Source organism: Microbacterium karelineae, assembly GCF_009745985.1.
Lineage (GTDB): Bacteria > Actinomycetota > Actinomycetes > Actinomycetales > Microbacteriaceae > Microbacterium > Microbacterium karelineae.
Genome location: NZ_WFIX01000182.1, coordinates 57,373 through 114,890 on the forward strand (window position 1 = coordinate 57,373; position 57,518 = coordinate 114,890).

The following is a 57,518-nucleotide window of genomic DNA, read 5'->3' on the forward strand; positions in this document are numbered from 1 at the left end:
CCGAGAACGGAGAGAGGTTCGAACGGCCGACGAACCGTCAGTCGCGTCGCGGATCGCGCAGGCCGACGCCGTACCGGGCCGCGGCGGGGAGATCGGTCTCCTCGCAGAGGGCGGCCCAGATCTCGCGCGGCGGGATGCCCGCCTCGAGCGCATCGGTCGTCGTGCGATCGATCGTCGGCAGGAGGAGGTCGTGCAGGATCCAGTTCGCGCGCGCGCCGAACTGGTCGTCGATCGCGCGCAACAGCTCGCTGCGCCTCACTCGACGCGGCTCATCGCGGCGGCAGCGCTCACTGCAGGGACAGCTCGGGCTCGACCTCGGCGACCAGGTCGTCGGGAACGACATCCGGGAAGGCGTCGTCGATCCCCTCGATCACCGCGAGACGGTCGCCGACTCGGCGCATCACGACGGAGATCGGAACCTCCAGCGCCTCCGTGACGGCGGCGAGGATCTCGCTCGAGACCTCTTTCTGACCTCGCTCGACCTCGCTGAGGTACCCGAGCGCCACGCTCGCCCTGCTGGCGACCTGGCGCAGGGTCTGACCTCGCTGCAGTCGGAAATCGCGAAGCACGTCGCCGATCTCTTGACGTACCAGGATCATGGCGGCCCCTCCCTCGTCTCTCGCGTTCCTCGAAGCGTCGTGCGGGCTCGGGGCCCGCACATCCTGTTCACACCAGGCTACTGCCCGAACGCGGGCCCGCGGCGCGAATCAGGTAATGATGACATCGGTGAAACATCCCTCACAGCCTCGCTATTCCCCGCCGCCGCGATCCGCCGTGCGGATCGCCGCGACCGCGAGGTCGAGGACGGCCGCCACGGCCGCCCGCCGGATGGCGTCGCGATCGCCGTCGAAGGCGGCGGTCTCGACGCGATCTCCATCCGGCGTCGACACCGCGACGCACACCGTCCCGACCACGATGCCGCCCTGCTGGTCGGGCCCCGCGACGCCCGTGGTCGCCAACCCGACGTCGGCGTCCGCACCATCGACGGCCAGCGCGCGGCGCGCACCGCGCGCCATCTGGAGCGCGACATCGGGGTGCACCGGACCGTGCGCGGCGAGGAGGGCCGCGTCGACGCCGAGGAGGGAGCGCTTGACACGGGTGTCGTACGCGACGACTCCCCCGCGCATGCTCGCCGAGGCCCCCGGCACGTCGACGATCGCGGCGGCGACGAGCCCGCCCGTCAGCGACTCGGCGGTGCCGATGCTCCAGCCGCGCCGCCCCAGCTCGTCGAGCAGCTCGCCCGCGCGGGGCGCGGGCGCCGTCACCGGCCGCTCCGCGCGCCGCGCACCTGCGCCAGCACGTAGTCGATGCCGCTCGCGATCGTGAGGATCACGACGATCCACATGCACACCGCGGTGACCACGACCCACGGCGTGAAGCCGACCACGACGTGCACCGGCAGCAGCGCCCATGCGAGCGCGACGCCCTGGAACGCGGTCTTGGCCTTGCCCATCCAGGCGGCCGCCACGACGTGCTCCTTGCGCATGATGAGGCGGTGCACCGTGATGCCCCATTCGCGGACGAGGATGACGACGACCATCCACCACGACACCTCGCCGAGGATCGCGAGGCCCACGAAGGCGGCCCCCGTGAGCAGCTTGTCGGCGATCGGATCCCACAGCTTGCCGAAGTCGCTCACGATCTCGAAGCGGCGCGCGAGATAGCCGTCGACCCAGTCGGTCGAGATCGCGAGGATGAACAGGATCGCGGCCGCGAGCCGCACGCCGAGGTGGGGATCCCCGAACGAACCGCCGATGAGGAGCAGCACGAAGAACACGATCGCGAGCGGGATGCGCGCGACGGTGATTGCGTTCGGCAGCTGAGGATGGATCGCCATGTCCCCAGTCTCGCAGGCGGAGCGTCAGTCGCGCCCCGTCAGCCCCCAGGCGTCTTCGCTCTCGGACTCGTCGACGACAGGGAGGCCCTCGAACTGCGCCTCGATGGGATCCGTGTCGTAGCGATCGTCGGGAACGGGCGCGGAGGCCCCCGTGGACGGCGCCTCGACGTCGGCCTGGGCAGCGGTCGCCGCCGGCGGCTCCTGCCCCTTCAGCTTCGCGAGCACGGTCGGGAGCTGCTCGGGCGTCACGAGCACGTCGCGCGCCTTCGAGCCCTCGGAGGGGCCGACGATCTCTCGCGACTCGAGCAGGTCCATGAGGCGGCCCGCCTTCGCGAAGCCGACGCGCAGCTTGCGCTGCAGCATCGAGGTCGAGCCGAACTGGCTCGAGACGATGAGCTCGGTCGCCGCGAGCAGGACCTCGAGGTCGTCTCCGATGTCTTCGTCGATCTCCTTCTTCGGCGCGTCGATCGCCTCCGCGACGTCCGAGCGGTACTCGGGGCGCGCCTGACCGGTGACGTGCTTCACGACCGAGTCGATCTCGTCTTCTGTGACCCACGCGCCCTGAAGGCGGAAGGGCTTCGACGAGCCCATGGGCGAGAACAGGGCGTCGCCCTGTCCGATCAGCTTGTCGGCGCCGGGGCCGTCGAGGATGACGCGCGAGTCGGTCACGCTCGTGACGGCGAAGGCGAGTCGCGACGGCACGTTCGCCTTGATGAGGCCGGTGACGACGTCGACGGACGGGCGCTGGGTCGCGAGGACGAGGTGGATGCCCGAGGCGCGCGCGAGCTGCGTGATGCGGACGATCGAGTCCTCGACGTCGCGCGGCGCCACCATCATGAGGTCGGCGAGCTCGTCGACGACCACCAGCAGGTACGGGTACGGCTTGAGCACGCGCTCGGACCCGACCGGCAGCTGGATCTCGTCGTTCACGACCGCGCGATTGAAGTCGTCGATGTGGCGGAAGCCGAACGACGCGAGGTCGTCGTACCGCATGTCCATCTCCTTCACGACCCACTGCAGCGCCTCGGCCGCCTTCTTCGGGTTCGTGATGATCGGCGTGATGAGGTGCGGGACCCCCGCATAGCTCGTCAGCTCGACGCGCTTCGGGTCGACGAGCACCATGCGCACCTCGCTCGGCTTCGCGTGCATGAGCAGGCTCGTGATCATCGAGTTCACGAAGCTCGACTTGCCGGAGCCCGTCGATCCGGCGACGAGCAGGTGGGGCATCTTCGCGAGGTTCGCCACGACGAAGCCGCCGGAGACGTCCTTGCCGACGCCGATGGTCAGGGGGTGCGTCGACTTCTGGGCCGCGGGCGAGCGCAGGATGTCGCCGAGCGCGACCGTCTCACGGTCGACGTTCGGGATCTCGATGCCGATCGCGCTCTTGCCCGGGATCGGCGCGAGGATGCGCACGTCGTTCGACGCCACGGCGTACGAGATGTTGTTCGACAGCTGCGTGATCTTCTCGACCTTGACACCGGGCCCGAGCTCGACCTCGTACTGCGTCACGGTCGGCCCGCGGGAGAAGCCGGTGACCTTCGCGTTGACCTTGAACTCGGCGAACACGTTCTCGATCTGCGCGACCATGCGGTCGTTCGCGTCGGAGCTGACGACCGCCGGGGGGCCGGCGGCGAGCGTCGCAGGCGATGGAAGCGCGTAGGGCGCCTCGGGCGGCTGCGGGCCGCGCGCGCCGGGCCCGTCGGTTCCGAAGCCCGAGATGCCCCCGATCTCGCCGTCGTCGGCGTCGTCATCGCCCATGAGGCCGAAGCTCGACTCGCTGTCGGCGGCCGACTCGCGCAGGCTCTGCAGCGCCGGGTCGTTCAGCACCTGCGTCGCCTGGTCGGCGGGCGCAGCGGGTGGGGAGTGCACGGGCGCGGGCGCCGTGTCGGGCTCGATGTCGACGACGGCGCGGTCGTAGCCGCGATCCGTCTGCTCGCCGAGCAGATCGGTGAGCTGCTGCGGATCCGTGACGGCCTCGACGTCCTCCTCGCGACCGGAGGCGTTGCGCCGCCACCACGGCAGCTCGTCGGCGCCGTCGAACAGCTCGGCGTCGGCGGCCTTCCTGCGGCGGCCCCTGCGGCCGCGCGCCGGCTTCTCGTCGATGACCTCGGTCGGCGCGTCGGCGCTCGCGCGCGCCTCGCTCGGCGGCTCGGCGTCGAACATCCAGGCGTACAGGTCGCCGAGGCGGCGGCCGATGCGGTTCGGGGGCGTCTTCGTGATGATGAGCAGGCTCAGCGCCACGAGCACCGCGAGGGCGACGTAGCCGCCGATCGGAGTGATGAGCATGCCGAGCGGCTCGCCGATCATCCAGCCGAACAGGCCACCGGCCTCGCTGAGCGCGGGCATGCCCTCCGCCGGGGCAGGTCGGCCGAGCGCGAGGTGGCAGATGCCGGCGACCGACACCGTGAAGAGGGCGAAGCCGATGCCGACGCGCCCGTTGTCGTTGACCGACGCGGGATGGCGGAACAGCCAGCCGGCGAGGAAGAGCAGGAGCACGGGGAACACGAACGCCGTGCGGCCGATGAGCAGGCCGAACGTGTAGGCGCTGATCTGCGCAGCGATCTCGTCGCCGATGAAGAACCATTCGACGACGGCTCCCGCGATCGCGAGCAGCACGAGCAGCAGCGGGAAACCGTCGCGGCGATCGTCGCGCTCGAGGGTCTCGGATCCGAAGGCGCGGAAGAGGCCGCCCACGGCGTGAGCGACGCCGTTCCAGGCCCGCACCGGCACCGCCGGACGGTCGGGATCGTCGATGTGGTTCCGGGGCGCGGGCGCGGCCTTCTTCGCCGCCCCCTTCGAGGAGGCGCGCGAGGCGTTCTGCCCGGATTTCTTGGGCGCAGTGGACGAGCGTGCCATGGGATCCACGGTACGTCGAACCCCTGACATTCCGCGGGAGGACGCGCACGGCCCGGGCGTTTCCCTGGGGGAACCGCCCGGGCCGCGCCGGGGGTCCGCTACGCCTCGATGACGAGCGGGACGATCATCGGGCGGCGCCGCAGGCGCTGACCGACCCACCGGCCGATCGTGCGGCGGATCGTCTGCGAGAGCGCGTGATTGTCGCGCACGCCCTTCGCGGCCGCCTCTTCGAGGGCCGCGACGATCTTCGGCTTGATCTTGTCGAAGACCGTGTCGTCCTCGGCGAAGCCGCGGGCGTGGATCTCGGGCCCCGTGACGATCTTGCCCGTGTGGGCGTCGACGACGACGATGACCGAGACGAAGCCCTCCTCGCTGAGCACGCGACGATCCTTGAGGTCGGCGTCGGTGATGGCGCCCACTGTCGAGCCGTCGACGTACACGAACCCGATGTCGACCTGCCCCGACACCCACGCCTCGCCGTCCTTGAGGTCGATCGAGGTGCCGTTCTCCGCGAGGAAGGTGCGCGACTCCGGGATCCCCGAATCCTGCGCGATCTTCGCATTGGCAGCGAGGTGGCGGTACTCGCCGTGCACGGGGATGACGTTCTTCGGCTTCAGGATGTTGTAGCAGTACAGCAGCTCGCCCGCCGCAGCGTGGCCCGAGACGTGGACCTTCGCGTTGGCCTTGTGCACGACGTTCGCACCGAGCTTCGTGAGCCCGTCGATGACGCGGTAGACGGCGTTCTCGTTGCCGGGGATGAGGCTCGAGGCGAGGATGACGGTGTCGCCCTCACCCGGCTCGATCGCGTGGTCGAGGTTCGCCATCCGGCTGAGCACGGCCATCGGCTCGCCCTGCGAGCCGGTCGACATGTAGACGATCTCGCTGTCGGGGATGTCGCCCGACTTCTTGTAGTCGACGAGCGCGCCCTGCGGCACGTCGAGGTAGCCGAGCTGCTGCGCGATCGTCATGTTGCGCACCATCGAGCGGCCGAGGAGCGCGACGCGCCGGCCGTTGGCGTGCGCCGCGTCGATCACCTGCTGCACGCGGTGCACGTGGCTCGAGAAGCTCGCGACGATCACCCGGCCCGTCGTCTTCGACATGACCTGCTCGAGGACGGGCCCGATCTGGCGCTCCGTCGGGGTGAAGCCCGGCACATCGGCGTTCGTCGAGTCGACCATGAACAGGTCGATGCCCTCCTCGCCGAGGCGCGCGAACGCGCGCAGGTCCGTGAGGCGGCCATCGAGAGGCAGCTGATCCATCTTGAAGTCGCCCGTGTGGAGGACGAGGCCGGCCTCCGTGCGGATCGCGATCGCGAGCGCGTCGGGGATCGAGTGGTTCACCGCGACGAACTCGAGGCCGAACGGCCCCACATCGACCGTCTCGCCCTCGCGCACGAGGTGGGTCTGCGGCGTGATCCGGTGCTCTTTGAGCTTCGCCGTCACGAGCGCGAGCGTCAGCTTCGAGCCGTAGATCGGGATGTCCTCCCGCAGCTTCAGGAGGTACGGGACGGCGCCGATGTGGTCCTCATGGCCGTGCGTGAGGACGAGCCCGACGACGTCGCCGAGGCGGCCGCGGAGCGGCTCCATGTCGGGCAGGATGAGGTCGACTCCGGGCTGGTGCTCCTCCGGGAAGAGCACACCGCAGTCGATGATGAGGATCTTGCCGCCGAACTCGTACATGGCCATGTTGCGGCCGACCTCGCCGAGGCCGCCGAGGGGCGTGAAGCGCAGGGCGCCGGACTCGAGTTCAGGGGGATCGAAGACAGGGGTGGACATTGTGCCTTTCCGCGCGTTCGCGCAGGGTGAGCGTCACCGAGTGGTGCCAGGCACCTTGGGGAGCGCGCCGCCCGCGGCCGCGTTGCGGTCGGGGCGGAAGTTCGAGAAGTCCACGCCGTCCACGCCGTCCACGAGGGCGAGTTCGTCCTCGATGATGGCGGCCTCCCATTCCTCGGGCCCGACGAGCGGAAGACGCACGCGGGGGCTCGAGATGCGGCCGAGGCCGTGGAGGATGTACTTGGCGGAGACCGTGCCCGGGACGTGCGTCATCACGGCACGCACCAGGGGCTCGAGCTTCTTGTGCTGCTCGGTGGCGGTTGCGAGGTCGCCGCGGTTGACCGCGTCGACGATGGTTCGATAAGGACCGGCGGCGATGTTCGCCGTGACGCCGATGAGGCCCGAGGCGCCGATGGACATGGCGGGCAGCGCGTTCGCGTCATCGCCCGAGAAGTACAGCAGGTCGGTCTGGTTGAGCACACGGCTGACCTCGCTGAAGTCGCCCTTGGCGTCCTTCACGGCGAGGATGTTCGGGTGCTTCGCCAGCCGCAGGAACGTCTCGTACCGGATCGGCACACCCGTGCGGCCGGGGATGTCGTAGAGGATGACCGGCAGGTCGGTCGAATCGGCGATGAGCCGGAAGTGCGTGAGGATGCCCGCCTGCGTCGGCTTGTTGTAGTACGGCGTGACGATCATGATGCCGTCGGCGCCCAGCTTCTCGCTCTTCTGATACAGCTCGATCGCGTGCGCGGTCTCATTGGATCCGCCGCCCGTGATGATCTTCGCGCGCCCCGCGGACACGCTCTTGCCGACCTCGACGAGCTTGAGCTTCTCGGGGTCGGTGAGGGTCGACGTCTCTCCCGTCGTGCCCGTGACGACGATGCCGTCGGCGCCCGCCGAGATGACGTCCTCGATGTGCTTCTCCGTCGCGGTCCAGTCGACTTCGCCGTCGGCCGTCATCGGGGTGACGAGGGCGACGAGGACCTGACCGAACGGGTTGGCGGGGTGCGTCATGCACACCAGGCTAGCGCGTGAGCCTGGGGGAACGTCACGCCCGGCGCCACACGAGGAAGCGATACGGGGCCCCGGTGCGGCTCGTGTGCCACGCGGAGGGATCGTCGGGGTCGCAACGCACCACGCGCCACCCGTCGTCGATCTCGGGGGCCGTCGTGTCACCGTCGGCGGCGACGTCGATCTCCGTCACCCACAGCTCGTCGAGCGCGCCCATCGCCTGCCGGTAGATCTGGCCGCCGCCGATGACCCAGGCATCGCCGCTCTCCCGCGCGCGCGCGATCCCCTCCTCGAGGGATCCGACGACCGTCGCGCCCTCGGCCGCATAGCCGGGCTCGCGCGTGACCACGATGTTGTCGCGGCCCGGGAGCGGCCGGAATCGCGGCGGGAACGACTCCCACGTGCGGCGGCCCATGACGACGGGATCCCCCATCGTCGCGCGCTGGAAGTGCGCCATGTCCTCCGGCACGTTCCACGGCATGCCGCCGTCCGCGCCCAGCACGCGGCCGCGCGCCTGCGCCCAGATCGCCCGCAGCGTCATCGGATCAGACCGCGACGGCGCCGCGGATCGCCGGGTGGTGCTCATAGCCGACGAGGGAGAGATCGTCGTAGTCGTAGTCGAAGATGCTCGCCGCGCGGCGGATCTCGAGCGTCGGGTACGGCAGCGGCGCGCGCGAGAGCTGCTCGTCGACCTGCTCGCGGTGGTTGTCGTAGATGTGGCAGTCGCCGCCCGTCCAGACGAACTCGCCCGGCTCGAGCCCCGCCTGCTGCGCCATCATCATCGTCAGCATGGCGTAGCTCGCGATGTTGAACGGCACCCCGAGGAACAGGTCGGCGCTGCGCTGATACAGCTGGCAGCTGAGCCGACCATCGGCCACATAGAACTGGAACATCGCATGGCACGGCGGCAGCGCCATGTTCGACACCTCGGCCGGGTTCCACGCGGAGACGATCATGCGCCGGGAGTCCGGCGTCGACCGCAGCTGCTCGAGCACCCCCGCGATCTGGTCGATGTGGCCGCCGTCGGGCGTCGGCCACGACCGCCACTGCACGCCGTACACCGGGCCGAGGTCGCCGTTCTCGTCGGCCCACTCGTCCCAGATCGTCACGCCGCGCTCCTGCAGCCAGCGCACGTTCGAGTCGCCGCGCAGGAACCACAGCAGCTCGAGCGCGATCGACTTGAAATGCACCTTCTTGGTCGTGATGAGGGGGAATCCGTCGGCGAGATCGAAGCGGATCTGGCGACCGAAGGCGCTCGTCGTGCCGGTCCCCGTGCGGTCCGACTTGCGGGTGCCGTTCGCGAGCACATCGCGGAGGAGGTCCTCATACGGTGTGGGAATCGGGGTCGGGGTCGCGGTCGCCATGCCTCCAGGGTATGCCCGCGGCGGCGCGTCGCGGAGGAATCCGTTCCGCGCGCGCCGCGCGGTCGCTAGGCTGGCCGCGACCCGCGCTCATCGACCCGGAGGAATCACACATGTCGGTCACCAGCGAAGCCACCGCCGTCTGGTCGGGAACCCTGTTCGAGGGATCCGGATCCGTGACGCCCGCCTCGGGCATCGGCACCTTCCCCGTCGACTGGAAGGCACGCAGCGAAGGGGCGGAGTCGACGACCACCCCCGAGGAGCTCATCGCCTCGGCGCACTCCTCGTGCTTCAACATGGCTCTCTCGAACGCGCTCGCGCAGGCCGGTGCGACCGCAGAGAAGATCCGCACGACGGCCTCCGTCACGTTCGTCCCCGGGACGGGCGTCACGGGCAGTCACCTCAACGTCGCGGCCACGGTGCCGGGCATCACCGAGGAGCAGTTCGAGGAGATCGCCGAGTCGGCGAAGTCGGGCTGCCCGATCTCGCAGGCGCTCGCCGGCATCGACATCACCATCGAGGCGACGCTCAGCTGAATCGAGCCGCCAAAGGGGCGACTCGATTCAGTCGCCCCAATGGGCGGATCCGGCTCCGCCGTCCGCCGGATCGAGCCGCCAGAGGGGCGACTCGATTCAGTCGCCCCAATGGGCGGATCCGGCTCCGCCGTCCGCCGGATCGAGCCGCCAACCCCGTCCATATGACGCGAATCGACCGGTTGCCCCGCGGCGACCGGTCGATTCGCGTCATACGAAGGCCTCAGGCCGTGCGGCGCTCCAGGCGGATCGCCGTGCGCGCCGCGTGGCGGGCGCGCCGGCGGTCCCCCGCGGCGTCGTAGGCGACGCTGAGCCGGAACCATGCGCGCCAGTCGTCCGGCGCCGACTCGACCGCCGCGCGGTACGCGGGGAACGCGGCGTCGGCGTCGCTGCGGACGACGCGGCCCGAAGGAGTGAGCTCGACCTCATCGTCGGGCAGGAGCCCGTCGCGCTCGAGGCGCCGCGCGAGGCGATCGGCCCGCCAGCCGAACCACAGCTCGCGGCCGAGCGCCCACGCCCCGATGATCGGGAAGACGATCATCGCGGATCCCATCACGACCGCGATGGCGTCGCCCGTCCCGATGAGCGCGATGGCACGGCCGCCGAGCAGCCAGATGTACAGGGCGAAGACGGCCGCCATGACGGCGACCCCGATGCGTGTTCCCACGGTCAGCCGCTCGTGACGCGGGCGACCTGCCCCGTGACCCCGCCGTCATCGACCGGCTTCGTCGGCGCCTGCCGCGGGGTGCCGATCCCGATGTCGATGAAGTTCTCGAGCCCCACGACCACGCCCGTCGTGCGGGTCGCCCCCTCGAGCGCGAGGCGGATGCCCGGCGCGTAGGCCGCGGCGGGATCCGTCGTGTCGTGCACGATCGAGAGCGTCTCGCCGGGTCCGGAGAGGATCGTCTGCTGCTGCGCGACGACGCCGGGCCGCCGCAGCGAGTGCACGGGGATCGCCGCGACCTGCTGTCCGCGCGCGCGCTGATCCACGTGCGGCGCCTCGACCGGGGTGTCGCGCGCGGCGGAGATGAGCTCGGCCGTCCTGACGGCCGTGCCGCTCGGAGAGTCGACCTTCGTGTCGCGGTGCGCCTCGACGATCTCCGCGAAGGGGAAGAAGCGGCCGGCGGCCGCCGCGATGGCGGACCCCAGAACGGATCCGAGTGAGAAGTTCGGGACGAACACCGCGCCCGTTCCCGCCGCCTCGACGAGCGGGCGCACGCGCGCGATGCGCTCGGCCGACCACCCGCTGGTGCCTACGAGCACGTCGATGCCGCGCTCGATCGCCGCGCGGACGACCGCGTCGCTCGCCTGCGGGTGCGTCGCATCGACGACGAGGTCGGCGCCCTCGATCTCGCTGAGGTCGCTCGACGAGGTGAGGACCGCGTGCACCTCGAAGCCGGGCTGCTCCTCGACGACCGCGCGGATGATGCTGCCGAGCTTGCCGGTGCCGCCGGCGAGTGCCACGAGTGTCATGGATCCATCCTACGGATCGCGGGCGGTCAGACCGGCGGAACCTCGGGCAGGCCCGTGCGCAGCTCGAACGGCAGGTGCGCGACGTCGTTGTGGCTGACGAGGTTCCAGGGGCGCCCCTGCTTCTGGGCGAGGATCGTCAGGCCGCAGTTGGCCTGGTTGAGCGTCATCCACCGCCATTCCTCGGCCCCGAGGATCTCGCGGACGAACCACGAGATGACGAAGTTGTGGGTGATGAGCATCTCGTGCACATCCCCCGTCTTGCGCACGAGGAACTCGCCGATCGCATCGGCCATCTGAGCCTGGCCGGCCTCGATCTCCTCGTCGCTGATGCCGCCGAAGAACGGCTCGAACACGGCAGGGGTCTCCTCCGTCATGCCCGTCGGCACGCAGTCGAACAGCAGCGCATGCGGCTGCGGGTCGATCGCCGGCATCCGCTCCGCCAGGATCCGCGCTGTCTCCGTCGCGCGGACGAGGGGCGAATGCCACACCGTCTCGAAGGGGACGCCGGACAGCCGGTCGGCGAGCAGGGCCGCCTGGCGCACACCGCGCGGTGACAGCGGGCCGTCCTCCAGCCCATGCTCCGCATGCTGATGCTCACCGTGGCGTACGAGGTAGATGTAGTGCGTCACAGCCGTTCGCTTCGTCGGAGTCGTCTCAATGCAGGGCGGAGCGCGCGTGCGCCGTCGCCATACCACCCTATATGCCACTCGCCCGCCGCCGCGGGCGCGGCGCATCTCGCGGGGGCGCGTTCGGCTAGCATGATGCTTCCACCACCTCACCCGAAACGGAGCGTGACAGCTGACGATGGACTCGCACGCGAGCCCAGGCCCGGCCCGACGAGATCATCATGAAAGCCGCCGGCGGATCGTCGCGGCACTCGAGGTCGGCGAGGTGGTGCCGACATGATCGCCGCCGTTCTCCTTCTCCTCGTCGGCATCGTCGCCGTCCTCGCGATCATCGCGGCCAATGGATACTTCGTGGCGCAGGAGTTCGCCTACATGTCCGTCGACCGGTCGCGGCTGCGCGCCCTCGCGGAGTCGGGGGACGCGCCCGCGCGACGCGCGCTGCAGGTGACGCGGCGCACGTCGTTCATGCTCTCGGGGGCCCAGCTCGGCATCACCGTCACGGGACTGCTCGTCGGGTACGTCGCGGAGCCGCTCATCGGCGAGGCCATCGGCACCCTCCTCGGCGGCGCCGGCATCCCGGCGGGCCTCAGCATCACGATCGGCACCGTCGGCGCGCTCGCGCTCGCGACGATCGTGCAGATGATCTTCGGGGAGCTCTACCCCAAGAACCTCGCGATCGCGAGCCCCGAGCCGCTCGCGCGAGGCCTCGCGCGGTCGACGCTCGTCTACCTGACCGTCTTCGGGTGGCTCATCGCCGTCTTCGACACCGCCGCAAACGGCCTGCTGCGCCTGCTGCGCATCGAACCCGTGCACGACATCGCCCCGAGCGCCTCACCGGAGGAGCTGCGGCGCGCCGTCGCCGACTCCCGCGAGAGCGGCCACCTGCCCGAGGAGCTCTCCCTGCTCATCGACCGCGTCATCGACTTCCCCGACCAGGATGTCGCCCACGCCATGGTGCCGCGCTCGCGCGTCGACACAGTCCGCGCTGACGCTCCGGCGGACGAGGTCCGCCGCATGATGGCGACCGGGCACACACGCTACCCCGTGGTGGACGCCGACGACATGCCCGTCGGCGTCATCGACATGGCCGCCGTGCTGCGCCTCGACCCGGCACGCGGCGCGGATCCCGCCTCGAGCATCATGCGCGGGCCGCTCGTCGTCCCCGAGCTGATGCCGCTGCCCGACGCACTCGCGCGGCTCACGGCCGAGAGGCAGCAGCTCGCCTGTGTCATCGACGAATACGGCGGCTTCGCCGGCATCCTCACAACCGAGGATCTGGCCGAGGAGCTGGTCGGCGAGCTGACGGACGAGCACGACACGAAGCGGCAGGAGGAGTCCATCGCGCTCGGCGACGGTGCCTGGCTCATGGACGGCGACCTCCACCTCGACGAGGTGCGCCGCACCGTCGACCACCCGCTGCCGGACGGCGACTTCGAGACGCTCGCCGGTCTGGTGATCGCGGCCCGCGGGTCTTTTCCCGAACCCGGAGAGCGCGTCGTCATCGACCTGCCGAGCGACGCCGTCGACCTCGTCGCCGACGATGCCGTGCGCCGGTCCCTCGACGTCGAGGTCATCGAGGTCGAGAACCACGTGCCCAGCGCGCTGAGGGTCCGCCTCGTCGAGACCCCCGGCGAGGAGAAGGAGGAGGGCGCATGAACGCCGCGATCGTCCTGCCCGTCACGCTGCTCCTCATCGCCGCCAGCGCCTTCTTCGTGGTGATCGAGTTCGCGCTGCTCGGCGCCCGACGCCCTCGCCTCGAACAGGAGGCGGCGACGAGCGCCGCGGCGCGCGCCGCGCTCCGCGGCATGAACGAGCTCACGATGATGCTCGCCGTCGCCCAGCTCGGCATCACGGTCTGCACCTTCGCGCTCGGCGCCGTCACGAAGCCGGCTGTCGATGCCTGGCTCGCCATCCCCCTCGCGGCCGCCGGCCTCCCCGATTGGCTGGCGGATGCCCTCGCGTTCGCGATCGCGCTGCTCCTCGTCACCCTCCTGCATCTCGTCGTGGGCGAGATGGCCCCGAAGTCGTGGGCGATCGCCCACCCGGAGCGCGCCGCGAAGATCATCGCGCTGCCCGCGCGCGCCATGGAATGGGCGCTGCGGCCGCTCCTTGTCTGGATCAACCGCGTGGCGAACCGGCTCGTCGCGGCGAGCGGCGTCGAGCCAGCGGATCGGGCCGCCGTCGGAGGACAGGACGCCGAGACGATCCGACAGCTCGTGGATCAGTCGGCCGAGGCGGGCACCCTCGACGCGCGCTTCCACGCGCAGCTCGATGAGATCCTCGATCTGCAGGAGGCGACCGTCGCCGAGCTCGTCGCGACGGACCGCACGCCGACCTCGGTTCCCGTCGGCGCCTCCATCGCCCAGGTGCAGGACGCCGCCGCACGCTCCGGGCACATGCGGATCCTCATCGTGGCCGAGGACCGACGCGACACGCGTGTCGTGCACGTGCGCGACACGCTGCTCGACGCCCCCTCTGTTGAGGCCGCACCGCACGCTCGACCCGCGCTCGCGCTCGCTGAGAACACCACGGCAGGCGAAGCGCTGCGGGCGATGAGGGAGAGCGGCGAGCAGCTCGCGGTCCTCGTGGCGGACGGCCGCCTGAGCGGCGTGGTGACCGTGAGCGATATCCTCGCGCACGTGCTTCCGCGCACACGCTGACGCGCGGGCCGGCGCGGCCCCGGTCGGGCGGCCGCGCCTATCGCGAGGCCGCGCGATCGAGGCGCGTCGCCTGCGCGCGGGTGAGGCCCGCGGTCGCCGCCGGCGCGAGGTCGTCGATCTGGTGGGCGGCGAACGCATCGACGACGGGCGCGACGACACCGGGCTGGGCGAGGGCCCAGGCGAATGCGGTCGCGGCGGGCGTCAGCCCGGCCTCGTGCGAGACCGCGTCGAGCGCGCGGGCGAGGCGCCCGCGCCAGTGGAACAGGCGCGACGCGCGTCCGCCGGCCGTCGAGTGATCGCGGGCGAGCAGCCCGCGAGGAACGGCGTGCGCCGGCAGGACGGCGAGGTCCTGGGCGAGCGCGGCCTGTCGCAGATCCCGCTCGTAGCCCTCGCGATCCCCCAACCCGTACGGCACCTCGAGGACGTCGAGCCGCGGGTAGCCCGCGGACGCGAGCAGGCGCGCCTCCAGCACCTGGGCGGCGTCGACGCCGTGCGCCCCGACGGCGCGGACGCGCCCGCGCGAGACGAGGCCCTCGGCGTCGGCGAGCGCCTTCTCGAGCTGAGCGCCTCCCGGTGCGTGCGCCGCGGCATCGATGATCAGGACGTCGATCCGGTCCGTTCCGATGCGCGCGAGCATGTCGGCCACGCCCTCCGCGAGCGGCACCGCGCCGCGGTCGGTCCGCCGCGGCGCACCGACGCGCGCCGAGACGACGATGTCGTCGCGCACGCGGCGCGTGCGGATCCACTCCCCCACGAGCTCGGCCGCGAGCTCGTCCCGATCGTTCACGTGCAGGAGGTTCCCACCCGCCTGCGCGTAGCGGTCGAGAAGGACGGTCGCGGCGCGCGGCTCGGCGAGGCGCCCGAAGTCGCCGGTGCCGATGCCGAGCGGGAACACGTCGATCCCCGTGCGCCCGAGGGCGACCCGCGCGCCGTGCGCGACGGGAGGCCCGACCTCGGGCAGCGGCGCCGACGGATGCGGGCGCCCGGCCGTCGATGTTCGCGGTGCGTCCTCCGAAGACGACGCTGGTTCTGCGGTCTCCATCATCTTCCCCCTGGCGTCCATTGAAACGCGCCGAGGTGGCCGGACGGCGACAACACGCTCACGATTCCGTGACGATCGCACGCACGAGGGCCCGGCCGCCCCCATGGGGAGCGTCCGGGCCCTCGTGCGATCGTTCGGGATCAGGCCTCGACGGGCTGCTCCTCCGCGACCTCTTCCGCCGCGTCCTCCTGGACGAGCTCGAGCGACAGCTTGCCGCGGTCGTCGACCTTCGAGATCTTCACGAGGATCTTCTGGCCGACCGAGACGACGTCGTCGATGTTCTCGACGCGCTTGCCGCCGTTGAGCTTGCGCAGCTCGGTGACGTGCAGCAGGCCGTCCTTGCCGGGCAGCAGCGACACGAAGACGCCGAACTTCGCGATGTTCACGGCCGTGCCGAGGTACTGCTCGCCGACCTCGGGGTTGGTCGGGTTGGCGATCGCGTTGACCTGGGCGCGCGCGGCGTCGGCCGCCGGGCCGTCGGTCGCGCCGATGTAGACGGTGCCGTCGTCCTCGATCGAGATCGTCGCGCCGGTCTCGTCCTGGATGCCGTTGATCGTCTTGCCCTTCGGGCCGATCAGCTCGCCGATCTTGTCGACGGGGATCTGCACGCTGATGACGCGCGGCGCCGTGGGCGCCATCTCGTCGGGCGTGTCGATCGCCGAGTTCAGCACCTCGAGGATGCGCAGGCGCGCGTCCTTCGCCTGCGTGAGGGCGCCGGCGAGCACCTCGGACGGGATGCCGTCGAGCTTCGTGTCGAGCTGCAGGGCCGTGACGAACTCGCTCGTTCCGGCGACCTTGAAGTCCATGTCGCCGAGCGCGTCCTCCGCGCCGAGGATGTCGGTGAGCGCCGCGTAGCGGGTCTCACCGTCGACCTCCTCGGTCACGAGGCCCATCGCGATGCCCGCGACGGGCGCGCGCAGCGGCACGCCGGCGTTCAGGAGCGACAGCGTCGACGCGCAGACGGATCCCATCGACGTCGAGCCGTTCGAACCGAGCGCCTCCGACACCTGGCGGATCGCGTAGGGGAACTCCTCGCGCGTCGGGAGCACGGGGACGAGCGCGCGCTCGGCGAGGAAGCCGTGGCCGATCTCGCGGCGCTTGGGGCTGCCCACACGACCCGTCTCACCCGTCGAGTAGGGCGGGAAGTTGTAGTGGTGCATGTAGCGCTTGGAGGTCGTGGGCGACAGCGAGTCGATCTGCTGCTCCATCTTGAGCATGTTCAGGGTCGTCACGCCCATGATCTGCGTCTCGCCGCGCTGGAAGATCGCGGATCCGTGCACGCGCGGGATGACCTGCACCTCGGCGTCGAGCGGGCGGATGTCCGCGAGACCGCGACCGTCGATGCGGGCGCCGTCGCGCAGGATCCGGCCGCGCACGACCTCCTTCGTGACGCCCTTGTATGCGGCGGAGAACTCGGCGGGGGCAGCCGCGGGCAGCTCACCAGCCTCGGTCTTCTCGGCCACCTCGGCCTTGACGCGCGCCTTGAGCTCGTCGTCGGCATTCTGGCGCTCCTGCTTGTCGGCGATCTGGTAGATCTTCTCGAGCTCGCCCAGGGCCGCCTCGCGCACGAACGCGAACGCCTCGTCGCTGTAGGCGGGGAACGTCGGGAACTCGATCGGCTCCTTCGTCGACTTCGCGGCCATCTCGGCCTGCGCCTCGACGAGCTGCTTGATGAAGGGCTTGGCCGCCTCGAGGCCGCCGGCGACGACCTCCTCGTTCGGCTTCGTCGCGCCGCCGCGGATGAGGTTCCAGCTGTGCTCGGTGGCCTCGGCCTCGACCATCATGATCGCGACCTCGCCGTTCTCGAGCACGCGGCCCGCGACCATCAGGTCGAAGACGGCCTCGCCGAGCTGCTCGGCGTTCGGGAACGCGACCCACTGGTCCTCGTTCTGGCCGAGTCCCGGGATGAGCGCGAGGCGCACACCGGCGATCGGGCCCGAGAACGGGAGACCCGAGATCTGGGTCGACGCGCTGGCGGCGTTGATGGCGAGCGCGTCGTAGAACTCGCCCGGCGCGATCGAGAGCACCGTGACGACGATCTGGACCTCGTTGCGGAGGCCGCCGACGAACGACGGGCGCAGCGGCCGGTCGATGAGGCGGCAGACGAGGATCGCGTCCGTCGACGGGCGGCCCTCGCGGCGGAAGAACGAGCCGGGGATCTTGCCGGCCGCGTACGAGCGCTCCTCGACATCGACCGTCAGGGGGAAGAAGTCGAAGCCCTCGCGGGGGTGCTTGCCGGCGCTCGTCGCCGAGAGCAGCATCGTCTCCTCGTCGAGGTACGCCGCGACGGCGCCCTGCGACTGCTGGGCGAGGCGGCCCGTCTCGAAGCGGATCGTGCGGGTGCCGAAGCGGCCGTTGTCGAGAACGGCCTCGGCGGCAGTGATTTCAGGACCTTCCAAGAGGTCTCTCCTTTGCGTCATGCCCGCGACCGCGGGCGTGAGTGAGGAGCAGGAGCGAGGAGTTTCGTGCTGGCCACCAGGAGAAACCCACCGGCGCGCCTCGGCCGGGAAGCCACTTCTAGGGACCAGCTCCTCTGAGAGCCTGCTCCGCGATCATGTTGAGTTGACGGACTCCGAAGAATCCGCTTCCACCCTATCAGCGCGCACCTGTGCGGGCCGGATGCGGCCCATCGGACGTCAGGTCGATGCCGCGTCAGACCGCGGGCGCGCCGTCGGCGCCCTGACGTTCGCCGTCGCGCCTGCGGCCAGGCACGATGACGTAGTCGCTGTGCTTCGCGACCATGCCGTCGCCCGCCGTGCGTCCATGCAGGCGCCGCCAGACCCACGGCAGCGCGTGATGCGTGAGCCACGGGGCCGGATCCGCCTCGTCGTCGGTGTGGAACGCGTCGTCGAGATCGCCGAGCGCCTCGGCGTCGGGGATCCCGAGGACCTCGGCCGCGCGGTATGAGAGCAGGCGGTGTCCGCGCGAGGCGAGGTGCACCTTGTCGTCGGCGAACATCGACACATCGCACAGCTCGGGCAGCGCCTCGATGTCGACGAGGTATGCGCCGGTCTCGCGCGCGATCCGGCGCATCTCGTGCGCGAATCGCGCGAAGCGCCCCGCGAACACCCGCACGGCGCGCCGGCGCGGGAGGAAGGGCGTCACGAGCAGCACGTCGGCGCCCGAGGCGCGCAACCGCACGACGTTCGCCTCGAGCTCGCGCGCCGTGCGCACGGGATCCGCCGCGTGACCGATGAGGTCGTTGGATCCCATGAACACCGACACGAGGTCGGGCTTCAGCTCGAGGGCCGCCGGCACCTGATCCGCCGCGAGGTCGCGCATGCGGCGGCTGCGCACGGCGAGGTTCGCGTAGAGGAAGTCGGTCCCTGAGCTCTCGGCGAGCATCGTCGCGAGGCGGTCCGCCCAGCCGCGGTACTGGCCGGAGCGCTGCCGCGACGTGTCGCAGAGCCCCTCCGTGAGTGAGTCGCCCAGCGCCACGAACCGCCGCCAGCGCGGCGCCGTCGTGGGGGCGACGGGCGCGACGGGCCGCGTGGCCGAGCGCACGATGAGGCTGTCGTCGAAGCGCCGCAGCCGCACCGCCTCGGCGTAGTGCTCGAGCAGCTGCTCCGTGAGCGCCCGCCAGGTGCGGGCGCGCACGCTCGCGCGCGCCGCCTCGCCGAACGACCGGCGCTTGGCCTCGTCACCCAGGAGGTCGACGACGCGCGCACGCATATCGTCGAGGTCGCCTGGCGTGTACAGCCATCCGTCGATCGAGCTGCGCACGAGGTCGATCGGGCCGCCCGAGCCGGTCGCGACGACCGGCACGCCGCTCGCGAGCGCCTCCTGCACGGTCTGGCAGAAGGTCTCGGATTCGCCGGGATGCACGAAGACGTCGAAGCTCGCGACGGCGCGGCCGAGGTCGTCGCCGCCGAGGAAGCCCGTGAAAACCGCCCCCGGCAGCTCGCGCTCGAGGCGCGCCCTCTCGGGGCCGTCTCCCACGATCACGAGCCGCGCGCCGTCGATGTCGGTGAGCACCCGCAGGTCCTCGACCTGCTTCTCGTGCGCGAGACGACCGACGTATCCGACGATCCGCTCCCCCGGCGCGACGGCCTGCCGCCACGCGTCGTCGCGGTGCACGGGCGAGAATCGCTCGGCGTCGACGCCGCGGCTCCAGCGCCAGAGGCGATCCACGTCGAGGGCCGCGAGCTGCTGCTCCGCCGCGCTCGACGGCACGAGCGACATCGTCGCCCGCCGGTGCAGCCGGGCGACATGCGCCTCGGCGATCGCCGCCACGCCGGGGACGCCGTACCTCGCCGTGTAGGCGATGACGTCGGTCTGATACACGGCGATGGTGGGCACGCCGAGCCCATCGGCCGCGACCAGCCCCTGCCACCCCAGCACGGCGGGCGAGGCGAGGTGCACGACATCGGGCCGGAATCCCGCGAGGATCCGACGCACCTGCGCGACCGGCGCCACCGCGACGCGCACGTCCGGATAGCTCGGCAGCGGGAAGGAGGTCAGCAGCGCGGTCTCCGATGAGACCTCCACGCCGACGACGTCCGCGGGCTGACCGTGTGCGCGGGGCGCGACGATGAGGGTCTCATGGCCCAACTGTTCGAGATGGCGCACGACCTGGAGAACGGAGTTCGTGACCCCGTTCATGTGAGGCAGGAAGCTCTCCGCGACTATGGCGACTCGCATGGATACAGGATCGCGCGGGAACCCCCGGTCGCACGGTGGAACGGGCCCCGATTCGCGAGATGTTCACGCACCGCATCCGAGTGTTCAGCGGGCGTCCTCCTGCGTTCATCGCCGGGCCACGCGCCGTTCCCCTCTCCGGCACGGCGGTCTAGGCTGGCGCCATGAGTGCATCAGACGAGGACGTCTCCCCCAGCGACGAGATGAAGCGGAAGTTCCGGGAAGCTCTCGAGAAGAAGAACGCTCACCGCCGAGACGGCACGGCGCACCTCGACGGCGACTCGGCCATCCACGAGACCCACGCCGCCCACACGCAGCGGCAGTTCCGCCGCAAGAGCGGGTAGCCCCTACCGCGCGAGCAGGTCGGCGAAGGAATCCCCGCCACCGAGGTAGGTCTCCGGTGCGTAGGGGTCCGCGCGCGGCGCGGGCGATCCGCCGACGAGACGGTCCGCGAGCTCTCGCGCCGCGCGGTCGATCCGCTTCTGCAGCGGTGCGACCCGGTCGGCGCCCTGCCCCCAGTCGTCGCTCGCGGCGAAGACGCCCGTCGACACGGGCTCGGCGTGCAGGTACGTGAACAGCGGCCGCATGACGTAGTCGATCGCAAGCGAATGCCGGGCGGTTCCGGCCGTCGCGCCGAGCAGCACCGGCGTACCCTCGATCGCCTCGCGATCCAGCACGTCGACCCAGCTCTTGAACAGGCCCGAATAGCTCGTCGAGAACACGGGCGTCACGGCGATGAGCGCGTCGGCGCCTGTGACGTACCCGTTCGCCTCGGCGAGGGCCGGCGGCGCGAAGCCCGTGAGCATCGCGTTCGTGATGTCGTGGGCGAGGTCGCGCAGCTCGAACACGCGCGCCTCGACGACGACGCCCCGCTCGAGCATCTCGGACGAGACCGCCTGCAGGAGGCGGTCGGCGAGCAGCCGCGTCGACGACGGATCCGACAGCCCCGCCGAGACGACGGCGATCCGCTTCGCGCCGGTCATCGCGACGCCGCCTCGCCGACGGCCGCACCGGCGGCGTCCTGGTAGGGCGACCCGCCCGTGACGTTGTCGCCGCGGTTCGCGTTCGGGCGCGGCTGGCGCGGCTCGGCGTCGCCGTACTTCGCCCGCACGCGGGCCGCGTGCGTCGGGGCGTCGGGGACGCTCGCGGGTCGATCCTTCTGCAGCTCGCGGCGCAGCACCGGCACGACCTCCTCGCCGAGGAAGTCGATCTGCTCGAGCACCATCTTCAGCGGGAGCCCGGCGTGATCCATGAGGAACAGCTGGCGCTGGTAGTCGCCGAAGGTGTCGCGCATCGAGGCGTAGCGGTCGATGACCTGCTGCGGCGATCCGACGGTGAGCGGCGTCATCTCGGTGAAGTCCTCCATCGCGGGGCCGTTCCCGTACACCGGCGCGCTGTCGAAGTACGGGCGGAAGCGATCCACCGCGTCCTGAGAGTTCTTCGCCATGAACGCCTGCCCCCCGAGGCCGACGATCGCCTGCTCGGGAGCGCCGTGCCCGTAGTGGGCGAAGCGCTGGCGGTAGAGGTCGATGAGCCGCTTGTAGTGCTCCTTCGGCCAGAAGATGTTATTCGCGAAGAAGCCGTCGCCGTAGTACGCCGCCTGCTCGGCGATCTCGGGGGTCCGGATCGACCCGTGCCACACGAACGGCGGCACGTCGTCGAGCGGGCGCGGGGTCGAGGTGAATCCGCTGAGCGAGGTGCGGAACTTCCCCTCCCAGTCGACGACGTCCTCGCGCCAGAGCCGGTGCAGCAGGTTGTAGCTCTCGACCGCGAGCGGCAGCCCCTGACGGATGTCCTTGCCGAACCACGGATACACGGGACCGGTGTTGCCGCGCCCCATGACGAGGTCGACGCGGCCGCCGGCGAGGTGCTGCAGCATCGCGTAGTCCTCGGCGACCTTCACGGGATCGTTCGTCGTGATGAGCGTCGTCGAGGTGGACAGGATGAGGCGCTCGGTCTGTGCCGCGATGTACGCGAGCGTCGTCGTGGGCGAAGACGAGAAGAACGGCGGGTTGTGGTGCTCGCCGATCGCGAAGACGTCGAGACCGGCCTGCTCGGCGTGCACCGCGATCGCGATGATGTCTCGGATCCGCTGCGCCTCGCTCGGCGTCTGGCCCGTCACGGGATCGCGCGTGATGTCGCTGACAGAGAACAGGCCGAACTGCATGCCCTGCCAGGTCTCGCTCCGTGCGTCCTGCTCGCTCATGGTGTCCCCTTCCGCCGCGCGGACAGTTCCGCGCTTTGCATGCGTATGAATATACATGAGTGAACGCGTGCGCGCCGGATCTATTCCGAGACGCGCGTCACCAGATGAGGTCGGCGAACTCCGGGTGGTCGACGAACGGGTTCCGGTTGCCCTGCCAGTTCTCGAAGACGAGGTCGTTCCGCTCGCGCTCGCGCGCCGTCGGCGGATCCTCGCGGTGCCACTCGAGCAGAACCGACAGGCGCCCGATGTACGGCGCGGATCCATTCTCGACCTGGTCGTTGAGCTCGAGGTCGACGTACTGGTCGCCCTCGTATCGCACGGCCATGTACATCATCGCCCGTGCGATGTCGCCCTTCGCGGCATCCGGCGGCTCGAACGAGTCGGCGTCACGGCCGCACCCTGAGCAGCGATCGACCGCGCCCGACGTCTCGTCGAAGTCGAGGTTCCCGCGGGATGAGTTCACGGGCACGAGCTCGGGGAACAGGTGGTGCACGTCCGTGCCCGGCCCCTGTGCCGTGCCGAAGTCCCCGTGGCTCTTCGCCCAACTGTGCTCGCGGTTCCAGTCGTCGGCGTCGCCGCCGTGCTGCGCCTTCGGCATCGACACCTGCGAGTAGATGGTCACGACGCTCGTCGGGTCCGCCGGATCCTCGTCGATCTCCTGCAGCGCATCCCACACCTCCGCGTACGACAGCGTCTCGTGATCGTCGACGATGCCGTGCAGCGCGTCCTTCAGTGCGCCACCCGACAGGCCCTCCGCCGCGTCGTAGTACGCCTCGAGGTCGGCGGGCGGGCCGGGATCGCCCGTCGGCTCCGGCGACGGCTCGGCCACCCCGTCCGAGAGCGAGAACGCGCTCGGATCCTTGAGGCCCGGCGCCGAGAAGTACGACTCCAGCGATCCGGCGACCTCGATGCGCTCGCCGAGGAGGTCACCCCGCGAGGCGAGGCCCCAGTCGCCGCGGAACTCGCTCGTCACCTGCACGAAGAGCATGTCGTCGACGTCCGTCTCGCCCGGCGCGTCGGCGAGCGCCACGGCGTAGTCGTTCGGGAAGTCGCTCGTGATGACCGATGTCGTCGACACGGGCTGCCCCACGACGTAGCCGGCGACGGTCGCCTGCTCGCCCTGCGCCGCGATCGCCTCATCGACGCTCAGAGGGTCCGCGGCGTACGCCACGGATCCGATCGCCAGTGTTCCGATCGCGAGCGCGATGCTCGCGAGAATGGCGCCTGCGCGGCGCGGTCCGAATCGTCGCATGATCATGACTGCCAGGCTAGGGTCGGAGCGCCGCGAGCCGCGGACCGACCCGTGAACCCTCGATGAACTCCTGACACGGCGAAAGCCCGCCCCACACCTGGGACGGGCTTTCGAGAAGTCGATTGAACGCTGGGCGCTCAGCCTTCCTCAGCGACGGAGACCGATGCGCGCGATGAGCGCACGGTAGCGCTCGATGTCGACGCGCTGGAGGTATCCGAGGAGGCGGCGGCGCTGGCCGACGAGCAGGAACAGACCACGGCGCGAGTGGTGGTCGTGCTTGTGGTCCTTGAGGTGCTCGGTGAGGTCCTTGATGCGCCGCGACAGCAGAGCGACCTGGACCTCGGGGGATCCGGTGTCACCGGGGTGCGTCGCGTACTCTTCGATGATCGACTTCTTGACGTCTGCTTCCAGTGCCATGTAAGTGATCCCCTTCCTCGTCGTTGCGCGGCGCCCGACGCCTGATGCGCGAGCTCTCTTTATCCGCGGCCGTTTCTACGGCAACTGCAGAAGTCTACCCTACTGAAGGGCGCCCTGCAGATCGAGCGTGATCTTGACGTCCTTGCCGACGAGGACGCCGCCGGTCTCGAGCGCCGCGTTCCACGTGAGGCCGAACTCCTCGCGGTCGATCGTGGCCTGCGCGGTGGCGCCCGCCTTGTAGTTGCCCCACGGATCCGTGCCGAAGCCGCCGAGCTCGAGCGAGAACGTGACGGGCTTCGTGACGTCCTTGATCGTGAGGTCGCCGTCGACGAGCAGGTCGCCGCCCTCGGCGCGCACGCCCGTGCTCCGGAAGGAGATCGTCGGGTAGGCCTCTGCGTCGAAGAAGTCCGCGCTGCGCAGGTGCGCATCGCGGCCCTCGTCCTTCGTATCGATGGACGCGACGTCGGCGGTCGCCTCGACCGTCGCGTCGAGCGGGTTCTCCGGCAGCACGAAGGTCGCCTCCTTGACGGCGAACCGACCGCGCACCTTCGAGATCATCATGTGGCGCACTTCGAAGCCGACCTCGCTGTGCACGGGGTCGAGGGCGTAGGTGCCGGCCTTGTAGCCGGGGATGTCGAGAGTCATGCGTGCTCCTTGAGGTGATGGCGTGGGGTCGCGGCCGCCGCGACGCATCCACTATAAGCATTCATTTGCATGTAAATCAAGTCAGATGAATAGATATTCCCGCACGCGCACGACGGCGGGCCCGAGGAGGATCCTCGGGCCCGCCGTCGTGCGCGTGCGATCAGGCCGCGTCGATGAGGTCGATGATGAAGATGAGGGTCTTGCCGCTGAGGAAGTGGCCGCCGCCCTCGGGCCCGTAGGCCAGCTCGGGCGGGACCGTCAGCTGACGGCGACCGCCGATCTTCATGCCGGGGATCCCCTCCTGCCAGCCCTTGATGAGCATGCCGAGCGGGAACTGGGCCGGCTCGCCGCGGTTCCACGACGAGTCGAACTCCTCGCCGGTGTCGTAGTCGACGCCCGCGTAGTGGATCGTGACGGTCGCGCCCGCCTTGGCCTCGGCGCCGTCGCCGACGATGATGTCGCGGATCTCGAGCTCGGCGGGGGCCGGCCCATCCGGGGCGTCGAACTCGGGCTTCGTGCGGTCTGCAGTCATGGGTCCATCCAACCCCGACGAGGCCGGCAGATCAAAGCCCGTGCGCTGTGGGCGAAATCGGGTGCGTCGCCCGTGCCCGCGCAAAGAGCCAGCGCCCGGGTCTCGGCGAGGCCGGAGAACACAACGGGCGCTGGTCTATGGCTGTAAGAATCCCTCACCCGCACGCGCGTGTCAATACCCCACGCGGCGGAATTCTGCCGCGGCGTCAGCGCCCGACGGGCGCGAGGAGCTCGGCGCGCGTCTGCAGCATGCGGCGCAGCAGCGCCCGCTCGTCGACCGCGGCGAGCGGATCCCGCCCCGTCAGGGCCCGCTGCCGGGCCCACGCGAGCCGCGCGCCGTCGTGGATGAACCGCTTCATCATCGGGCGCCGGTCGCCCGGCAGTGTCGCCGCCCATGTGAGACCCGCCTTCCGCCCGGGGCGGGTCGACAGCATGTCGGCCTCCTGCGGCGTGAACCATCCCGCCCGCACATACTCCTCGAGGCGCTCCCGACGCAGACGCAGCTCCTCGAGACGGATCCGGATCGCGGCGACCACGCAGAGCGCGAACAGCGGGATCTGCACGAACAGGTACGGCAGGAAGAAGCCGGCGAAGAGCGCGGATCCGTTCCAGATGGCGTGCAGCGCGATCGCCACGACGAGGCCGACGAGCCACGGGCCGAAGACGTTCCTCCCGCGGCGCACCGCCAGCCCGACCGCGAAGCCGCAGGCGGCCGTGAACATGATGTGGGCGAACGGCGACAGCACGGCCCGCATGAAGAACGTGGTGGTCAGGTCGTCGACGCCGCCCATGAGGAACGACTCGACGAAGTACTTGACGTTCTCGACGAATGCGAAGCCCGCACCGATGAGTCCTCCGTAGACGATCCCGTCGAGGGCGCCGTCGAGCGCACGCCTCCCCATCGCGAGCACGACGAGGATCCCCGCGCACTTGAGCAGCTCCTCGACGATGGGCGCCTGCACAACCGAGCTGAACCCCGTGAACGTGGCCATGAACGGCAGCGTGCTCTGCACGAAGAGGCCGATCGCGAACGTGAGGATGATCGCGACGAACGCGCCCCACGCGACCGCGAACACGATCATCGCCCGCGGCTCCGGCTCCCAGCGGTCGAGCCACATGAGGCAGATCACGACGGCCGCGAACGGGATGAAGGCCAGCACGGACGCGATCGCGGGGCCGGCCGCGCCGTAGGTCGTGACGAAGAAGCCGAGAGTGGCGAGGGCACACAGCGCGACGACGAACCACAGCCAGAGCCACACAGAGCGCCCCTGCCGCAGGAGCGCGGGCGGCGCGACCGGCACATGCGGCTCGCCCGCCGGTGCCGGGTCGATCCGCTCCCCGGATCCGCGGTGTGGGGATGCGAAGGTGCGCGGCGGCCTACCCGGGTGCTGAGGGGTCGTCATGATGCCGCATTCTCCCACCGCACGTCGCGTGCAGGTTCCCACCACCCCGCGGATAGGCTGGTCATCATGCGCTTCGCCCACGTGACCCTCCCTGAGGCCGACGCCCCGATCCTCGCCCACGTGACCGACGACGGCGTCGTCGCCGTCTCGCGTCTCGTCGAGTCGGGGCCGACGACGCTCGAGGCCCTGCTCGCCGGCGGATCCGCGGTGCTCGCCGCCATATCGGCCGCCGCCGCGGCGTACGACGGCCCGCGCACGCCCGTCTCGGATGCGGCGTTCGCCCCCGCCGTCCTCGCCCCGCCGTCGATCATGGCGGTCGGCCTGAACTACTCGGCGCACGCGGGCGAGCTCAGCCTCAAAAGCGACGACACCCCCACGGTGTTCACGCTGTGGCCGAACTCGCTCGCCGGCCACGACGGCACGACGACCTGGTCGCGCGAGCTGAGCGAGTCGGTCGACTACGAGGCGGAGCTCGGCGTCATCATCGGCTCCCCCGCGAAGGACGTCTCCGAAGAGGACGCGCTCGACTACGTCTTCGGCTACACGGTCGTCAACGACATCTCGGCCCGCAACATCCAGTACTCCGAGGCGCAGTGGTGCCGCTGCAAGTCGCTCGACGGCTTCACCCCCGTCGGCCCGTACGTCGTGACGGCCGACGAGATCCCGGATCCCCAGGACCTGAAGATCTGGACGCGCGTCGACGGCGAGCAGCTGCAGGACGCCACGACGGGGCAGATGATCCGCTCCGTCGCGAAGCTCGTCTCCCACCTCTCGCGCGGCATCACGCTGCTGCCGGGCACGCTCATCTCGACGGGCTCGCCCGGCGGATCCGGATACTCGCGCACCCCGCAGGTGCTGCTGCGCGACGGATCAACCGTCACGGTCGGCGTCGAGGGCCTCGGTGAGCTCACGACGCACTGCCGCACCATCAGCTGACGTCGCTGGGCGCGCGCGACGGATCCGCCCCAGATCAGATCAGGTCAGATCTCCGACTCGCGCGCCGGCTCGCCAGCCCAGAGCAGCTCGATCTCCTCCACGATCCGCTCCCCGAGGCGGGCGATCTCGTTGCCCATCGACCCCGCGATATGCGGCGTCAGCACTGCGTTGGGCTGGGCCCACAGCGGGTGGTCGGGTGGAAGCGGCTCGGGCTCCGTCACATCGAGGACCGCATCGATGCGACCGGTGCGCAGCTCCGCCACGAGCGCATCGGTGTCGACGAGCGCTCCCCGTGCGGTGTTGATCAGCACCGCGCCATCGGCGAGCATGCGCAGTTCGCGCTCACCGATCATCCCCCGCGTCTGCGGCACCTCGGGCGCATGCAGCGAGACGACCGCGCAGCCCGTCAGCAGTGCCTCCAGATCGACCTTGCGCACGCCGAGCGCGTGGGCCTCCTCCGGCGACAGATAGGGGTCGCAGACGTCCACGAGAAGATCGAACGGACGCAGCATCTCGATGACCAGGCGCCCGACCGTCGATGCGCCGACCAGGCCGATGCGTCGCCCGTTGTTGCCCGCGTCGGGGAACGCCCCCTCTCGATCGATGAAGGAACGCCGTTCGCGATAGAGGCGCGACGACCGGAACGTCTCCTTGCCCGCCCACAGAATCGCGGCGACCGCGAACTCGGCGACAGGGATCGAGTTGGCGCGCCGGGCGTTGACGAGTCGAATGCCTCGCTCGCGAGCATACGTCGGATCGACCCCTGTTGCGCCTCCCATCGATGCGATCGCGCGCAGGTGCGGTGCACGGCGGAGGACACCTTCTGTGATCGGCGGGCCTCCCCAGCCCGTGAGGAGGACTTCGGCGGTCGAGAGAGAGCGGCGGGCGCGCTCGGAGTCGACGTCGCCGATGATCTCCGCGTCGAGATCCGCGACGGCCGCCAGCCGTCGACTCGACTCCTCGTCGAACAGCCGCTCGGCGATCGCCGGACTCATGGCGAGCACCATGGAGAGTCGCGCCTTCGAGTTCGATGATCGGGGCATGTGAAAACGTTATCTCGCCGGGTTCGAGACCTCAAGCCCCACGTTCGCGAGCATCGGACCTCTGTGGCGGCGGGGCCGTCGACTCGCGGATCACCAGCTGGGGAACAGCGACGCTCGACCCCACAGAGCGCTCTCCGTCGATCAACCGCTCCATGAGGCCGAACGCACGGGCTCCGAGATCCTCGAAGTCCTGGGCGACGGTCGTCAGAGACGGACGCCACATCCGGACGATCGGCTGATCGTCGAACCCGATCACCGAGACATCCTCCGGCACTCGGATCCCTCGATCCGAGAGCGCACGCATGAGCCCGATCGCGATCTCGTCATTGCCGCACAGCACGGCGGTCACGTCGACGCGCGCCGCGATGCGCTCGCCCCAGGCGTACCCCGAGGCGGCATCCCATTCCGATGCCATCGCTGTCGGCACGGGCGCCGACCGGGACGCGAGAGCTGCACGCCAGCCTTCGGTTCGTCCCGAATGCTTGCCCGCCGACGGGCCAGCGACGTAGTGCACGGTGGTATGCCCGAGACGGAGCAGGTATTCGGTCGCCTCCCGCGCCGCCGTGCGCTCATCGAGCAATGCGCCGGGGGCGCCCCTCCGACGTGCGCCTCCCCCGACCACGACGACAGGAAGCTCGGGAGGCAGCGATCGCGCCGCATTGATTCCCGCACGGTCGAACTCGAGCACGATCGCACCGGCGGTGGGCTGCGTCAGGGCGAGATCGACCGCGCGCGCGACGTGCGCGTCATCGGCCGACTCCACGACGGTGATCGTCACGGACATGCCCGCGTGGCGAGCGGCGTTCTCGATCCCCTGAATCGTGCGTGCGTAGCCGTAGTTCGAGGTTCCTCCTGCCAGCACGGAGATCAGCGTCCGCCTGCCTGACCGCATCAAGCGCGCCGCGACGTTCGGCCTGTACCCGACCTCGGCGACCGCGTCCCGCACTCGCGTCGCCAGTTCGGGCGCGACGCGCTTCGTCCCGTTGAGCACGCGGGACACGGTCGGCACCGACACACCAGCGAGGCGTGCGACGTCCGCCAGGACTGGTGGACGGTAGGGCTGCTTGAGCGTCATGGGACCACGATATGCGCAGACGTGTCAGGATGCTCGATTTCCCTCGAGCGAGCACTCGGCCATCGTCCATCGAGATCATCTGCAGAATCACGGCCTTCCCCTCTCGCAGATCATAGGATAACGTTTGCCTGTCAGGGTCGATGAGTGACCACCTTGCCGGAACGCATCAGTGGGTCTCGAAGCCGCACGATGCCAGCGCTCCAGACGGAGCTCGTCTCGAAGGAGAGACCGATGAAGAAGACAGCAATCCACTGGGCGGCGGCGAGCGTCACCGTCGCCGCCGCTGTGGGGCTCGCCGGCTGCTCGGCACCCCAGCCGGCCGCGACGGGAGACCCCGCCGATCCGGCGACGGACGGACCCATCACCATCGAGATCTGGGGCTGGAACGCCGAGACCGGTGATCAGATCGTCGACGCGTTCAACTCCGCGCAGGACGAGGTCGTCGTCGAGTACGTTCTGCAGGCGAGCAACACCGCCACGCAGACGAACTTCCGCAACGCGATGGAGGCCGACACCAACACGGCCTGCCTCGTGCAGGGCTTCGCCCCGATCACCACCATGGTGGTCAACGGCTGGGCGCAGGACATCACCGGTGCCGTCGAGGCGTCCTCCGGCGACTACAACGAAGGGTCGCTCGCGGCCGCGCAGGTGAACGGCAGCTACTACGGCGTCCCCGCGGGATCCGACGGGCAGTTCCTCATCTACAACCAGGCGACGTTCGACCAGTACGGCCTCGACGTGCCGACCACCTGGGAGGAGATGCTCGAAGCAGGGCGGACGTTCAAGGAGCACGGCGTCGACATCACGAACCTCGCGGGCGAGGATCCGTCGCCGCTCATAAATCTCGCGCAGCAGGCGGGCGCCGAGTGGTTCGCGATCGACGGCGAGCGGTGGGTCGTGAACTTCGTCGACGACGCCACCCTGCAGGCGGCCGACGTCTTCCAGCAGCTGATCGACGAGGACCTCGTCTCGAACCAGACCTACCAGGACCGTCCCGCGCTCTACTCGTACTTCGACTCGGGCAACATGGCGTTGACGAGCACCCAGTGGTGGTCGCTGACGGGCCTGCAGACGAATCTGCCGGAGTCGGCCGGCGACTGGGTCGCCACCGACCTGCCGCAGTTCGCGGATGCGACCGAGGTCGTGACGCCGGGCCGCGCGCTCCCCTCGTTCGTTCCGGTGAACTGCGAACATCCCGAGGCCGTCATGACCTACATCGACTGGCTCTCCACGCCCGACGGAATCGAGGCGGGGCGCAACCCCGAGACCGGCGCCGTGAGCTTCCCGGTCCAGGTGCAGGATCCCTCGCCCTACGTCGAGGAGATCATCCCCGAAGGCTTCTTCGCCGACGACGCGGCGGCCGGCGAAGTCATCGTCGAAGCGCAGTCGAACGTCATCGGCAAGTTCGAGCTCGGCCCGAACTACGACGCATGGTTCCCCGAGCTCCAGGACCAGTGGGGTCAGGCCGTCGCCGGAGACATCACCATCGAAGAGGCGCTGACGGCCGTCCAGGACTTCGTGGTCGGCGACCTCGAGGACAAGGGCATCGCCGTCGTCGCCGGCGACTGACCCGGTGCGCGAGGGGAGAGAGCAGATGACGACGACACAGGACGTCCGCGCCGGAGACGGAGCGGGCCGCGCCTCCGGCGCGGCCCGCTCTCCTCGCGGCTCCCGCGTGCGCTGGCGCCAGCTGATGGCGTTCAAGGGAGCGTCTCTGACGTTCCCCTTCCTCGCCGGCTTCACGCTGTTCGTGATCGTTCCGGTCGCGATGGGGCTCGGGGAGAGCGTCTTCGCCATGCGCAGCGCCGGGCTCGGATTCGGCGAGGCGACCGTCGAGTTCGTCGGACTCGAGCACTTCATCAGCGGCTTCCAGGATCCCGTCTTCTGGGGCGGAATGCTGCGAGTGTTCCTCTACGCCTGCGTGATGGTTCCGCTGACCCAGGTCCTCAGCCTGATCGCGGCGCTGCTGCTCGACGCGGCGCGCAGGCGCGTCGCCGCGCGGTTCCGGATCCTGCTCCTGCTGCCCTACATGGTGCCGGGCATCGTCGCGACGCTCATCTGGATCTACCTGTACAGCCCCGTCGTCGGACCGATCACGGGCACGCTCGCGCTGGTCGGAATCGAGCCCAACTTCTACTCCGCTGAGCTCGTCTGGGTCTCGATCGGAAACCTGGCGCTGTGGAGCGCGCTCGGGTTCAACATGCTCATCCTCTACGGCGGCCTGCAGTCGGTGCCGCACGAGATCTTCGAGGCCGCGCGTCTGGACGGCGCCTCCGAGCTTCGCCTCGCCGTCTCGATCAAGGTGCCGTTCGTGCGCGGCCCCCTCGTGCTGACCTCGCTGCTGTCGATCATCGGCACGCTGCAGCTGTTCGATCAGCCGCTGTTCTTCCGCAGCGTCACGCCGGAGACGATCACCAAGGACTTCACCCCGGCGATGATGATCTACAACCAGGCCTTCCAGGTCGGCAATCTCAACTACGCGACAGCTCTGTCGATCATCCTCGCCCTCGTCGTCGGCATCGCCTCGGCCCTCATCTACCACGCCACGAACAAGGAGGAGAAGGAATGAGCGCTCCGCGAACCCTCACCGGCGCGACGGCCAGGGTCATCCTGCCGCCGCGTCGCAAGCGCCGGCGCGGCAGCGCTGAGCCCACGTCGGCCGCCGAGGCGACGGGTGCGTCCCGCTGGGTCGTCCTCGGCGTGCTCATCCTTCTCGCCCTCTACTCCGTCGGCCCCCTGTGGTGGCTGCTCGTCTCGGCGACGAAGACCCGTGGGGATCTCTACCGCTCCAATGGCATGTGGTTCGCCGACTTCAACCTCTGGGACAACCTCGTGGCCCTGTTCACCTACCAGGACGGGATCTTCTCGCTCTGGATGGCGAACACCGTGCTCTACGCGGGCCTCGGCTCGATCGGACTGACGGCCGTCGCGTTGTCGGCCGGATACGCCCTCGCGAAGTACCGGTACCGCGGGCGAGGGGCGACCATGGCGCTGATCATCGCATCGTTCCTCATCCCCGGCAGCCTTCTGATCGTGCCGACCTTCATCCTCTTCACGCGGATCGGGCTGTACGACACGATCTGGGCGATGATCCTCCCCGGCATGTTCGGGGCGTTCTCGGTCTATCTCGCGAAGGTCTATGCCGAGGGCGCGGTGCCGACAGAGCTCATGGAGGCAGCGCGAATCGACGGCGCGGGCGAGTACCGCATCTTCTTCTCCATGGGCACGCGGCTGATGACGACGGCGGGGGCGACGATCTTCCTCCTGCACTTCGTGCAGTCGTGGAACACGTTCATGTGGCCGCTCGTCTTCCTCAAGGGCGAGGAGAAGTGGCCCGTCATGCTCGGCCTCTACTCGTGGCTGCAGCGCGGCATCGACAGCCAGTACGACCTGACGGGGCTCGTCATCGTCGGATCCCTGATCTCGACGATCCCGATGGTTCTCCTCATGGTCGCGATGCAGCGCTACTGGCGGTCGGGACTCACCATCGGCAGCTTGAAATAGCCGGCCGCGCCGCCCGCCGCACACCCGCTCCCACCCCACCATCCTCTCGGAGGTCACCCATGCTCACTTCCCGCTTCGCTCCTCGTGGCGAGATCATCCCGGGCGCACTGTTCGTCGACGACCGCGGAGAGGTCGCGCAGCTCCATGGCGTGGGCGTCCAGCGCTTCGGCGACCTGTTCTGGGCGTGGGGCGAGGACAAGTCGCGCGGCGGGCTGTTCGGCGGCGTCGCGTGCTACTCGTCTCCCGACCTCGCGACCTGGACCTCACACGGACACGCGCTCGCGGTCGACCCCACGGTGCCCGACCTCGGCCCGGATCGCGTCGTCGAGCGCCCCAAGGTGCTGCGGAATGCGGCCGGGACCTATGTGATGATGCTGCACATCGATTCGGCCGACTACGCGGATGCGCGCGTGGGCTGGGCGACGGCGACTCGCCCCGAGGGGCCATACGAGTACCGGGGATCCGAGCGGCCTCTCGGGAACCTGAGCCGCGACATCGGCGTGTTCGCCGACCGTGACGGCACCGGGTATCTGATGAGCGAGGATCGGGATCACGGTCTGCACGTCTACCGACTCACGGAGGATCTCCTGGGCGTCGCGGAGATCGTCTCGACGACGCACGCGCCTCCCAGCGATCACCCGCTCGGAACCTACGGGTTCGAGTCCCCGACGATGATCGAGTGCGGCGGGCTGTACGTCCTCCTGGGATCGGACCTGACGGGTTGGTCGACGAACGACAACAAGTATGCGACCGCTCCGTCGCCGGCAGGCCCGTGGAGCGACTGGCGCGACGTCGCACCGCCCGGATCGAAGACGTTCGATTCGCAGGTGTCGGTCGTGGTGCCGGTGACCGGATCCGAGGCCACGACGTACGTGTACATGGGAGATCGGTGGAACCGCGACGACCTGTTCCACTCGGCGCCCGTGTGGCTGCCCCTTCGGGTCGACGGCACACAGGCTCGACTCGAGTGGCGCGAGGCCTGGACCCTCGATGTCGCGACGGGAGTCGTGTCGTGACGGTCATGCTCCCCGGCCTCGAGCAGTCGACGGAAGAGCGGCGGGAGTGGGGCAACGACACGCTGAGGGTGGCGATCGCGCACGGGCCCGACAGCGCGCCGCGGCTCCTCGCCGTATGGCACGTCGACGAGGACGCGCCCGATTCTGCGGCACGTCGACGGTCTGCGCTCCCTCTCCTCGAAGTCGCCGTTCTCGGGGAGGGCCGCGAGGGAACTGCGGGGAAGCGACACGTCGACGGCGCCGCGGCCCAGCGCATGCGCATGGCCGACTGGCGCGAGCTGCGCCGCGGCGATGTCGCCGTCCTCGAGATCGACATCGCAGATCTCGACAGCGGCCTGTTCGCGACCGTCGTATACGAACTCGCCGACGGCGTCCCCGTCCTCCGCACCTGGGCACGCGTCACCTCGGAACACGACGCGCTCCTGGAGTACGCGACGACGGGTGTCCTGTCCGGACTGGGGCACAGCCTCGCCTGGGAGGACGACCTGATCCTGTGGGATGCACCGAACCCGTGGAGCGGAGAGTTCCGGTGGCGATCCGCCTCTCTCGCGACCCGCGGCCTCTACGACGTCGGCATGTCGCGCTACGGACAGGTCGGCGCGAAGAACCGCATCGCGATGACGTCGACCGGAGCCTGGTCGACCTCTGAGCGCCTGGCCGAGGGCATCCTCCAGGAGCGCCGGTCCGGACGCATGCTCGCCTGGCACATCGAGTCGAACGGCGCCTGGCACACCGAGCTCGGCGACCGCTACGGCGACGTCTACCTCGCGGCCATGGGACCGACCGCGCTCGAGCACCAGTGGAGCGGCCGTGTCGGTCCCGAAGCCTCTGTCGACACCGTGCCGGTCGCGTTCGCCGTGGTCGTCGGCAACCCGCACGGCGACGACGCGACCCTCGCGGACCTCGGCGCCGCGCTCACACGTCATCGCCGCCGCACCCGACGCGCACACCCCGATCATGACGGCCTTCCCGTGGTCTACAACGACTTCCTCAACGCGCTCATGTCGGATCCCACGTCCGAACGCGAGCGCCCGCTGATCGATGCCGCCGCTGCGCTCGGCGTGGAGTACTACGTCATCGACGCCGGATGGTACGACGACGAGTCCGGCGGGTGGTGGGACGCGGTGGGCGCCTGGCTGCCATCGGAACGACGCTTTCCCGACGGCGGCCTCGACGCGGTCATCGACCGGATCCGCTCCGCCGGTATGCGGCCGGGACTCTGGCTCGAACCGGAGGTCGTCGGCGTGCGCAGCGAGGTCGCGCAGTCCCTGCCGCCAGAGGCGTTCTACCAGCGCGACGGACGGCGTGTGACGGAGTGGGGGCGGCATCAGCTCGATCTGCGGCACCCGGCGGCGAAGGCACATCTCGACAGCGTGGTCGACCGACTCGTGGAACGGTTCGGGCTCTCGTACCTGAAGCTGGACTACAACATCGACATCGGCGCCGGCACGGACCGCGGCGCCGGCGAGGCGCCGGGGACCGGCCTCCGCGAGGCGAGCTCCGCCTTCCTCGCATGGGTGTCGGAGATCATGGACCGGCATCCGGGCCTGGTCATCGAGGGATGCGCGGCCGGTGGCTCGCGCCTGGATGCCGCGAGTGCCCGGGTGTTCCCGGTGCAGTCGCTGACGGATCAGCAGGACTTCATGCTGACGCCGCCCATCGCGGTCGCGGCGCCGCTGACGCTCCCTCCCGAGCAGTCGGGCGTGTGGGCCAGCGTGGACGGCGGGATGTCCGACGAGGAGACGGTGTTCTCGCTGGTCACCGCCATGCTCTCGCGCGTGCACCTCGCCGGCCGGATCGACACCCTGCGCTCGAGCCAGCGACGAATCGTCTCGGACGCGCTCGCCGTGCACAGATCCCTCCGCGGAGCGGCATCGCGCGCAGTCCCCATCTGGCCGCTGGGACTTCCGGGATGGCGCGACGAGTGGATCGTCCGCGGAGCGCGCGACGCCGACGACCTCTATCTCGCGGTCTGGCGCCGGGACGGTGCGACGGCCGATGCCGAACTCCGCGTGCCGCTCCCCGGCCTGACGGCCACGGGCCCCGTATCGGCGCTGTTCCCGGTCCTGAGGGACGCGCCCGCGCGGATCGTCGACGGCGGGTCCGCCGTCCTGATCCGGCTGCCGCCGGGCCCGTGCGCTCGTCTGTACCGTCTGACGGTCGCGGATCACGTTCTCCCATCCTGACCACTCACACTCGAGGAAGGACTGAGCGATGAAGCTCTTCCGCACATCCACACGGATCGCCGCGATCACAGCCGCCGTCGTGCTCGCATTCGGCGGTCTGTCCGTAACCGCGTCTCCGTCCGCACAGGCGTCGCTCGAAGGGACGGCTCTTCCGGCGATCGACGAACTCCTGGGTGAGGCTGGCTTCCGACACCCCGGCGTCGGCGTCACCGCCGACCACCTCGAGAACATGCGCGAGCAGGTGCACGCGGACGTCGAGCCATGGGCGAGCTATTACGACGCGATGACGCAGACCCGCTACGCATCGGCGACGTTCCGCGCGACGATTCAGGGCGACACCGACGATCAGCCCACCGAGACCGCCTACGATGACGCGGGCATGCGCAGTCGCCAGCACGCCGACAGCATCGGCGCTATGACACAGGCGCTGCTCTACTACGTCACGGGCGACGAGCAGCACCGCGCCAACGCGCTGCACGTCCTGCGCACGTGGAGCAGCCTCGACCCGGACCAGTACGAGTACTTCGCCGACGCGCACATCCATACCGGCGTGCCGCTGTACTACATGCTCTTCGCGGCCGACATCCTGCGCACGACGGAGCCGGCGAACGCGTCGCTCGACGGCTACGAGCTGCGTTGGACCGACCGCGATCAGCAGCGGATCGAAGACAACCTGATCCGTCCAGTGCTCGACACCTTCCTCGGCTCGCAGAACCGCCTCTGGAATCAGCACCTCTACGGTGTGATCGGCAGCGTGGCCGCCGCGATCTACCTCGACGACGCCGAGCTCTACGCTGAGCGCGTCGAATGGTTCTCGGTCAACTCGACGTTCGACAGCGACATCCCGATCAACGGCGGCGACGTCAACGGATCCCTCGCCGCTCTGATCCGCGTGATCGATGCGGAGGATCCGCTCAACACGACGGGCGAGGATTTCCTCCAGGTCATGGAGATGGGGCGCGACCAGGCGCATGCCGAGGGCGACATCGACCTTCTCGCTGCCATCGCCCGCGTCATCGACAACCAGGGCACACGCCTCGACCCCGGAGACGGCACCGTCTCCGACGATGATGACGCTGTCACGCCGTATGAGTTCCTCGACAACCGGATCCTCGGCGGCACCGACGTCTTCGCCGCGTTCATGATGGGCGAGGAGCTCCCCTGGGTCGACACGTCCGGCGGAGCCGGCAAGCTCTCCGAGGCCTACCGCGGACGCCTGCGAGAGCCGATGAGCGAGGCCTATTACCAGTACGAGTACGTCGTCGGCGTCGACGTCGAACGCGAGGCCCCCTTCGTGGCCGAGATGCACGAGAACGGCGATGGGCCGATCTTCGCATGGGGCGACGGCACCACGAACTTCTGGAACGAGAGCGGATCCGACTTCACCGGCGCAGAGTACTGGGTCGCCTTCCCGGAAGAGCTCGCAGACGAGGATGTGCAGGTGCCGCCGCCCGGCGATGCCGCGCTCCAGCTGTCCCAGTTCGGACACGCTCTGGGAAAGCACGCGAAGCACAGGACAGACGACGACGGCACGACGTTCGTGCGCCTCGACCCGAAGAAGGACGAGGCCTCGGTCGCCGTACGCCACGCGGTGTGGCCGACCTCGAGGGTCTCCCCCGCGCTCGTCGGTCTGAAGGTGCGCACGCGCGAGGCCGTCGTGCTCGAGATCGGGCCGACCTCAGCCGTCGAGCCGCGTGCCACGATCCAGCTGCCGAACACCGATGGGGAGTGGCGATATGTCTGGATCGACCTCTCGGAGGCTCCGCAGCGCACGGTCGGCTCGTATATCGCCGTACTCAGCGCGACGGATGGGAACGCCCCGGTCGACATCCAGTCGGTCCTGGCCGATGCGGGATCGGAGCTCGACCCTCCGCGCTTCGCGGACGGCGGCGGAGTGGAGCTCGTGGCCGTCGCCGGCGAGCCGCTGGCGCGTGACCTCGGTGCCACCGACTCCGGCGGGAACTTCTCGTTGGAGCTGCAGGGCGCGCCCGAGAACGCTTCTCTCAGCGCGGACGGTCTATTCGAGTGGGTTCCCGCAACCGCGTCCGCGCATCGATTCCTTGCGGTCGCGTCCGACGAACTCGCCGACACCGCCCTCGCGATCTCGGTGGAGGTCGCGCCCGATCGCGTGTCGGCGATCGACGCGCTGGTGTCGCGTCTCGGCGACCCGGCCGAGTACACGTCCGCGACGTGGCAGGCCGTGGCCGAGGCGCGCGACGCGGCGCTGGCTGGCGCCGACGGCGCCGAGCCGACCGCGTTCGGCCAGCTGCTCGAGGACCTGCGCGCCGCCGTCGAGGAGACCGAGCTGCTGAATCCGCTGCTGACGGATGGCACTCTCGACTACTCGGGACTCGTGACGTCAGCCGACCTCACCCCCGACGCACTCGCGAACATCGTCGACGGCGACAATCAGACGTTCTGGGGCGACATCCGCCGCCCCAGCGTGCAGATGGACTTCGGCTCGGCCCACCGCTTCCGCGCCGACGCCATCGGATGGCTCGCCCGCGACACCTTCCCCGATCGCTCGCATGGCGCGAACGCGTACGGTTCGAACGACGGCGAGGAGTGGACTCTCCTCACGGAGTACGGCACAGCGGGCGACGACGTCGAGATCGAGACCATCCCCGTACGCGACGCGGTGCGGAACGAGACCTTCCGCTATCTCAAGCTCCAGGCCGATGAGCCCACGCACGTGATCTTCTCGATGGCCGACATCCGGATCCATGGAGAGCGCACGGAGGTCGGCGTCGACACGCTGCTCGAGGAGGCGAAGGCGCACGATCTCTCGCCGTACTCGCGTGGCTCGGCGCTCCTGTTCACGCGCGAGATCGCGGACATCGAGGCCGCCGCGGTCGAGCCGGATGCCGACCGTCGGTCGCTCGCGCTCGACGTGCAGCGGGCCTGGGAGCTGCTCGAGGATCCGCCCCTGCAGCTCGAGGAGATCGCCCAGGACTGGGTGCTGGCCAGCTCGCCATCGTGGGACGGATCTCGCGATGCCGCCCACAACGGGTGGGCCATGTTCGACGGCGACGAGACCACCTTCACCGACACCGAGACTTCGAACGGGTGGGTGCGGGTGCGTCCCGACGACGGCACGACGCTGCACATCACGGCGCTGAGGTACCTGCCGCGCGCGGGCTACCTCTCCCGCGCCGAGGGCATGCGATTCGAGGCGTCGACAGACGCAGGCGCGACCTGGGAGCCGCTCGCGACGATCTCCGGCGCGCGCGACGGATGGAACCGCATCGATCTCGACGCACCGGCGGACGCGAAGGCGTTCCGCGTCAACGGGTCCGGTGGGATGAACCTCGCCGAGGTCGAGCTCGTCTCGAGCACGCTGGACCGCTCCGCGATGGAGCTCCTCCTCAGAGAGACCGCGGAGCTCGCCGCGGCCGACTGGACCGCAGAATCCTGGCAGGAACTCGCAGACGCCCGTGCGTCCGCGGAGATCCTTCAGGCCGACTCGGATGCCGATCAGCCACGCGTCGACGCTGCCGCCGACGCGCTGGCCGCTGCGGCGAACGGGCTCGCCCCGCGCTGATCGGCCGGGATCCGCGCGCGTCAGGCCGTGGGGGCCGGATCGTCATACGGAGCTCCTCCTCCGGGAGGTGGAGGACCTCGTAGCGATGCGTCCGCACCCCGGTGCGGGAGCGGATCCGCTGCGCCGCCGACCGGCGGCGCTCCACGATGTGGCCGTCCCACCATTCGCCGAACCGATCGCTGTCACGGCGCAGCTCGGCGACGAGCCGCTGCAGCCGCGGATCGTCGAGGTGGGAGGCATTCGCGGCTCGGAGCTGCGCGACGGCCCCGCGAGCGAGATCCTCCCAGTCGAGGAACCTCTCCCTGGCGCGCGGATCCGTCATCAGGTACCGACACGTGCTGCGGCGCGAGGGCGGCAGGTCGCTCAGCCCCTCGAAGAGCGCCAGGCCCTCCTCGTTGCCGGCGACGACGTCGCTGAGGCGGTCGAGGACATATGCGGGGTTCGGCCGCATGGCCCCGACGAGCTCCACCATCCGCGGGGCCCGGAACGATCTCGGCCGATCTCGCGCACCGCGTCGCGCGCGTGACGGCGACCGAGGTCGGCCACGACGAGGTCGCGCTGGCGCGTTCCACGTGCCGGGATCGCGGCGTGACGAACGTCGACTTCGCCATCGCGGACGTCACCGCGCTGCCCTTCGCCGACGACGCCTTCGACGTCTCGCATGCGCACCAGGTCCTGCAGCACGTCGGCGACCCCGTCGCCGCGCTGCGCGAGATGGCGCGCGTCACCCGGCCGGGCGGCCTGATCGCCGTGCGCGACAGCGACTACGACGGCTTCTGCTGGTGGCCGCGCCTGCCGGAGCTCGATGAGTGGATGACGCTCTACCAGGCGGCGGCCCGCGCGAACGGCGGCGAGCCCGACGCCGGCCGCCGCCTGCTGTCGTGGGCGGGCGCCGCCGGCTGACCGATGTGCGCGCCAGCTCGAGCACCTGGTGCTTCGCCTCGCCCGAGGACCGCGCCTGGTGGGGCGGCATGTGGGCCGATCGCATCATCGAATCCGCGATGGCCCGCCAGCTCGTCGACACGGGCCTCGCCACGCCGGCCGATCTGCGCCGCATCAGCGCCGCCTGGACGGCGTGGAGCGAGGCCGACGACGGGTGGTTCTCGATCCTGCACGGCGAGATCCTCTGCCGCGTGCCGGCCTCCGCCCGCTGAGGGATCCTTACTCGCCGATCCCGAGCACGTCGAGCATCCAGGCGAGCTGATACGCGCGCTCGCGCCAGGAGTTGTACCGGCCGCTCACGCCCGCGTGGCCCGCGACCATCTCGCACTTCAGCAGCGCATCGGCGCCGACCTCGCGCAGGCGCGCGACCCACTTCGCGGGCTCGACGTAGTAGACGCGGGTGTCGTTGAGCGACGTCATGGCGAGGATCCGCGGATACCGCACGCCCTCGCGCACGTTCTCGTAGGGCGTGTACGAGCGCATATGGTCGTAGACCTCGGGGTCGTGCAGCGGGTCGCCCCACTCCTCCCATTCGATGACCGTGAGCGGCAGCGACGGATCCAGAATCGTCGTGAGGGCGTCGACGAACGGCACATCCGCGAGGATGCCGGCGAACAGCTCCGGTGCGAGATTGGCGGCGGCGCCCATGAGCAGGCCGCCGGCGGATCCGCCCTCCGCGACGAGCCGACTCGGCGTCGTGTACCCGTCGTCGATGAGGTGCCGCGCGACGTCGACGAAGTCGGTGAAGCTGTTGCGCTTGTGCGCGAGCTTGCCGCCCTCGTACCAGGCGCGCCCCATCTCGCCGCCGCCGCGCACATGCGCGACGGCGAAGACGACGCCGCGGTCGAGCATCGACAGGCGCGCGGTCGAGAATGCGGGGTCGATCGAGTGCTCGTACGCGCCGTAGCCGTACAGGTGCACGGGCCGCACCGATTCGCCTGGCGTGCCGAACGACCGCTTCCACACGAGCGAGACGGGGATCTCGGTGCCGTCGGTCGCCGTCACCCACACGCGGCCCTGGCCGTACTCGGCGGGGTCGTATCCTCCGAGGATCTCGGCGCGCTTGAGCAGCGTCAGTTCGCCCGAGCGGACGTCGTAGTCGTAGACGGTGCCCGGCGTCGTGAACGAGCCGTAGCTCAGGCGCACGGCCGGCTGCGCCCACTCGGGGTTGCCCGCCGCGCCCGCCGAGAACAGGGGCTCGTCGAACTCGATCTCGCGCACCTCGTGCGTGGCGTAGTCGAGGATCCCCATGCGCGGGATCCCGCCCGAGCGATACTCGACGATCGCGAAGTCGCGCAGGCAGTCGACGTCCTCGAGCCGCACACCGGGGCGGTGCGGGATGACGATCTCGGGCTCGGCCGCGGGGTCATCCGCAGGCAGCCGCACGAGCGCGAAGTCCTCCGCGCCGGAGTTGTGCAGCACGTAGAGCCAGTCCCTGCCATCGACGATCGCGTGGTCGATGGAGTGCTCGACGCCGTCTTCGCGGGCGAACACCGAGATCGACTCGACGTCGTCGTCGCCCGCATACAGGCGCGCGACGTCCTCCGCGCGAACGAGCTCGATCGTCGTCGTCGTGTTCGACGCCGACGCGATCTCGAGGAAGCAGTCGCTGCGGGTGAACCCCGCGCCCGCCCAGAACGCCTCGTCGGGCTCGTGGAAGATCTCCACGTCGCCGTCGCGGCCCGCGTCGCCGACGCGGTGCAGCCACACCCGGTCGGGCCGCCACGCGTCGTCGACGGTCGAGTACACGATGAAGCGCCCGTCGGGCGTGAACTTCGCGCCCGCAGCGATCCCGTCCAGCGTGTCGGGCAGGGCCTCGCCCGTCGCGATGTCGCGCACCCGCACCGTGTAGCGCTCGTCGCCCGCGACGTCGACGCCCCAGAGCATCCGGGATCCGTCGGTCGTCACGCTGAACGCGCCGAGTGAGAAGAACTCGTGCCCCTCGGCCTCGACGTTCGCGTCGAGCAGCACCTGCTCCCCCGGCACGTCCTCGTCGGCGCTCAGGCGCGGCGGCGTCCAGTCGTCGGGGCCGGCGATCGGCGCGCGGCACTGCAGGCCGTACTGCTGGTCCTTGATCGAGCGCCCGTAGTACCACCACTCGCCCTGCCGCACGGGGACGGAGAGGTCGGTCTCGCGCACCCGCCCCTTGATCTCGCCGAAGATCGCCTCGCGCAGCGGCTCGAGGCCCGCGAGGGTCTCGTCGGCGTGCGCATTCTCGGCCTCGAGGTGCGCGATCAGCTCGGGCGAGGACTTCTCGCGCATCCACTCATACGGATCCTCGAACTCCCGGCCGTGATGGGCACGGGTGTGCGGAGTCTTCTTCGCGATCGGTGCAGTCACCACACCACGCTAACGTCGATACCCTGACAGCATGCAGTTCGGGCAGCACGCACCAGCGGTGCGGACGATCATCCACATCAGCGACACGCATCTGCTCGCGGGCGGCGTCCGGCTCGGCGGCCAGTACGACACGGCCGCGAACCTCGCCGCGCTGCTCTCCCGCATCGAGCGGATCGAGAACGCGTGCGCGATCGTCGTCACGGGCGATCTCACGGATCTGGGCGAGCCCGACGCGTATCGCGATCTTGCGGCCCTCGTGGATCCCGTCGCCGCGCGCATGGGCCTTCCCGTGGTGTGGATCGCCGGCAACCACGACGAACGCCCGGCGATGCGACGGGACCTGCTCGGCGAGGAGGCGACGCAGGAGCCGATCCTGCGGGTCGTCGACCTCGACGGCCTGCGTATGATCGCCCTCGACTCGACGGTGCCCGGCTGGCACCACGGCGACATCGACGACGAGCAGATCGCCTGGCTGCGCGACGTGCTCTCCGAGCCCGCGCCGCTCGGCACGATCCTCGCCCTGCATCACCCGCCGCTGCCGAGCCATGTGCCGATGTTCGACATCCTCGAGCTGCGGAACCAGCCGGCGCTCGCCGACGCGGTCTCCGGATCCGATGTGCGCGCGATCCTCGCCGGTCACCTCCATTACTCGATGAGCGGATCCTTCGCCGGCGTCCCGACGTTCGTCGCGGCGGCGAGCTGCTACACGATGGACGTCGCGCGGCCCGCCCGCGAGGTCAACGGCATGGACGCGGGCCAGTCCTTCCACCTCGTGCACGTCTACGACGACCAGGTGACCTCGACCGTGGTGCCTGTCGACGCGGCGGATCCCGCAGAGTTCTTCACGCCGGAGTGGTACGCGCGCGTCGAGGCGATGACACCCGACGAGCGCCTCGCGTTCTTCTCCCGCAAGCGCGGCTGAGGCGCATCGGCCGCTGCGTACGAATCCGAGGCTGAGATTCGCCGCAGAGGCCAGCATGTCGGGCGCGCGACCGACCTAGTGTTGTCCGCATGGAATCCGCGAAGACGCGCACCGAATCCGACTCTCTGGGCTCCCGGGAGATCCCCGCCGACGCCTATTGGGGCATCCACACGTTGCGAGCCCAGGAGAACTTCGACATCACCAAGCGGCCGATCTCGGTGTATCCCGAGCTCGTCACGGCCCTCGCGATGGTCAAACAGGCCGCCGCGCGGGCGAATCGAGATCTCGGGGTCCTCGACGCCACGCGCGCCGATCTCATCGACCGGGCCGCGCAGCGCATCATCGACGGCGAGTTCCACGAGGAGTTCACCGTCGGAGTCATCCAGGGCGGGGCCGGCACGTCGACGAACATGTGCGCCAACGAGGTGATCACGAACGTCGCGCTCGAGATGGCAGGGCGCGAGAAGGGCGACTACGCCTACCTGTCCCCCAACGATCACACCAACCGCTCGCAGTCCACCAACGACGTCTACCCGACGGCCGTCAAGATCGGAATCCTCCTCGCCCACGTCGCCCAGCTCGACGAGCTCGACGAGCTGCGCAAGGCGTTCGCCCGCAAGGGCACCGAGTTCCACGACATCCTCAAGGTCGGTCGCACACAGCTGCAGGACGCCGTTCCCATGACGCTCGGCCAGGAGTTCCAGGGCTTCGCCAACACACTGGGTGAGGACTGGCACCGGCAGACCGACAACTCGAACCTGCTGCTCGAGATCAACATGGGCGCCACCGCGATCGGCACGGGCATCAACGTCTCGCGCGGCTACGCCGAGGCCGTCCGCGCGCACCTCGCCGAGATCTCCTCCCTGCCGCTGCGCACGGCGCGGGATCTCATCGAGGCGACGAGCGACACAGGTGCGTTCATGTCCTTCTCCGGCTCGATCAAGCGCACCGCCATGAAGCTGTCGAAGATCTGCAACGACCTGCGCCTGCTCTCCTCGGGCCCGCAGGCCGGGTTCGGCGAGATCAACCTCCCCGCCATGCAGGCCGGATCGAGCATCATGCCCGCGAAGGTCAACCCCGTCATCCCCGAGGTCGTCAACCAAGTCGCGTTCTCCGTCGCGGGAGCCGACACGACCGTCACGATGGCCGTCGAATCCGGCCAGCTGCAGCTCAACGCCTTCGAGCCCGTCATCGCGCACTCGCTGTTCCAGTCGATCATCTGGATGCGCCAGGCCATGCGCACCCTGCGGGTGAACTGCATCGACGGCATCACCGCCAACACCGAGCGTCTCGGCGCGATGGTCGGCCAGAGCGTCGGCGTCATCACCGCGCTCACGCCGTTCATCGGCTACTCCTCGGCCGCCGCGCTTGCCAAGACCGCCCTCCTCACGGGGCGCGACGTCGCCGACCTCGTCGTCGACGCGGGCCTCATGGACCGCGCGCAGGTCGAGAAGCAGCTCCGCCCCGAGCGCCTCTCCGGCCTCGAGCCCGCCACGACCGCGATCCCCGTCATGGCCCCGGAGGACATCCCCTGAGCGCGAACGGCGCCCTCACCGGGATCGGTGAGGGCGCCGCGTCGGGTCGAGAGGGGATCTCAGCCGAACAGCGCCGAGGCCTCCTCGTAGCGGGACGCGGGGACCTCGTTGAGCTCGCCGAGCGCCTCCTCGAAGGTGACGCGCTCGATGTCGGTGCCCTTCATCGACACCATCTGGCCCCACGCACCGTCGACGACGGCGTCGGCCGCGTGCAGGCCGAGGCGCGTCGCAAGCACCCTGTCGAAGCCCGAGGGGGATCCTCCGCGCTGGATATGGCCGAGCACGGTCGAGCGGGTCTCGATGCCCGTGCGCTCCTCGATCATGGGGGCGAGCACCTCGCTGATGCCTCCGAGGCGCGGGCGGTTGAACGCGTCGAGCCCCTTGTCGGAGTACGCCTCCTCCTGGCCCTTGAGCTTGAAGCCCTCCGCCACGACGACGAGCGGGGCGCGGCCGCGCTCGCTGGCGCTCTCGACCTGCTCGCAGATGTCCTCGATCGTGAGGGGGACCTCGGGGATGCAGATGATGTGGGCGCCGGCCGCCATGCCGGAGTGCAGGGCGATCCAGCCCACGTGCCGGCCCATGACCTCGGCCACCATGCAGCGCTGGTGCGAGTCGCCCGTCGTGCGCAGGCGGTCCATCGCCTCGCTCGCGATGTTCACGGCCGTGTCGAAGCCGAACGAGTAGTCGGTCGCGCGCAGGTCGTTGTCGATCGTCTTCGGCACGCCGACGACAGGCACGCCGTCGTTCCAGAGGCGGTTCGCCGCCGCGAGGGTGCCCTCGCCGCCGATCGCGATCACGCCGTCGACCTTGTGGCCCCACAGCGTCTTCTTGATGTTGTCGGCGCCGCCGCGGTCGCCCTCGTACGGGTTGGTGCGGCTCGTGCCGAGGATCGTGCCGCCGACCTTCGAGAGGCCCTTCACGTCGGCGCGCTGCAGGGGGAAGAAGTCGGCGTCGACGAGGCCGCGCCATCCGTCGCGGATGCCGACGAATTCGATGCCGTACTTGCGCGAGCCCTTGAGCACGGCTGCGCGGATGACGGCGTTGAGTCCGGGGCAGTCGCCGCCCGAGGTGAGGATCCCGATCTTCATGGTGTCGAGCCTATTGGGTCGGACCGTCTCACGCACTTCGAGGAGGACCCGGCACTCCCGGCCCGCCCACGAGTCGGAGCCGCTCCGCATCGATGCACCGGATCCGCCGTCGTGCTCGGCATACGCCGACCTCCACCCCTCCGATCCCCAGCGGCTGACGCTACGGTTGCGTCATGCCAGAGAGGGATCGGACGCGCCGGGTCGGGATCCGCGACGTCGCCGCGGCCGCCGGCCTGTCGCCGACGACGGTCTCGCACGCGTTCAGCGGCGCGCGGGCGCTCAATGCCGAGACGCGGGCGCGCGTCCTCGAGACGGCGGAGCGGCTCGGGTACTCACCGGATCCGCTCGCGCGCGGGCTGCGCGGCGCGCGTACGTACACGATCGGGTTCCTCAGCGACGTGATCGGCTCGTCGCCGCACGCCGGACGGATGGTGAGCGGCGCCCAGGAGGCGGCGGCCGAGCGCGACAGCGTGCTCATCATGCTCGACTCGAACGGCATCCCCGAGCGCGAAGCACTGCAGATCCGCACGCTGCGCGCGCACCGCGTCGACGGCTTCGTCTACGCCCGCATGTCGCACGAGCGCGTCGAGGTGCCGGATGAGCTGCACGACGCGCACGTGGTTCTCGCCGACACGTCGACGCCCGATCCGCGCTTCTCGTCCGTCGTCCCCGACGAGTACGGGATCGGGCGCACGGCGACACGCCGGCTTCTCGAAGCAGGGCACCGCCGCATCGGCTTCTCGACGATCCGCGACGATGTCGAGGCATCGATCGGGCGGGAGCGCGGCTACCGCGACGCGCTCGCCGAGGCGGGCGTCGGCGTGGACGAGACCCTCATCGCGCGGACGACGGCCGACACGGCAGGAGGTCGCTCATCGGGCACGCCGCTGCTCGACCGGCACGACCCCGCGACCGCCGTCTTCTGCTTCAACGACGAGGTCGGCATGGGGATCTACCAGGCCGCATCGCGGCTCGGCCTCTCCGTGCCGGGCGACATCTCCGTGGTCGGCGTCGACGATCTCGAGATCATCTCGCGTGGCCTGCTGCCGCCGCTCACCACGGTCGCGCTCCCCCACGAGGAGATGGGCCGATGGGCGGTTGCGCAGCTGCTGCGCGCGGTCGAGGGCGAAGACGCGCCGACGCAGCGCGAGCTCGCGTGCCCGCTCGTCGAGCGCGGCTCGATCGCTCCCCCGCCCTGAGCTCAGTCCGCGGCGAGCGTCGTGACCGAGATCTCATCGATCATCACATCGCCGCCATGCGCCGTCACGTCGAGGCCCCCGGGTGCGCGGAACGACAGCGCCGTCAGCGATGTGCGGCCGCCCTGCGCGAACGCCTCGATCGAGAGGGCATCGACGACGACATCGAGCTCGATCCGGCCCGCGTCCGGCGCGTCTCGCGTCGTGCGGATCTCCGCGTACTCGTCGCCGGCGCCGGGAGCGGCGAGATCACCGCCGCGCTCGAGCGAGACCGCTCCCGTCGCGAGCTCGGCCTCGAGCACGGCCCCGCGATCGCCACCGAGCTGAACGCGCAGGGTGCCCGATTCGGATGCGGACGTCGCCGTGATCCGCAGGCGATACGCCTCGGACCCGGGCTGCGGTACCCCGGCGAACTCCTCGCCGTCGGCGGCCGCGAGCCCCGACGCGACGACGCTCTCACCGGAGATGCCCTCCAGCGCCGCCGGGCGCGACGCGAGCGCGAGCCTCCCGTCGTGGTCCTGCATGGTGAGCTCTCGGACGGAGCTCAGCGCGCCGCCGGCCCATCCGCGCGTCGGCAGATCTCCCGCGTACGCCCAGTTGTTCATCCAGCCGAGCGCGTAGCGGTGCGCCAGCGGATCCTCGGCCTGCGGATCGGCCCACGTGACGCCCGCATAGAAATCCGGCCCGTCGTCGAGCCATGTCGGCTCCTCGGTGTCGGGGCGGAACGACTCGCCGTCGAAGTCGCCCGTCCAGTACGCGTATCCGGTCGTACGCCCCGCGGCGGAGCCGTTCGCGCTCGCCCCGAGCACCCACGTCGTGCGCGATGGATCCCCGTCGACGGCGATCTCGAACAGGTCTGGGCACTCGAGGATGCCGAGGTCGTCACGGACGAACCCGGAACGGTACGTCCAGCTCTTGAGGTCGGGCGACGTGTAGAAGCCGATCTTCTCGCCCTCGGCCAGCAGCATGATCCACCGCTCCCGAGCGTCGTCCCAGACCACCTTCGGATCGCGCCACGCGTCGACGCCCGGATTGTCCATGACGGGGTTCCCCGCGAAGGGGGCGAACGACGTTCCCCCGTCGGTCGAGACGAAGAGGGACTGCCGCTGCACGCCGTCGTGCTGCTGAGTGGCGAGGGCGACGAGGGCCCCTGCGCCGAATCCGGCGGTGTCGTGCTCGTCGACGACGACGCTTCCTGACCAGATGTCGCCGAGGTCGTCGGTGTACTTCTCGATCGCGACGCCCTCGTCGCGCCACGTGACGAGATCGGTCGAGCTCACGTGATACCAGGCGGTGCCGTTGCCGTCGGGGTGGTCGGCGTTGAAGAGGTAGTAGAGGTGCCATCGGCCGCCCGCGAAGACGGGCCGCTGGGGGTCGTTCATCCAGTGCGCCGCCGGCGTGATGTGCGCGGCGGGGCGGAAGTCGTCCGGCGCACTCCGCTCGGGCGACCGGTCGCGAACGGTCGGCTCCGGCTGTGACAGCCGTGCGGTGGGCGCGGACGTCAGGACGATCCCGCTCACGATCAGAGCCAGAGCGCACAGCGCGGCGAGGGCGGCCAGCAGGGGGCCGCGGAATCGGCGGATGCGGGTCGTCATGGCGCTCCTTGTGAGCGCATCGTCCCCGCCGCGGAAGGTGCGACGGAGACGATGCGCCGTCGCACTCGAGAGAGGAAGATCACTCGGCCACTGTTCGGTGACAGCGCACAGGCTACGCGATTACAAACCGTTTTGCATCCAGCGATCTGGCAGACTCTCGCATCTGCCGTGAAAAGGCGCCCCAGACGATGCGCGACGCGCGGGCCCCGCCCCAGGCGACTTGACACGCGGCTCAGCGAACGCATAGCTTTCCCATCGGAAGATCACACGCCACGTTCGAGCGACGTCCCCCACTCCACGACGAAAGCGAAGAACGTGCTCCACACACGAACCAGGCGACGCCTTCTCAGCGCCGCCGCGACGATCGGCGCCCTCGGCGCCTCCCTCCTCGCCGCTCCGGCGTTCGCGGCCGATCCCGCGTCGGACGACGCCGTGCCCGGCTTCCCGGCGCCGACGGTGCACACGCAGGAGGCATACGACCCGCAGGACGACTTCACCGCGAAGTGGACCCGCGCCGACGCCATGCAGATCCAGGCGATGTCCGACCCCGACGCCGCGCCGCGTACGAACTCCCTTCCGGAGGAGTACACGATGCCGACCGTTCCGCAGGACTTCCCCGACATGAGCGACGAGCAGGTGTGGGTCTGGGACAGCTGGCCCCTCACCGACGAGCACTCGGACCAGTACAGCGTCGGCGGGTGGGAGATCGTCTTCTCCCTCGTCGCCGACCGCGACCTCGGGTTCGATGAGCGCCACCACTACGCGAAGATCGGCTACTTCTACCGTCCCGCCGGCGGAGCTCCCGGCAACGAGGACGGCGAGTACGCCGAGGACGGCGGCTGGACCTACGGCGGCCTCGTGTTCGACGAGGGCGTGACCGGCACGATCTTCGAGGATCAGTCGTTCAGCCACCAGACCCAGTGGTCGGGCTCGGCGCGCGTGTTCCCGAACGGCGAGGTGAAGCTGTTCTTCACCGACGTCGCCTTCTACCGCGACGAGAACGGTCAGGACATCAAGCCCTACGACCCGCGCCTCGCGCTGAGCGTCGGCCACGTGCACGCCAACAAGAACGGCATCAGGTTCACGGGCTTCGACAAGGTCCATGACCTGCTGCAGGCCGACGGCGAGTACTACCAGACCGGCGAGCAGAACCAGTACTTCAACTTCCGCGACCCATTCACGTTCGAGGACCCCGCCCACCCGGGCGAGACCTTCATGGTGTTCGAGGGCAACTCGGCCATGGAGCGCAACTCCGCGACCTGCACAGAGGAGGACCTCGGCTATCGCGAGGGCGACCCGTACGCCGAGACCGTCGAGGAGGTCAACAGCTCGGGTGCGACCTTCTTCATCGGCAACGTCGGCCTGGCCCGCGCCACGAACGACAAGCTCACCGAGTGGGAGTTCCTGCCCCCGATCCTGTCGGCGAACTGCGTCACCGACCAGACGGAGCGCCCGCAGATCTACGTCCAGGACGGCAAGTACTACCTCTTCACCATCAGCCACCGCCACACCTACGCGGACGGCCTCGACGGCCCCGAGGGTGTGTACGGCTTCGTCGGCGACGGCATCCGCAGCGACTACCAGCCGCTGAACCGCGGCTCGGGCCTCGCGCTCGCGAGCCCGTCGAACCTGAACTACGCGGCCGGCTACCCGTACGCGCCGGACTACAACCAGCACCCCGGTCAGTTCCAGGCGTACTCGCACTACGTCATGCCGAACGGCCTCGTGCAGTCGTTCATCGACACGATCGGCACGTCGGACGACTTCGTCCGCGGCGGAACGCTCGGCCCGACGGTCCGCCTCGAGATCTCGGGTGACACCGCGGTCGTGGATCGCGGCTACGGCGACGACGGGCTCGGCGGATTCGCCGACATCCCCGCGAACGTCGAGCTGAAGCCGGAGACGATCAAGAACCGCGGCTGATCGGATCATCGAGGAGGGGTGCCGCGTACGCGCGCGGCGCCCCTCTGTCGTTCTCACGGTCCAGACGGCCGTGTCGCGAAAATACTTCGTCAAATCGATTGCACACGGGCGACGAATGATGCAAAATCGATTGCACACACCCACCGGACTCGCAGCATCGACGCTGCACGACACGACGAAGTGAGAGGTGAAGACCATGGCACGCCCCCGCATCTCGGACGTCGCGGCCGCCGCCGGCGTCTCGCCGACGACCGTGTCGCACGCGCTCAACGACACCGATGCCCGCGTCGCCGCCAGCACGCGCGAACGCGTCAAGCGCATCGCCCGCGAGATCGGGTACACCCCGAGCTCCCTCGCGCGCGGCCTCCGCACCCGCCGCACCCGCACGGTCGGCATGATCTCGGACGTCATCGCGACGACCCCGTTCGCCGGCCAGATGCTCGCCGGGGCACAGGATGCCGCGCGCGAGAACGGTCATCTCCTGATCCTCACCGACACCGGCGACGACCGCGACGTCGAGCGCGAGGCGATCGCCGCGCTCGGCTCACAGCAGGTCGACGCCATGATCTACGCCACGATGTGGCACCGCGTCGTCGACGTCGTTCCCGGACTCCCCCGTGACACGGTCTTCCTGGACTGCCGCCCGGTCGACGACTCACACCGCAGCGTCGTGCCCGATGACCGCGCGGGAGGCGCGTCCGCGGCCCGAGAGCTCGTCGAGGCCGGACATCGACGCATCGCGTACCTCTCGTCGGACGACCCGCGCGCCATCGCCGCCGATCTGCGACGCGACGGCTTCCTCGAGGTCCTCAGCGACGCGGGCATCTCCCACGATCCGGCCCTGCTTCTCCACGGAGACGGCACGACCGCAAGCGGACGACGCCTCGCGACCGAGCTCCTCCGACTGCCCGACGATCAGCGCCCGACCGCCCTGTTCTGCTTCAACGACCGAATGGCCGGCGGCGTCTACCGCGCGGCGCACGACCTCGGCCTGTCGATACCGCGCGATCTGTCCGTCGTCGGCTTCGACGATCAGCAGTACCACGCGTCCGAGCAGGAGCCCCCGCTCACGACGATCGCCCTGCCCCACTACGAAATGGGCCGCTGGGCGATGGAGGTCGTTCTGGGCGTCCGCGACGCAGACCCGAAGACCAGCCATCTCATGCCCTGTCCCGTCGTGAGACGGGATTCCGTAGGTCCACCGCCGGCGCGAAGCGCCAACCTCAGCCGACGGCGGACCCTTCCGAACGAGACGGCCGCGAACGCGGCCCCCGAACCGTGATCCGCGAGGATCACACAGAAAGGAAAGCACACATGAAGCGCAGGAGCACAACTGCCTTCGTCGCGACGGCTGTCGCGTCAGCGCTGGCGCTGACGGGCTGCGGCCAGGCGGGTCAGGGCGGCGGCACGACCGCCGACGGCAGGACCGAGCTCACGCTCTGGACCCACTCGGCCGGCAATGAGGCCGAGCTCGCGGTCTACCAGCAGATCATCGACGACTTCAACGCCTCGCAGGACGACTACACGGTCGTCGAGGAGTCGTTCCCCCAGGGTGCCTACAACGACGCGATCGTCGCGGCCGCCGCGTCAGGCGACCTGCCGTGCCTCGTCGACATGGACGGCCCGATCATGCCGAACTGGGCATGGGCGGGATACCTGCAGCCGCTCGAGCTGCCGACGGAGATCACGGACGCCCTGCTCCCGACGGCCGTCGGGATGTACGACGGCGAGATCTACTCCGCCGGATACTGGGACGCCGCTCTCGCGATCTTCGCCCGCGAATCGGTGCTGACAGACAACGGGATCCGCATCCCCACCGTCGACGAGCCCTGGACCGCGGAGGAGTTCGACGACGCGCTCGCGACGCTCCAGGACGCCGGCTTCGACACCCCGCTCGACATCGGCGCGGAGGATTCGGGCGAGTGGTGGTCGTACGCCTACTCCCCCATCATCCAGAGCTTCGGCGGCGACCTCGTCGACCGGTCGACGTTCCTGACGGCCGACGGCGCGCTCAACGGCGACGCGTCGGTCGAGGCGATGACGTGGTTCCAGGGCCTGTTCGAGGAGGGATACGCCGACACCGCCGGCACGATCGGAAACCAGGAGTTCGTCGACGGCGACGTCGCCCTCAGCTACACGGGCGTGTGGAACGCCCTCGACGCCCTCGACGCGATCGGCGACGACCTGCTCATCCTGCCGCCGCCCGACTTCGGCGACGGCCCCAAGATCGGCGGCGGCTCGTGGCAGTTCGGCATCACGTCGAACTGCAGCGAGCAGCAGACCGACGGAGCGCGCGCCTACCTCGAGTTCAGCTTCCAGGACGAGTACATCGCCGCGTTCAGCGACGGTCAGATCGTGATCCCCGCGACCGAGTCCGCCGCCGCGCAGACCGAGCACTTCGCCGAGGGCGGCGATCTCGCCGCGTTCGCCGAGCTGTCCGAGCGATTCGCCGTGCCGCGCCCCGAGACGCCGGCCTATGCCGTGATCTCGAGCGTGTTCGAGACCGCCGCCAAGGACATCGTCAACGGCGCCGATGTGCGCTCGACGCTCGATCAGGCCGTCGTCGAGATCGACACGAACATCGACAGCAACGACGGATACGGCTTCTGATCCGCACCCTCTCGCGGGCGGGGGCGACATCGCCCCCGCCCGCCGTCGGAGATCCCTCATGACCTCATCTCTCACACGCCCTCCGCGCACGAAGAAGCGCCCGCTGCGGGGCCAGGCGCGGACGGGAATCGCGATGGCGGCGCCCGCCGTCCTCCTCCTGTTCCTGTTCCTCATCGTCCCCGTCCTGCTCGGCTTCGGGCTCTCATTCACGAACGCGCGACTCATCTCGCCCAACGCGCCGCGCTTCGTCGGGCTCGACAACTTCATCCGCGCGCTCGTCGCGGATCCCGTCTTCGTGCGCTCGCTGATCAACACGTTCGCGTTCGCGATCATCGTCGTGCCGCTGCAGTCGGCCCTCGCGCTCGTGATGGCGGTCCTCATCAACCAGAAGCTGCGCGGCGTCACGTTCTTCCGCGTGATCTTCTTCGTTCCGGTCGTCACCTCGATCGTCGTCGTGTCGATCCTCTGGAAGCTGCTGTACCGCGATGACGGCCTCATCAACTCGTTCATCGACACCATCACATTCGGCGCCTGGCAGGGCATGGACTGGCTGAACGAGCCCGAGACCGCGATGGGCGCGATCATCGTCCTGTCGATCTGGCAGGCCGTCGGCTTCCACATGGTCATCTGGCTGTCGGGGCTGCAGACGATCCCCGAGGAGCTGTACGAGGCGGCGCGCGTCGACGGCGCGGGCACGTGGCGGCAGTTCACGAACGTGACCTGGCCGGGCCTGCGCCCGACGATGGTGTTCATCCTCATCACGATCACGATCGACGCGCTCCGCCTGTTCATCCAGATCGACGTCATGACACAGGGCGGGCCCGTCGGCTCGACGTCGACGCTCGTCTATCACGCCGTGCGCAAGGGGTACAGCGAGCAGGAGGTCGGATACGGATCCGCGATCTCGCTGATCTTCTTCGTCATCGTGCTCGCCATCGCACTCATCCAGCGGCGGCTGACCCGGGAGAAGGACTGACATGCCCGATTCGACATCCGTCCTCGTCACGGGCGCGCCCGGCAGCGCGCACGGGCGCCCGTCCGACGCGACGCTGCGCCGCCGGCGCCGCGTGTGGTCGTACGTGGCCATGAGCGCGATGGGCGTGTTCTTCGCCGCACCGCTCGTGTTCATGTTCGTCTCGAGCCTGAAGCCGTCCGGCCAGGTGCTGTCCGACTCGAGCTCGCTGCGCGCGCTCGCGCCCGTCGGCGACATCAGCATGGACAACTACGGCGCCGTCTTCGACCGGGTTCCGGTCGGCCAGTTCCTGTTCAACTCCGTGCTCGTGACGGTGTTCATCGTCGTGGGCGGGCTGATCGTGAACTCGATGGCGGGCTTCGCCCTGTCTCGACTCGAGTGGCGCGGCCGCGGCCTCGTGCTCGGCATCGTCATCGCGACGCTCATCGTGCCGTTCGAGACGATCGCCGTCCCGCTCGTGTACTGGGTCTCGATGCTCCCGACGCTCGTCATGGAGGGCGGGATCCTCAAGTACGACTTCGGGTGGCTGAACTCGTACCACGTGCAGATCGTGCCGTTCGTCGCGAACGCCTTCGCGATCTTCCTGTTCACTCAGTACTTCTCGACGATCCCGAAGTCGCTCGACGAGGCGGCGCGCATCGACGGCGCGAGCTGGTTCACGATCTACCGCAAGCTCATCGTGCCGCTCTCGGGCCCCGCGTTCGCGACCGTCGCGATCCTCACCTTCCTGCCCGCCTGGAACCAGTACCTCTGGCCCCTCATGACGGTGCAGAAGGAGGAGCTGCGGCCGGTCATGGTCGGCATGCAGTACTTCTTCCAGCTCAATCCCGAATGGGGCGAGGTCATGGCGTACACGTCGATGATCACGATCCCCGTCCTCATCGTCTTCCTCGCGTTCCAGCGCGCCTTCGTCAGCAGCATCGCGGCGACCGGCGTCAAGGGCTGAACGCCCCGACCTCCTCGAAAGGCACACATGTTCGACCTCCCCGGATCCTGGGTATGGGACTACTGGTTCGCCGACGACGGCGAGCGGTACCACCTCTTCTTCCTCTACGCCTCGCGCGCGCTGCATGACCCGGACGCGCGACACCACCGCGCGTCGATCGGCCACGCCGTCTCGACCGACCTGACCACCTGGATCCAGGTCGAGGACGCGCTCGTCCGCAGCGATGCCCCGGCCTTCGACGACCTCGCGACCTGGACGGGATCCGTCGTGCGCCGCGACGACGGAACGTGGGTCATGTTCTACACCGGAGCGTCGCTGGATCCGTCGGGGACCAACGTCCAGAGCATCGGATCCGCGACCTCGCCGGACCTGATGCGGTGGACGAAGACCGACGGCCCCCTGCTGGAGGCCGCCGCCCCGCACTACGAGAAGCTCGACGCGGGCGTCTGGCACGACGAGGCGTTCCGCGATCCGTGGGTGTTCCGCGACCCCGACGGCGACGGGTGGCACATGCTCATCACCGCGCGCGCTCCGGAGGGCGAGGTCTTCGGGCGCGGCGTCGTGGGCCACGCGACCTCGCCCGACCTCGAGGCGTGGACCCTGCGCGAGCCCCTGACGGCGCCCGTCGCCGACGGCTTCGGCCAGCTCGAGGTGCTGCAGGTCGAGGTCGTCGACGGCCGGCCCGTGCTGATCTTCTCGTGCGGGGCTGAGCACGCGACCCCGTCCCGTCGCGACGCGCGCGGCGGGACGTGGGCCGCGCCCGCCGAGTCGCTCACGGGCCCGTTCGACATCTCGGGCGCCTACCCGCTGACCGACGAGTCGCTCTACGTCGGGCGCCTGCTGCAGCGTCGCGAGGACGGGCGCTGGCTGCTGTTCGCCTTCCGCCACCTCGACGAGAACGGCGACTTCGTCGGCGGCGTGATCGACCCGCTGCCGGTCGAATGGCGAGGCGATCGTCTCGTCGTCGCCGAGACGGCGCCGACATCGGAGCACGCCACGACCTGACCGACACCTGGATCCCACCCCCACGACGACAACGGAGTCACGTGACATGAGAACGACCACGCGCAGCGGCACCTGTGCGCTCGTCGCGGCGGGGGTGCTCGCCCTCTCGATGACGAGCGCCCCGGCTGCGGCCGAGAACGCAGACGAATACCGCGCCGAGTACCACCTCACCGTCCCCGACCACTGGAAGAACGATCCCCAGCGGCCCATCCTGATCGACGGCACCTACCACTACTACTACCTCTACAACGGCGACTACGACGCCGATCCGAGCGCCAACTACGGCACGGAATGGCGGCACGCGACGAGCACCGACGGTGTGCGATGGGCCGATCAGGGCGTCGCCGCTCCGAAGGGCACCAATGCCAACTACGACCTCTGGTCCGGGTCGGCCGTCGTCGACACGGAGAACACGGCGGGGTTCGGCGACGACGCCGTCGTCATGCTCGTCACGCAGATGGACCACCCGACCGAGGCCGAGAAGGAGGACGCGTCCGGTCCGCAGGCGCAGTTCCTCTGGTACTCGACCGATGGCGGGTACAACTTCCGCCCGCACGGCGATCAGCCGGTGATGCCGAACGAAGGACGCGAGCACTTCCGGGATCCGAAGATCGTCTGGGATGAGGATCGCGGCCGCTGGGTCGCGCTCGTCGCGGAGGCCGACCGCGTCAGCTTCTACACCTCCCCCGATCTCCTCGACTGGACCCGCCGGTGGGAGTACGTCGACGACGGCATCGGCATGATCGAATGCCCCGATCTCTTCCGCATGCGCGCAGACGACGGCTCGGTCCGCTGGGTGTTCGGCGTCAGCGCGAACGGCTATCTCACCGATGACCCCGCGACCTTCGCGTACTGGACGGGCGACTTCGACGGCGAGCG

Annotated in this window: 50 protein-coding genes and 1 pseudogene (1 of these 51 running past the window's edge); 23 read left to right on the forward strand and 28 right to left on the reverse strand. The window is 69.8% G+C overall.

From position 1 onward, the window contains the following. Positions 1-37 precede the first annotated feature (37 nt). The 9 genes from GB932_RS09325 to GB932_RS09365 all read right to left on the reverse strand — a co-directional run bounded on the left by GB932_RS09325 (position 38) and on the right by GB932_RS09365 (position 8,840). The gene (locus tag GB932_RS09325) at positions 38-259 is read right to left on the reverse strand and encodes a DUF3046 domain-containing protein (RefSeq protein ID WP_156760424.1); all 222 of its coding nucleotides are present in this window, start codon (positions 257-259) and stop codon (positions 38-40) included. A 28-nt stretch (positions 260-287) separates the two neighbouring features. After that, the gene (locus GB932_RS09330; RefSeq protein ID WP_156760425.1) at positions 288-599 is read right to left on the reverse strand and encodes a helix-turn-helix domain-containing protein; all 312 of its coding nucleotides are present in this window, start codon (positions 597-599) and stop codon (positions 288-290) included. 150 nt (positions 600-749) lie between these two features. Next, complete coding sequence (locus tag GB932_RS09335) at positions 750-1,265, reverse strand: CinA family protein (RefSeq protein ID WP_156760426.1); 516 nt, start codon at positions 1,263-1,265, stop codon at positions 750-752. Beyond that, positions 1,262-1,837: a CDP-diacylglycerol--glycerol-3-phosphate 3-phosphatidyltransferase gene (pgsA, locus tag GB932_RS09340; protein WP_156760427.1), complete on the reverse strand. Its 576-nt coding sequence runs from the start codon at positions 1,835-1,837 to the stop codon at positions 1,262-1,264. The genes GB932_RS09335 and pgsA overlap by 4 nt, the downstream gene beginning before the upstream one ends. A 24-nt stretch (positions 1,838-1,861) precedes the next feature. Continuing rightward, entirely contained in the window at positions 1,862-4,693 is a 2,832-nt protein-coding gene (locus GB932_RS09345; RefSeq protein ID WP_156760428.1) for a DNA translocase FtsK 4TM domain-containing protein, read from the reverse strand. A gap of 98 nt (positions 4,694-4,791) precedes the next feature. After that, on the reverse strand, positions 4,792-6,468 hold the full coding sequence (locus GB932_RS09350; protein WP_156760429.1) for a ribonuclease J: 1,677 nt from the start codon (positions 6,466-6,468) through the stop codon (positions 4,792-4,794). A gap of 33 nt (positions 6,469-6,501) precedes the next feature. Beyond that, on the reverse strand, positions 6,502-7,479 hold the full coding sequence (gene dapA / locus GB932_RS09355) for a 4-hydroxy-tetrahydrodipicolinate synthase (RefSeq protein WP_156760430.1): 978 nt from the start codon (positions 7,477-7,479) through the stop codon (positions 6,502-6,504). A gap of 34 nt (positions 7,480-7,513) precedes the next feature. Continuing rightward, positions 7,514-8,062, reverse strand: coding sequence for a dihydrofolate reductase (locus GB932_RS09360; protein ID WP_231916099.1), 549 nt, complete (start codon positions 8,060-8,062; stop codon positions 7,514-7,516). Next, entirely contained in the window at positions 8,022-8,840 is an 819-nt protein-coding gene (locus GB932_RS09365) for a thymidylate synthase (RefSeq protein ID WP_156760431.1), read from the reverse strand. The genes GB932_RS09360 and GB932_RS09365 overlap by 41 nt, the downstream gene beginning before the upstream one ends. A gap of 110 nt (positions 8,841-8,950) precedes the next feature. On the opposite strand from GB932_RS09365, the gene GB932_RS09370 reads away from it, so the two are divergent. Then, positions 8,951-9,373: an OsmC family peroxiredoxin gene (locus GB932_RS09370; RefSeq protein ID WP_156760432.1), complete on the forward strand. Its 423-nt coding sequence runs from the start codon at positions 8,951-8,953 to the stop codon at positions 9,371-9,373. Positions 9,374-9,593: 220 nt separating this feature from the next. On the opposite strand, the gene GB932_RS09375 is transcribed toward GB932_RS09370, so the two are convergent. The 3 genes from GB932_RS09375 to GB932_RS09385 are packed head-to-tail and all read right to left on the reverse strand — an operon-like array spanning position 9,594 to position 11,472. After that, positions 9,594-10,037 (reverse strand): hypothetical protein, encoded by a 444-nt coding sequence (locus GB932_RS09375; protein ID WP_156760433.1) that lies wholly within the window; start codon positions 10,035-10,037, stop codon positions 9,594-9,596. A gap of 2 nt (positions 10,038-10,039) precedes the next feature. After that, on the reverse strand, positions 10,040-10,843 hold the full coding sequence (dapB, locus tag GB932_RS09380) for a 4-hydroxy-tetrahydrodipicolinate reductase (RefSeq protein ID WP_156760434.1): 804 nt from the start codon (positions 10,841-10,843) through the stop codon (positions 10,040-10,042). A 26-nt stretch (positions 10,844-10,869) separates the two neighbouring features. Continuing rightward, entirely contained in the window at positions 10,870-11,472 is a 603-nt protein-coding gene (locus GB932_RS09385) for a histidine phosphatase family protein (RefSeq protein ID WP_156760435.1), read from the reverse strand. 273 nt (positions 11,473-11,745) lie between these two features. On the opposite strand from GB932_RS09385, the gene GB932_RS09390 reads away from it, so the two are divergent. Together GB932_RS09390 and GB932_RS09395 are read left to right on the forward strand one after the other, a co-directional pair. Beyond that, positions 11,746-13,125: a hemolysin family protein gene (locus tag GB932_RS09390; protein ID WP_156760436.1), complete on the forward strand. Its 1,380-nt coding sequence runs from the start codon at positions 11,746-11,748 to the stop codon at positions 13,123-13,125. Further along, a complete protein-coding gene (locus GB932_RS09395; RefSeq protein ID WP_156760437.1) occupies positions 13,122-14,129 on the forward strand; it encodes a CNNM domain-containing protein in 1,008 nt (335 codons plus the stop codon). Before GB932_RS09390 ends, GB932_RS09395 begins: the two co-directional genes overlap by 4 nt. 37 nt (positions 14,130-14,166) lie before the next feature. Here the strand turns inward: GB932_RS09395 and GB932_RS09400 are convergent, their stop codons facing one another. The 3 genes from GB932_RS09400 to GB932_RS09410 all read right to left on the reverse strand — a co-directional run bounded on the left by GB932_RS09400 (position 14,167) and on the right by GB932_RS09410 (position 19,812). Further along, positions 14,167-15,174 carry an aldo/keto reductase gene (locus GB932_RS09400; protein ID WP_197517411.1) on the reverse strand — a complete coding sequence of 336 codons (1,008 nt, stop codon included), beginning with the start codon at positions 15,172-15,174 and terminating at the stop codon, positions 14,167-14,169. Positions 15,175-15,311: 137 nt separating this feature from the next. Next, entirely contained in the window at positions 15,312-17,570 is a 2,259-nt protein-coding gene (locus GB932_RS09405) for a polyribonucleotide nucleotidyltransferase (RefSeq protein WP_156760439.1), read from the reverse strand. Positions 17,571-17,823: 253 nt separating this feature from the next. Beyond that, on the reverse strand, positions 17,824-19,812 hold the full coding sequence (locus GB932_RS09410) for a GDSL-type esterase/lipase family protein (RefSeq protein WP_156760440.1): 1,989 nt from the start codon (positions 19,810-19,812) through the stop codon (positions 17,824-17,826). Between the two features lie 161 nt (positions 19,813-19,973). Here GB932_RS09410 and GB932_RS09415 point away from each other — a divergent pair, with 161 nt between their 5' ends. Then, positions 19,974-20,153: a DUF5302 domain-containing protein gene (locus tag GB932_RS09415; RefSeq protein WP_156760441.1), complete on the forward strand. Its 180-nt coding sequence runs from the start codon at positions 19,974-19,976 to the stop codon at positions 20,151-20,153. 3 nt (positions 20,154-20,156) lie between these two features. Here the strand turns inward: GB932_RS09415 and GB932_RS09420 are convergent, their stop codons facing one another. The 7 genes from GB932_RS09420 to GB932_RS09450 all read right to left on the reverse strand — a co-directional run bounded on the left by GB932_RS09420 (position 20,157) and on the right by GB932_RS09450 (position 26,263). Then, positions 20,157-20,792, reverse strand: a complete 636-nt coding sequence (locus GB932_RS09420) for an FMN reductase (RefSeq protein WP_156760442.1) — start codon at positions 20,790-20,792, stop codon at positions 20,157-20,159. Further along, positions 20,789-22,015 carry an LLM class flavin-dependent oxidoreductase gene (locus GB932_RS09425; RefSeq protein WP_231916100.1) on the reverse strand — a complete coding sequence of 409 codons (1,227 nt, stop codon included), beginning with the start codon at positions 22,013-22,015 and terminating at the stop codon, positions 20,789-20,791. Before GB932_RS09425 ends, GB932_RS09420 begins: the two co-directional genes overlap by 4 nt. Positions 22,016-22,112: 97 nt before the next feature. Continuing rightward, entirely contained in the window at positions 22,113-23,273 is a 1,161-nt protein-coding gene (locus GB932_RS09430) for an endonuclease (RefSeq protein ID WP_156760443.1), read from the reverse strand. Between the two features lie 141 nt (positions 23,274-23,414). Next, positions 23,415-23,684 carry a 30S ribosomal protein S15 gene (gene rpsO / locus GB932_RS09435; protein ID WP_110590319.1) on the reverse strand — a complete coding sequence of 90 codons (270 nt, stop codon included), beginning with the start codon at positions 23,682-23,684 and terminating at the stop codon, positions 23,415-23,417. Positions 23,685-23,783: 99 nt separating this feature from the next. Beyond that, positions 23,784-24,329 carry a YceI family protein gene (locus tag GB932_RS09440; RefSeq protein ID WP_156760444.1) on the reverse strand — a complete coding sequence of 182 codons (546 nt, stop codon included), beginning with the start codon at positions 24,327-24,329 and terminating at the stop codon, positions 23,784-23,786. Between the two features lie 160 nt (positions 24,330-24,489). Beyond that, on the reverse strand, positions 24,490-24,861 hold the full coding sequence (locus GB932_RS09445) for an FKBP-type peptidyl-prolyl cis-trans isomerase (RefSeq protein ID WP_156760445.1): 372 nt from the start codon (positions 24,859-24,861) through the stop codon (positions 24,490-24,492). A 205-nt stretch (positions 24,862-25,066) separates the two neighbouring features. Further along, positions 25,067-26,263, reverse strand: coding sequence for a PrsW family intramembrane metalloprotease (locus tag GB932_RS09450; RefSeq protein ID WP_156760446.1), 1,197 nt, complete (start codon positions 26,261-26,263; stop codon positions 25,067-25,069). 66 nt (positions 26,264-26,329) lie between these two features. Here GB932_RS09450 and GB932_RS09455 point away from each other — a divergent pair, with 66 nt between their 5' ends. After that, complete coding sequence (locus tag GB932_RS09455) at positions 26,330-27,199, forward strand: fumarylacetoacetate hydrolase family protein (RefSeq protein ID WP_156760447.1); 870 nt, start codon at positions 26,330-26,332, stop codon at positions 27,197-27,199. A gap of 44 nt (positions 27,200-27,243) precedes the next feature. Here the strand turns inward: GB932_RS09455 and GB932_RS09460 are convergent, their stop codons facing one another. After that, entirely contained in the window at positions 27,244-28,242 is a 999-nt protein-coding gene (locus tag GB932_RS09460) for a hydroxyacid dehydrogenase (RefSeq protein WP_231916101.1), read from the reverse strand. Positions 28,243-28,273: 31 nt separating this feature from the next. Further along, positions 28,274-29,317, reverse strand: a complete 1,044-nt coding sequence (locus GB932_RS09465; protein ID WP_156760448.1) for a LacI family DNA-binding transcriptional regulator — start codon at positions 29,315-29,317, stop codon at positions 28,274-28,276. Positions 29,318-29,548: 231 nt separating this feature from the next. Here GB932_RS09465 and GB932_RS09470 point away from each other — a divergent pair, with 231 nt between their 5' ends. The 6 genes from GB932_RS09470 to GB932_RS19435 are packed head-to-tail and all read left to right on the forward strand — an operon-like array spanning position 29,549 to position 39,564. Beyond that, positions 29,549-30,886: an ABC transporter substrate-binding protein gene (locus GB932_RS09470; RefSeq protein ID WP_197517412.1), complete on the forward strand. Its 1,338-nt coding sequence runs from the start codon at positions 29,549-29,551 to the stop codon at positions 30,884-30,886. Positions 30,887-30,911: 25 nt separating this feature from the next. Continuing rightward, on the forward strand, positions 30,912-31,886 hold the full coding sequence (locus GB932_RS09475) for a carbohydrate ABC transporter permease (protein WP_197517413.1): 975 nt from the start codon (positions 30,912-30,914) through the stop codon (positions 31,884-31,886). Continuing rightward, complete coding sequence (locus GB932_RS09480; RefSeq protein WP_156760450.1) at positions 31,883-32,821, forward strand: carbohydrate ABC transporter permease; 939 nt, start codon at positions 31,883-31,885, stop codon at positions 32,819-32,821. Before GB932_RS09475 ends, GB932_RS09480 begins: the two co-directional genes overlap by 4 nt. Before the next feature lie 59 nt (positions 32,822-32,880). After that, positions 32,881-33,837 (forward strand): family 43 glycosylhydrolase, encoded by a 957-nt coding sequence (locus tag GB932_RS09485; protein WP_156760451.1) that lies wholly within the window; start codon positions 32,881-32,883, stop codon positions 33,835-33,837. Between the two features lie 5 nt (positions 33,838-33,842). Continuing rightward, on the forward strand, positions 33,843-36,023 hold the full coding sequence (locus GB932_RS09490; RefSeq protein ID WP_231916126.1) for a glycoside hydrolase family 36 protein: 2,181 nt from the start codon (positions 33,843-33,845) through the stop codon (positions 36,021-36,023). Positions 36,024-36,051: 28 nt separating this feature from the next. Then, positions 36,052-39,564 (forward strand): alginate lyase family protein, encoded by a 3,513-nt coding sequence (locus tag GB932_RS19435; RefSeq protein WP_156760453.1) that lies wholly within the window; start codon positions 36,052-36,054, stop codon positions 39,562-39,564. 85 nt (positions 39,565-39,649) lie between these two features. Here the strand turns inward: GB932_RS19435 and GB932_RS19440 are convergent. Beyond that, positions 39,650-40,036: pseudogene (locus GB932_RS19440) on the reverse strand (MmyB family transcriptional regulator); the annotation flags it as partial. Here GB932_RS19440 and GB932_RS09500 point away from each other — a divergent pair. Both GB932_RS09500 and GB932_RS19445 read left to right on the forward strand, forming a co-directional pair. After that, a complete protein-coding gene (locus GB932_RS09500) occupies positions 39,997-40,467 on the forward strand; it encodes a class I SAM-dependent methyltransferase (protein WP_231916102.1) in 471 nt (156 codons plus the stop codon). The pseudogene GB932_RS19440 and the gene GB932_RS09500 overlap by 40 nt on opposite strands. Further along, a complete protein-coding gene (locus GB932_RS19445; protein ID WP_231916103.1) occupies positions 40,446-40,718 on the forward strand; it encodes a hypothetical protein in 273 nt (90 codons plus the stop codon). The genes GB932_RS09500 and GB932_RS19445 overlap by 22 nt, the downstream gene beginning before the upstream one ends. Before the next feature lie 7 nt (positions 40,719-40,725). Here GB932_RS19445 and GB932_RS09505 read toward each other — a convergent pair whose 3' ends face one another. Continuing rightward, positions 40,726-42,849 (reverse strand): S9 family peptidase, encoded by a 2,124-nt coding sequence (locus GB932_RS09505; protein WP_438616711.1) that lies wholly within the window; start codon positions 42,847-42,849, stop codon positions 40,726-40,728. 28 nt (positions 42,850-42,877) lie between these two features. Here GB932_RS09505 and GB932_RS09510 point away from each other — a divergent pair, with 28 nt between their 5' ends. Next, a complete protein-coding gene (locus GB932_RS09510) occupies positions 42,878-43,768 on the forward strand; it encodes a phosphodiesterase (protein WP_156760455.1) in 891 nt (296 codons plus the stop codon). A gap of 89 nt (positions 43,769-43,857) precedes the next feature. Beyond that, a complete protein-coding gene (locus tag GB932_RS09515; protein ID WP_156760456.1) occupies positions 43,858-45,303 on the forward strand; it encodes an aspartate ammonia-lyase in 1,446 nt (481 codons plus the stop codon). 59 nt (positions 45,304-45,362) lie between these two features. On the opposite strand, the gene GB932_RS09520 is transcribed toward GB932_RS09515, so the two are convergent. Further along, the gene (locus GB932_RS09520) at positions 45,363-46,391 is read right to left on the reverse strand and encodes a 6-phosphofructokinase (RefSeq protein WP_156760457.1); all 1,029 of its coding nucleotides are present in this window, start codon (positions 46,389-46,391) and stop codon (positions 45,363-45,365) included. 173 nt (positions 46,392-46,564) lie between these two features. On the opposite strand from GB932_RS09520, the gene GB932_RS09525 reads away from it, so the two are divergent. After that, on the forward strand, positions 46,565-47,590 hold the full coding sequence (locus GB932_RS09525; protein WP_156760458.1) for a LacI family DNA-binding transcriptional regulator: 1,026 nt from the start codon (positions 46,565-46,567) through the stop codon (positions 47,588-47,590). Positions 47,591-47,592: 2 nt separating this feature from the next. On the opposite strand, the gene GB932_RS09530 is transcribed toward GB932_RS09525, so the two are convergent. Continuing rightward, positions 47,593-49,182 carry a glycoside hydrolase family 32 protein gene (locus tag GB932_RS09530; protein WP_156760459.1) on the reverse strand — a complete coding sequence of 530 codons (1,590 nt, stop codon included), beginning with the start codon at positions 49,180-49,182 and terminating at the stop codon, positions 47,593-47,595. Positions 49,183-49,497: 315 nt separating this feature from the next. Between GB932_RS09530 and GB932_RS09535 the strand changes: the two genes are divergently transcribed. From GB932_RS09535 to GB932_RS09565, 7 genes are all read left to right on the forward strand, one after another. Beyond that, positions 49,498-51,105: a glycoside hydrolase family 68 protein gene (locus GB932_RS09535; protein WP_231916104.1), complete on the forward strand. Its 1,608-nt coding sequence runs from the start codon at positions 49,498-49,500 to the stop codon at positions 51,103-51,105. Between the two features lie 196 nt (positions 51,106-51,301). Beyond that, entirely contained in the window at positions 51,302-52,387 is a 1,086-nt protein-coding gene (locus GB932_RS09540; RefSeq protein WP_156760461.1) for a LacI family DNA-binding transcriptional regulator, read from the forward strand. Between the two features lie 32 nt (positions 52,388-52,419). Next, positions 52,420-53,715 (forward strand): sugar ABC transporter substrate-binding protein, encoded by a 1,296-nt coding sequence (locus GB932_RS09545; protein ID WP_156760462.1) that lies wholly within the window; start codon positions 52,420-52,422, stop codon positions 53,713-53,715. A gap of 58 nt (positions 53,716-53,773) precedes the next feature. After that, positions 53,774-54,691, forward strand: coding sequence for a carbohydrate ABC transporter permease (locus tag GB932_RS09550; protein WP_231916105.1), 918 nt, complete (start codon positions 53,774-53,776; stop codon positions 54,689-54,691). 109 nt (positions 54,692-54,800) lie between these two features. Beyond that, a complete protein-coding gene (locus tag GB932_RS09555; RefSeq protein WP_438616713.1) occupies positions 54,801-55,634 on the forward strand; it encodes a carbohydrate ABC transporter permease in 834 nt (277 codons plus the stop codon). Positions 55,635-55,661: 27 nt separating this feature from the next. Beyond that, positions 55,662-56,639 (forward strand): glycoside hydrolase family protein, encoded by a 978-nt coding sequence (locus tag GB932_RS09560; RefSeq protein ID WP_156760464.1) that lies wholly within the window; start codon positions 55,662-55,664, stop codon positions 56,637-56,639. Positions 56,640-56,685: 46 nt separating this feature from the next. Continuing rightward, positions 56,686-57,518, forward strand: partial view of a glycoside hydrolase family 32 protein gene (locus GB932_RS09565; protein WP_156760465.1) — the 5' portion only. Its footprint extends 1,165 nt past the window's final position; the window shows 833 of its 1,998 coding nt (coding positions 1-833); it begins with the start codon at positions 56,686-56,688; the stop codon falls past the right edge of the window.

Coding starts and splice junctions, on each gene's coding strand:
- GB932_RS09330 (WP_156760425.1), bottom strand. CDS start 599: ATGATCCTGGTACGTCAAGAGATCGGCGACGTGCTTCGCGATTTCCGA.
- pgsA (WP_156760427.1), bottom strand. CDS start 1,837: ATGGCGATCCATCCTCAGCTGCCGAACGCAATCACCGTCGCGCGCATC.
- GB932_RS09345 (WP_156760428.1), bottom strand. CDS start 4,693: ATGGCACGCTCGTCCACTGCGCCCAAGAAATCCGGGCAGAACGCCTCG.
- GB932_RS09350 (WP_156760429.1), bottom strand. CDS start 6,468: ATGTCCACCCCTGTCTTCGATCCCCCTGAACTCGAGTCCGGCGCCCTG.
- dapA (WP_156760430.1), bottom strand. CDS start 7,479: ATGACGCACCCCGCCAACCCGTTCGGTCAGGTCCTCGTCGCCCTCGTC.
- GB932_RS09360 (WP_231916099.1), bottom strand. CDS start 8,062: ATGAGCACCACCCGGCGATCCGCGGCGCCGTCGCGGTCTGATCCGATG.
- GB932_RS09365 (WP_156760431.1), bottom strand. CDS start 8,840: ATGGCGACCGCGACCCCGACCCCGATTCCCACACCGTATGAGGACCTC.
- GB932_RS09370 (WP_156760432.1), top strand. CDS start 8,951: ATGTCGGTCACCAGCGAAGCCACCGCCGTCTGGTCGGGAACCCTGTTC.
- dapB (WP_156760434.1), bottom strand. CDS start 10,843: ATGACACTCGTGGCACTCGCCGGCGGCACCGGCAAGCTCGGCAGCATC.
- GB932_RS09390 (WP_156760436.1), top strand. CDS start 11,746: ATGATCGCCGCCGTTCTCCTTCTCCTCGTCGGCATCGTCGCCGTCCTC.
- GB932_RS09395 (WP_156760437.1), top strand. CDS start 13,122: ATGAACGCCGCGATCGTCCTGCCCGTCACGCTGCTCCTCATCGCCGCC.
- GB932_RS09400 (WP_197517411.1), bottom strand. CDS start 15,174: ATGATGGAGACCGCAGAACCAGCGTCGTCTTCGGAGGACGCACCGCGA.
- GB932_RS09410 (WP_156760440.1), bottom strand. CDS start 19,812: ATGCGAGTCGCCATAGTCGCGGAGAGCTTCCTGCCTCACATGAACGGG.
- GB932_RS09415 (WP_156760441.1), top strand. CDS start 19,974: ATGAGTGCATCAGACGAGGACGTCTCCCCCAGCGACGAGATGAAGCGG.
- GB932_RS09420 (WP_156760442.1), bottom strand. CDS start 20,792: ATGACCGGCGCGAAGCGGATCGCCGTCGTCTCGGCGGGGCTGTCGGAT.
- GB932_RS09425 (WP_231916100.1), bottom strand. CDS start 22,015: ATGAGCGAGCAGGACGCACGGAGCGAGACCTGGCAGGGCATGCAGTTC.
- GB932_RS09430 (WP_156760443.1), bottom strand. CDS start 23,273: ATGATCATGCGACGATTCGGACCGCGCCGCGCAGGCGCCATTCTCGCG.
- rpsO (WP_110590319.1), bottom strand. CDS start 23,684: ATGGCACTGGAAGCAGACGTCAAGAAGTCGATCATCGAAGAGTACGCG.
- GB932_RS09440 (WP_156760444.1), bottom strand. CDS start 24,329: ATGACTCTCGACATCCCCGGCTACAAGGCCGGCACCTACGCCCTCGAC.
- GB932_RS09445 (WP_156760445.1), bottom strand. CDS start 24,861: ATGACTGCAGACCGCACGAAGCCCGAGTTCGACGCCCCGGATGGGCCG.
- GB932_RS09450 (WP_156760446.1), bottom strand. CDS start 26,263: ATGACGACCCCTCAGCACCCGGGTAGGCCGCCGCGCACCTTCGCATCC.
- GB932_RS09455 (WP_156760447.1), top strand. CDS start 26,330: ATGCGCTTCGCCCACGTGACCCTCCCTGAGGCCGACGCCCCGATCCTC.
- GB932_RS09460 (WP_231916101.1), bottom strand. CDS start 28,242: ATGCCCCGATCATCGAACTCGAAGGCGCGACTCTCCATGGTGCTCGCC.
- GB932_RS09465 (WP_156760448.1), bottom strand. CDS start 29,317: ATGACGCTCAAGCAGCCCTACCGTCCACCAGTCCTGGCGGACGTCGCA.
- GB932_RS09470 (WP_197517412.1), top strand. CDS start 29,549: ATGAAGAAGACAGCAATCCACTGGGCGGCGGCGAGCGTCACCGTCGCC.
- GB932_RS09475 (WP_197517413.1), top strand. CDS start 30,912: ATGACGACGACACAGGACGTCCGCGCCGGAGACGGAGCGGGCCGCGCC.
- GB932_RS09480 (WP_156760450.1), top strand. CDS start 31,883: ATGAGCGCTCCGCGAACCCTCACCGGCGCGACGGCCAGGGTCATCCTG.
- GB932_RS09485 (WP_156760451.1), top strand. CDS start 32,881: ATGCTCACTTCCCGCTTCGCTCCTCGTGGCGAGATCATCCCGGGCGCA.
- GB932_RS09490 (WP_231916126.1), top strand. CDS start 33,843: ATGCTCCCCGGCCTCGAGCAGTCGACGGAAGAGCGGCGGGAGTGGGGC.
- GB932_RS19435 (WP_156760453.1), top strand. CDS start 36,052: ATGAAGCTCTTCCGCACATCCACACGGATCGCCGCGATCACAGCCGCC.
- GB932_RS09500 (WP_231916102.1), top strand. CDS start 39,997: ATGCGGGGTTCGGCCGCATGGCCCCGACGAGCTCCACCATCCGCGGGG.
- GB932_RS09510 (WP_156760455.1), top strand. CDS start 42,878: ATGCAGTTCGGGCAGCACGCACCAGCGGTGCGGACGATCATCCACATC.
- GB932_RS09515 (WP_156760456.1), top strand. CDS start 43,858: ATGGAATCCGCGAAGACGCGCACCGAATCCGACTCTCTGGGCTCCCGG.
- GB932_RS09520 (WP_156760457.1), bottom strand. CDS start 46,391: ATGAAGATCGGGATCCTCACCTCGGGCGGCGACTGCCCCGGACTCAAC.
- GB932_RS09525 (WP_156760458.1), top strand. CDS start 46,565: ATGCCAGAGAGGGATCGGACGCGCCGGGTCGGGATCCGCGACGTCGCC.
- GB932_RS09530 (WP_156760459.1), bottom strand. CDS start 49,182: ATGACGACCCGCATCCGCCGATTCCGCGGCCCCCTGCTGGCCGCCCTC.
- GB932_RS09540 (WP_156760461.1), top strand. CDS start 51,302: ATGGCACGCCCCCGCATCTCGGACGTCGCGGCCGCCGCCGGCGTCTCG.
- GB932_RS09545 (WP_156760462.1), top strand. CDS start 52,420: ATGAAGCGCAGGAGCACAACTGCCTTCGTCGCGACGGCTGTCGCGTCA.
- GB932_RS09550 (WP_231916105.1), top strand. CDS start 53,774: ATGACCTCATCTCTCACACGCCCTCCGCGCACGAAGAAGCGCCCGCTG.
- GB932_RS09555 (WP_438616713.1), top strand. CDS start 54,801: ATGAGCGCGATGGGCGTGTTCTTCGCCGCACCGCTCGTGTTCATGTTC.
- GB932_RS09560 (WP_156760464.1), top strand. CDS start 55,662: ATGTTCGACCTCCCCGGATCCTGGGTATGGGACTACTGGTTCGCCGAC.